Source organism: Hyunsoonleella sp. 2307UL5-6, assembly GCF_047345485.1.
GTDB lineage: Bacteria > Bacteroidota > Bacteroidia > Flavobacteriales > Flavobacteriaceae > Jejuia.
Window position 1 is genome coordinate 115,344 of the sequence record NZ_JBLFEN010000004.1, and the last position, 57,671, is coordinate 173,014.

46 protein-coding genes and 2 tRNA genes (2 of these 48 cut by a window edge) are annotated in these 57,671 nt (G+C 31.8%); 27 read left to right on the forward strand and 21 right to left on the reverse strand.

Translation table 11 applies throughout. The annotated features are described in order from the left end of the window. The 7 genes in view from ACKGJY_RS08590 to ACKGJY_RS08620 are tightly spaced (at most 55 nt apart) and all read left to right on the forward strand, a layout consistent with a single transcriptional unit that may run on beyond the window. Positions 1–594 carry the 3' portion of a glycosyltransferase family 4 protein gene (locus ACKGJY_RS08590; protein WP_413973472.1) on the forward strand. It extends 525 nt beyond the left edge of the window, so the window shows 594 of its 1,119 coding nt (coding positions 526–1,119); its start codon lies beyond the left edge, outside the window; its stop codon occupies positions 592–594. Next, positions 595–1,665, forward strand: coding sequence for a glycosyltransferase (locus tag ACKGJY_RS08595; protein WP_413973473.1), 1,071 nt, complete (start codon positions 595–597; stop codon positions 1,663–1,665). Positions 1,666–1,671: 6 nt separating this feature from the next. Further along, the gene (locus ACKGJY_RS08600) at positions 1,672–3,003 is read left to right on the forward strand and encodes an O-antigen ligase family protein (RefSeq protein WP_413973474.1); all 1,332 of its coding nucleotides are present in this window, start codon (positions 1,672–1,674) and stop codon (positions 3,001–3,003) included. Continuing rightward, on the forward strand, positions 2,987–3,925 hold the full coding sequence (locus ACKGJY_RS08605; RefSeq protein WP_413973475.1) for a glycosyltransferase family 2 protein: 939 nt from the start codon (positions 2,987–2,989) through the stop codon (positions 3,923–3,925). Before ACKGJY_RS08600 ends, ACKGJY_RS08605 begins: the two co-directional genes overlap by 17 nt. Further along, positions 3,922–5,511 carry a hypothetical protein gene (locus tag ACKGJY_RS08610; RefSeq protein ID WP_413973476.1) on the forward strand — a complete coding sequence of 530 codons (1,590 nt, stop codon included), beginning with the start codon at positions 3,922–3,924 and terminating at the stop codon, positions 5,509–5,511. Before ACKGJY_RS08605 ends, ACKGJY_RS08610 begins: the two co-directional genes overlap by 4 nt. Positions 5,512–5,517: 6 nt before the next feature. Then, positions 5,518–6,528 carry a glycosyltransferase family 4 protein gene (locus ACKGJY_RS08615; RefSeq protein ID WP_413973477.1) on the forward strand — a complete coding sequence of 337 codons (1,011 nt, stop codon included), beginning with the start codon at positions 5,518–5,520 and terminating at the stop codon, positions 6,526–6,528. 55 nt (positions 6,529–6,583) lie between these two features. Continuing rightward, positions 6,584–7,975, forward strand: a complete 1,392-nt coding sequence (locus ACKGJY_RS08620; RefSeq protein WP_413973478.1) for a sugar transferase — start codon at positions 6,584–6,586, stop codon at positions 7,973–7,975. Here the strand turns inward: ACKGJY_RS08620 and ACKGJY_RS08625 are convergent. Both ACKGJY_RS08625 and ACKGJY_RS08630 read right to left on the reverse strand, forming a co-directional pair. Beyond that, positions 7,962–9,140 (reverse strand): DUF4105 domain-containing protein, encoded by a 1,179-nt coding sequence (locus ACKGJY_RS08625; RefSeq protein ID WP_413973479.1) that lies wholly within the window; start codon positions 9,138–9,140, stop codon positions 7,962–7,964. The two genes, ACKGJY_RS08620 and ACKGJY_RS08625, sit on opposite strands and share 14 nt — an antisense overlap. Then, complete coding sequence (locus ACKGJY_RS08630; protein WP_413973480.1) at positions 9,140–10,210, reverse strand: PorV/PorQ family protein; 1,071 nt, start codon at positions 10,208–10,210, stop codon at positions 9,140–9,142. Before ACKGJY_RS08630 ends, ACKGJY_RS08625 begins: the two co-directional genes overlap by 1 nt. A 194-nt stretch (positions 10,211–10,404) precedes the next feature. On the opposite strand from ACKGJY_RS08630, the gene ACKGJY_RS08635 reads away from it, so the two are divergent. The 3 genes from ACKGJY_RS08635 to ACKGJY_RS08645 all read left to right on the forward strand — a co-directional run bounded on the left by ACKGJY_RS08635 (position 10,405) and on the right by ACKGJY_RS08645 (position 13,242). Beyond that, positions 10,405–11,157, forward strand: coding sequence for a CDP-alcohol phosphatidyltransferase family protein (locus tag ACKGJY_RS08635; RefSeq protein ID WP_413973481.1), 753 nt, complete (start codon positions 10,405–10,407; stop codon positions 11,155–11,157). Positions 11,158–11,161: 4 nt separating this feature from the next. Continuing rightward, positions 11,162–11,977 (forward strand): TerC family protein, encoded by an 816-nt coding sequence (locus tag ACKGJY_RS08640; RefSeq protein WP_413973482.1) that lies wholly within the window; start codon positions 11,162–11,164, stop codon positions 11,975–11,977. A 137-nt stretch (positions 11,978–12,114) separates the two neighbouring features. Then, positions 12,115–13,242 (forward strand): glycoside hydrolase family 5 protein, encoded by a 1,128-nt coding sequence (locus ACKGJY_RS08645; protein ID WP_413973483.1) that lies wholly within the window; start codon positions 12,115–12,117, stop codon positions 13,240–13,242. Positions 13,243–13,294: 52 nt separating this feature from the next. On the opposite strand, the gene lptB is transcribed toward ACKGJY_RS08645, so the two are convergent. The 3 genes from lptB to ACKGJY_RS08660 all read right to left on the reverse strand — a co-directional run bounded on the left by lptB (position 13,295) and on the right by ACKGJY_RS08660 (position 16,062). Then, positions 13,295–14,035 carry an LPS export ABC transporter ATP-binding protein gene (gene lptB, locus ACKGJY_RS08650; protein ID WP_413973484.1) on the reverse strand — a complete coding sequence of 247 codons (741 nt, stop codon included), beginning with the start codon at positions 14,033–14,035 and terminating at the stop codon, positions 13,295–13,297. Positions 14,036–14,326: 291 nt separating this feature from the next. Beyond that, on the reverse strand, positions 14,327–15,145 hold the full coding sequence (tatC, locus tag ACKGJY_RS08655; RefSeq protein ID WP_413973485.1) for a twin-arginine translocase subunit TatC: 819 nt from the start codon (positions 15,143–15,145) through the stop codon (positions 14,327–14,329). Then, positions 15,145–16,062, reverse strand: coding sequence for a KpsF/GutQ family sugar-phosphate isomerase (locus ACKGJY_RS08660; protein ID WP_413973751.1), 918 nt, complete (start codon positions 16,060–16,062; stop codon positions 15,145–15,147). The genes tatC and ACKGJY_RS08660 overlap by 1 nt, the downstream gene beginning before the upstream one ends. Before the next feature lie 253 nt (positions 16,063–16,315). Here ACKGJY_RS08660 and ACKGJY_RS08665 point away from each other — a divergent pair, with 253 nt between their 5' ends. Then, positions 16,316–18,520 carry a RecQ family ATP-dependent DNA helicase gene (locus ACKGJY_RS08665; protein WP_413973486.1) on the forward strand — a complete coding sequence of 735 codons (2,205 nt, stop codon included), beginning with the start codon at positions 16,316–16,318 and terminating at the stop codon, positions 18,518–18,520. Between the two features lie 156 nt (positions 18,521–18,676). Here the strand turns inward: ACKGJY_RS08665 and ACKGJY_RS08670 are convergent, their stop codons facing one another. Next, the gene (locus ACKGJY_RS08670; RefSeq protein ID WP_413973487.1) at positions 18,677–19,528 is read right to left on the reverse strand and encodes a hypothetical protein; all 852 of its coding nucleotides are present in this window, start codon (positions 19,526–19,528) and stop codon (positions 18,677–18,679) included. A gap of 322 nt (positions 19,529–19,850) precedes the next feature. Further along, complete coding sequence (locus ACKGJY_RS08675) at positions 19,851–20,582, reverse strand: DUF3800 domain-containing protein (RefSeq protein ID WP_413973488.1); 732 nt, start codon at positions 20,580–20,582, stop codon at positions 19,851–19,853. Between the two features lie 232 nt (positions 20,583–20,814). On the opposite strand from ACKGJY_RS08675, the gene mazG reads away from it, so the two are divergent. Both mazG and ACKGJY_RS08685 read left to right on the forward strand, forming a co-directional pair. Further along, positions 20,815–21,588, forward strand: coding sequence for a nucleoside triphosphate pyrophosphohydrolase (mazG, locus tag ACKGJY_RS08680; RefSeq protein ID WP_413973489.1), 774 nt, complete (start codon positions 20,815–20,817; stop codon positions 21,586–21,588). A gap of 2 nt (positions 21,589–21,590) precedes the next feature. After that, complete coding sequence (locus ACKGJY_RS08685; protein WP_413973490.1) at positions 21,591–22,151, forward strand: TlpA family protein disulfide reductase; 561 nt, start codon at positions 21,591–21,593, stop codon at positions 22,149–22,151. Positions 22,152–22,179: 28 nt separating this feature from the next. Here the strand turns inward: ACKGJY_RS08685 and ACKGJY_RS08690 are convergent, their stop codons facing one another. From ACKGJY_RS08690 to ACKGJY_RS08710, 5 genes are read right to left on the reverse strand one after another with little or no spacing between them, the layout of a single operon-like run. After that, the gene (locus tag ACKGJY_RS08690) at positions 22,180–23,322 is read right to left on the reverse strand and encodes a lycopene cyclase family protein (RefSeq protein ID WP_413973491.1); all 1,143 of its coding nucleotides are present in this window, start codon (positions 23,320–23,322) and stop codon (positions 22,180–22,182) included. 6 nt (positions 23,323–23,328) lie between these two features. After that, on the reverse strand, positions 23,329–23,781 hold the full coding sequence (locus tag ACKGJY_RS08695; RefSeq protein WP_413973492.1) for a beta-carotene hydroxylase: 453 nt from the start codon (positions 23,779–23,781) through the stop codon (positions 23,329–23,331). A gap of 8 nt (positions 23,782–23,789) precedes the next feature. Next, a complete protein-coding gene (locus ACKGJY_RS08700) occupies positions 23,790–24,629 on the reverse strand; it encodes a phytoene/squalene synthase family protein (protein WP_413973493.1) in 840 nt (279 codons plus the stop codon). 5 nt (positions 24,630–24,634) lie between these two features. Further along, positions 24,635–26,095, reverse strand: a complete 1,461-nt coding sequence (locus ACKGJY_RS08705; protein ID WP_413973494.1) for a phytoene desaturase family protein — start codon at positions 26,093–26,095, stop codon at positions 24,635–24,637. A gap of 44 nt (positions 26,096–26,139) precedes the next feature. Beyond that, positions 26,140–27,042, reverse strand: coding sequence for a MerR family transcriptional regulator (locus ACKGJY_RS08710; protein WP_413973495.1), 903 nt, complete (start codon positions 27,040–27,042; stop codon positions 26,140–26,142). A 244-nt stretch (positions 27,043–27,286) separates the two neighbouring features. Here ACKGJY_RS08710 and ACKGJY_RS08715 point away from each other — a divergent pair, with 244 nt between their 5' ends. Further along, positions 27,287–29,524 (forward strand): tetratricopeptide repeat protein, encoded by a 2,238-nt coding sequence (locus ACKGJY_RS08715; RefSeq protein ID WP_413973496.1) that lies wholly within the window; start codon positions 27,287–27,289, stop codon positions 29,522–29,524. 199 nt (positions 29,525–29,723) lie between these two features. On the opposite strand, the gene ACKGJY_RS08720 is transcribed toward ACKGJY_RS08715, so the two are convergent. Beyond that, a tRNA-Leu gene (locus ACKGJY_RS08720) sits at positions 29,724–29,809 on the reverse strand. Positions 29,810–29,868: 59 nt separating this feature from the next. Further along, positions 29,869–29,941 (reverse strand) — tRNA-Lys (locus ACKGJY_RS08725). Between the two features lie 139 nt (positions 29,942–30,080). Here ACKGJY_RS08725 and ACKGJY_RS08730 point away from each other — a divergent pair. Next, positions 30,081–30,602: a shikimate kinase gene (locus tag ACKGJY_RS08730; RefSeq protein WP_413973497.1), complete on the forward strand. Its 522-nt coding sequence runs from the start codon at positions 30,081–30,083 to the stop codon at positions 30,600–30,602. On the opposite strand, the gene ACKGJY_RS08735 is transcribed toward ACKGJY_RS08730, so the two are convergent. Together ACKGJY_RS08735 and ACKGJY_RS08740 are read right to left on the reverse strand one after the other, a co-directional pair. Continuing rightward, positions 30,594–31,097, reverse strand: a complete 504-nt coding sequence (locus tag ACKGJY_RS08735) for a phosphoribosyltransferase family protein (protein WP_413973498.1) — start codon at positions 31,095–31,097, stop codon at positions 30,594–30,596. The two genes, ACKGJY_RS08730 and ACKGJY_RS08735, sit on opposite strands and share 9 nt — an antisense overlap. A gap of 30 nt (positions 31,098–31,127) precedes the next feature. Further along, positions 31,128–31,499, reverse strand: a complete 372-nt coding sequence (locus tag ACKGJY_RS08740; RefSeq protein WP_413973499.1) for an RNA-binding S4 domain-containing protein — start codon at positions 31,497–31,499, stop codon at positions 31,128–31,130. A gap of 82 nt (positions 31,500–31,581) precedes the next feature. On the opposite strand from ACKGJY_RS08740, the gene ACKGJY_RS08745 reads away from it, so the two are divergent. Next, on the forward strand, positions 31,582–32,559 hold the full coding sequence (locus ACKGJY_RS08745; protein ID WP_413973500.1) for an FKBP-type peptidyl-prolyl cis-trans isomerase: 978 nt from the start codon (positions 31,582–31,584) through the stop codon (positions 32,557–32,559). A gap of 93 nt (positions 32,560–32,652) precedes the next feature. Here ACKGJY_RS08745 and ACKGJY_RS08750 read toward each other — a convergent pair whose 3' ends face one another. The 3 genes from ACKGJY_RS08750 to ACKGJY_RS08760 form a co-directional block, all read right to left on the reverse strand. Next, positions 32,653–33,288 (reverse strand): outer membrane beta-barrel protein, encoded by a 636-nt coding sequence (locus ACKGJY_RS08750; RefSeq protein WP_413973501.1) that lies wholly within the window; start codon positions 33,286–33,288, stop codon positions 32,653–32,655. Positions 33,289–33,430: 142 nt separating this feature from the next. After that, a complete protein-coding gene (locus ACKGJY_RS08755) occupies positions 33,431–34,384 on the reverse strand; it encodes a transketolase family protein (RefSeq protein WP_413973502.1) in 954 nt (317 codons plus the stop codon). A gap of 19 nt (positions 34,385–34,403) precedes the next feature. Next, on the reverse strand, positions 34,404–35,249 hold the full coding sequence (locus ACKGJY_RS08760) for a transketolase (RefSeq protein WP_413973503.1): 846 nt from the start codon (positions 35,247–35,249) through the stop codon (positions 34,404–34,406). 164 nt (positions 35,250–35,413) lie between these two features. On the opposite strand from ACKGJY_RS08760, the gene tgt reads away from it, so the two are divergent. The 6 genes from tgt (at position 35,414) to ACKGJY_RS08790 (ending at position 42,742) form a co-directional block, all read left to right on the forward strand. Next, the gene (tgt, locus tag ACKGJY_RS08765) at positions 35,414–36,544 is read left to right on the forward strand and encodes a tRNA guanosine(34) transglycosylase Tgt (RefSeq protein WP_413973504.1); all 1,131 of its coding nucleotides are present in this window, start codon (positions 35,414–35,416) and stop codon (positions 36,542–36,544) included. Positions 36,545–36,583: 39 nt separating this feature from the next. Continuing rightward, positions 36,584–37,660 carry an LptF/LptG family permease gene (locus ACKGJY_RS08770; RefSeq protein WP_413973505.1) on the forward strand — a complete coding sequence of 359 codons (1,077 nt, stop codon included), beginning with the start codon at positions 36,584–36,586 and terminating at the stop codon, positions 37,658–37,660. A 131-nt stretch (positions 37,661–37,791) separates the two neighbouring features. After that, entirely contained in the window at positions 37,792–38,706 is a 915-nt protein-coding gene (locus ACKGJY_RS08775; RefSeq protein ID WP_413973506.1) for a DMT family transporter, read from the forward strand. 67 nt (positions 38,707–38,773) lie between these two features. Then, entirely contained in the window at positions 38,774–39,727 is a 954-nt protein-coding gene (locus tag ACKGJY_RS08780; protein ID WP_413973507.1) for an acetyl-CoA carboxylase carboxyltransferase subunit alpha, read from the forward strand. Between the two features lie 166 nt (positions 39,728–39,893). Beyond that, entirely contained in the window at positions 39,894–41,435 is a 1,542-nt protein-coding gene (dnaB, locus tag ACKGJY_RS08785) for a replicative DNA helicase (RefSeq protein ID WP_413973508.1), read from the forward strand. A gap of 122 nt (positions 41,436–41,557) precedes the next feature. Continuing rightward, positions 41,558–42,742, forward strand: a complete 1,185-nt coding sequence (locus ACKGJY_RS08790) for an asparagine synthetase B (protein WP_413973752.1) — start codon at positions 41,558–41,560, stop codon at positions 42,740–42,742. Here the strand turns inward: ACKGJY_RS08790 and ACKGJY_RS08795 are convergent. After that, positions 42,739–43,203, reverse strand: a complete 465-nt coding sequence (locus ACKGJY_RS08795) for a hypothetical protein (RefSeq protein WP_413973509.1) — start codon at positions 43,201–43,203, stop codon at positions 42,739–42,741. The two genes, ACKGJY_RS08790 and ACKGJY_RS08795, sit on opposite strands and share 4 nt — an antisense overlap. Before the next feature lie 69 nt (positions 43,204–43,272). Next, entirely contained in the window at positions 43,273–44,094 is an 822-nt protein-coding gene (locus ACKGJY_RS08800; protein WP_413973510.1) for an HAD family hydrolase, read from the reverse strand. Positions 44,095–44,287: 193 nt separating this feature from the next. On the opposite strand from ACKGJY_RS08800, the gene ACKGJY_RS08805 reads away from it, so the two are divergent. From ACKGJY_RS08805 to ACKGJY_RS08825, 5 genes are all read left to right on the forward strand, one after another. Continuing rightward, positions 44,288–44,734, forward strand: coding sequence for a hypothetical protein (locus tag ACKGJY_RS08805; protein ID WP_413973511.1), 447 nt, complete (start codon positions 44,288–44,290; stop codon positions 44,732–44,734). Positions 44,735–44,998: 264 nt separating this feature from the next. Then, a complete protein-coding gene (locus ACKGJY_RS08810; protein WP_413973512.1) occupies positions 44,999–46,318 on the forward strand; it encodes a hypothetical protein in 1,320 nt (439 codons plus the stop codon). 99 nt (positions 46,319–46,417) lie between these two features. Next, the gene (locus tag ACKGJY_RS08815) at positions 46,418–47,860 is read left to right on the forward strand and encodes a gliding motility-associated C-terminal domain-containing protein (RefSeq protein WP_413973513.1); all 1,443 of its coding nucleotides are present in this window, start codon (positions 46,418–46,420) and stop codon (positions 47,858–47,860) included. Position 47,861: 1 nt separating this feature from the next. Further along, entirely contained in the window at positions 47,862–50,624 is a 2,763-nt protein-coding gene (locus tag ACKGJY_RS08820; RefSeq protein ID WP_413973514.1) for a PorP/SprF family type IX secretion system membrane protein, read from the forward strand. Between the two features lie 69 nt (positions 50,625–50,693). After that, a protein-coding gene (locus tag ACKGJY_RS08825; RefSeq protein WP_413973515.1) for a T9SS type B sorting domain-containing protein crosses the window boundary here: on the forward strand, positions 50,694–57,671 show its 5' portion. 1,269 nt of this gene lie beyond the right edge of the window; only the first 6,978 of its 8,247 coding nucleotides appear in the window; it begins with the start codon at positions 50,694–50,696; its stop codon lies off the right edge, out of view.

Here is a 57,671-nt window from a genome sequence, read left to right on the forward strand (position 1 = left end):
CCGTTTTTTACTGCTACTTTTAAAAAGGAGGATAGAATAAAACCAAAAGCTAGGGATTACTCAAATACATTAAAATTTGTTTTTATAGGCAGTTTAGTGGAAGGAAAGCAACCTTTGTTTGCTATAAAAATTATTGAAAGGCTACATAAAGAAAATTATAATGTATCATTAGATGTTTATGGTGATGGTATTTTGATGCAAGAGTTAAAGTTATATGCAGAAAATAATGCTTTAGAAACTATTGTAAAATTTCATGGAAATCAAGATAAAGAAACTATTAAGCAATGTTTAATAACTTCTCATTTTAGTATTTTAGCATCTAAATCTGAGGGCTGGCCTAAAGCTATAGCCGAGGCTATGTTTTTTGGAGTAATTCCTATTGCAACGCCAATATCATGTGTACCTAACATGCTAGATTATGGTAAACGCGGTATTTTGATTGTAAATGAATTAGATGAAGCCGTGGCAAAAATTAAAAGCTATTTACAGCAACCAAGTGCTTTAAATGATATGTCAAATTTAGCTTTAAAATGGTCTCAACACTTTACAATTGAAAAATTTGATAAAGAGATTAAAAAACTAATTAAACCGTAAATGCGCGTATTACAACTTATTGATACTTTAGAAGCTGGTGGCGCAGAGCGTGTTGCGGTAAATTTAGCTAATACGCTTTCTACAAAGATAACAGCGTCGTTTTTATGTGCTACTCGAAAAGAAGGTGCTTTAAAATCTACAGTAAAGGAAGAGGTTAAGTACCTGTTTTTAAATAGAATATCTACTATTGATGTTAAGGCTATACGATTGTTGAATACGTATGTGAAGCATAATAAAATATCTCTTATACATGCACATGCTACATCATTTTTTATAGCCACAATAATAAAGTGCTTAAACCCTAAAATAAAACTTATATGGCATGACCATTATGGTGAAAGTGAGTTTTTAAGTAAACGCCCAAAAGCTATTTTAAAAATTTGCTCTAAGTTTTTTAACCACATTTTTAGTGTAAATAATCAGTTGGTAAACTGGGCTAGACTACATTTACATGCATCTTCTGTTAGTTATTTATCAAATTACGCAGAGTTAGATACCATTAGTTTACAAACACAACTTAAAGGAGTAGTAAATAAACGTGTGGTGTGTTTAGCTAATTTAAGACCTCAAAAAGATCATGTAACGCTTATTAAGGCTTTTAAAAAAGTAAGTAAAACATATCCAGATTGGAGTTTACATTTGGTTGGTCAAAATTTTAAAGATGAATACTCAAAATCTATAATATCTCTTATTGAAAAGTATCAACTTAGTAATACTGTATTTATTTATGGGAGTTGTTTAGATATTTCAGCTATTTTAAACGCATGTAATATTGGAGTGTTATCTTCAAAATCTGAAGGGTTACCTTTAGCCTTAATTGAGTACGCACTCGCTGGCCTTCCTGTAGTAGCTACAAATGTGGGCGATTGTAACTTAGTGATTTCAAATCGAAAATATGGGCAATTAATACCTTCAGAAGCTATTTTAGAATTACAAAATGCTATTGAGTTTTACATAAAGTATCCAGAAAAGGCTAAATTAACAGCTAAATCTCTGCATCAGAAAGTGAAGGAAGATTTTTCAAAAGAAACTACAATTCATAAATTAATGAGCATTTATAAAACTATTTAAGTATTAATGAATAAAACAGCATACATTAATAAAAAAATAGAATTATTGTTTAGGCCAATTTACGTTAAATTAGCTTTAGCGCTAATGGTAATCTCTTACTTTTATAATTTACCTGCTTTAACATACAGTGCTATTGGTCAAAATGAATTACGATTATACGATTTAGCAGGTTTAGTTGTACTATTTATAGTGTTTAATAACCAGCAGTTATTTAGAACTTTTATAAAATCAAAAACCTATTTTAAGTATTTACATGCGTTTATACTTTGGGCAGGATTTAGCCTTATATTTAATTTAGTATTTAGCCTTTACAAAGCAAGACCCTTATGGTTTGTTCAAACCTGTTTGTATTATTACCATTTTTTAGTTTTCTTTTATACTGCCATACTTATGGCTATGTATTTACGTAAGCGCTCTAATTACAAATATGCAGCTAGCTTAATACTAATATTGGCTGTAGCTGAGGCTTTATTGGTATTTGCGCAACATGCAGGACTAGTACCTTTTTTATGGAATTATATTTATAAGATTTCTTACGGAGGTTTTTTATCTGGCGCGTTAGGGCCCAATAAAATTAATTTAGGAATGAACATGTTGTTTTCATTTGTTTTTGCAACGGGGTTACTATTACAACCACAGTTAAAAGTAAATAAAATACTCATACTTGCTGCTTTTTTTACATCGCTAGCTACCATAGGTGTATCTGGTTCTAGAACTACATATTTAGCGCTAATAGTTTTTATATGTTACTTATTTGTATCAAAAACAAAAAAGTTTTTTGGCTTATCTATAATACTTTCTATCGGAGTAATTGTTGCATTTTTTTTAAATCTAGAATTAATAGAAACCATTACAACTACTATTGAAAATAGAGTGATAAATAAAGTAAGTGATCCGCGTTTGCTTACCGGAGAGAATTTAAATGTCACAGAATTATACGAAGATTTAGGATCTGGTAGAAAGGAATTATCAATACGGTATTTGTATTATCTATTAGAAAATCCACTAATTATCCCATTAGGAATAGGTTTAAATAATAGGCTTCTTATTCAATCTTCAGCTCATAATATTTACTTAAGTTTGATAAACGAAGTGGGGTTAGTTGGCTTATTTTTATATTTAAAATGGATAACTAATTATTTATATTTAAAATTTGGTAAACTTGTATCACTAAAATCGGCCTTAAATGGATTGATATTAGCAATGTTAGTTACACTGTTTTTTGGAGAACATTTATATATATACCGCTCATTATTTACTATTTTAGGATACTTTTTATTAATTGTGATAATGCTTATCGCACCACGTTATTATTTTAAGAATGTACAAAAAAAGTAAAATAGCTATAGTTATACCTTACTATAATGCTAAAAAACACATACAGCAGGTTGTAAATAAATTACCAAGTATTGTTGATGTAATTTATATAATAGACGATTGCGGTACTGAGCCTTTACCTACTAGTTTGAGTAGTATAGAAAAGATAACTACTTTAAAAAATAAAACTAATTTAGGCGTAGGAGGCGCAACTAAAAAAGGATTTAAAAAGGCTATAATTGATGAAGTAGATATTGTGATTAAGTTAGATGCTGATGACCAAATGGATACTAATTATATTGAAGATTTAGTTGAGGTTTTGGTAACTAATAAAGCAGAATATGCTAAAGGAAATAGATTTAGAGATTTTAAAGCACTTAACAAAATGCCTTTTAGTAGAAAGCTAGGTAATTTAATGCTGTCTTTTCTAGTTAAGGTAGCTACAGGTTATTGGAATAACTTCGACCCAACAAATGGTTTTTTTGCAATACAAACCAATACTTTAAAAAAATTAGATTTTAATAAAATATCTAATCGTTATTATTTTGAAACCTCTTTAATTGCTGAGCTTTATTTTCAAGAAGCACGAATTTACGATGTTTCAATGCCAGCAATTTATGGTGAAGAAATATCAAATATGAGCGTTTGGAAAATGCCTTTTGTGTTTTTACCGCGCTTATTTAAAACCTTTATAAAGCGTATTATAAAATCTTATTTTGTTTACGATTTCAATATGTCTTCTGTATACATTTTACTAGGGCTACCATTATTTTTATTTGGGCTCATTTATGGTATATATAATTGGTGGTTTTACAGCTCTCAAGAAATTTTTGCACCAACAGGAACAATCATGTTAGTTACACTAACTATCATTTTGGGGTTTCAACTACTACTACAAGCAATACACTATGATATTGTTAAAGCACCAAAATCTCTAAGATGAAAAGGTTAAGCAAAGCTAAATATACGTTAGTAATTTTGCTTAACGTTATAATTGCTATCGGGTATTATGTAGATAACTTAAATGCAAATTACAGCGAGTTATCCTCTGATATTCAAAATATAATACCTGTAGCTCAAAAATTTGATAACCCAAATCTATTTCAAGAGGATTTGTTTTTAAATGATATTAATAATGTAAAATATTATACCCCATTTTATGTGCAAACATTGCGTTTTATTGCAAAATTTACAAATTACAATTATGTAAGAGCCATTAATGTAATGGGGTTAATATGTCATTTGCTATTTGGGATACTTTGGTTTTTTCTGTTATTTAAATTTGTAGATAATTATTGGGTATGTTTATTAGTTTCAATAATTATGAGGGGTATTGTATGGTTACCAGGTCTTGAAATATGGGGTATTTCAGATTTATGGACTATGATGCCTAGAACAGTATATATTACTTTACTGCCAATTCCGTTTCTACTACTGTCCTACACATTTAAAAAACTTCTTTTAGCAAGTTTTTTTATTGGTTTTATATTCAACTTTCATCCTATTTCTGGTTTGGGAGGTATTTTGAGTTTTTTAGCTTTAATAACAATGCTCGTTTATAATTTCTCAAGTATTAGAGAACGCTTTTCTTTATTTAAAATTTTGATATTAGTTTTTGCAATTGTTATAGGTATGCTTCCATTTATTGTTACATATTTTAGCAAAACATCTTCTAGTGTAACTTATGACATTGCAGCGTTTAATTATGCATTTAATACTAGAATTCCAGCATATTTTACAAATGCTATATTATTTTTAAAACAGTGGTTAAGTTTTAAAACCTTGTTTTTTATTATACCAATAATAGCCTATTTTTTATTGACTTTAAGAGAAAAATATCATCACAAAAAAGCAAAATTGTTGTTAGGTATAACAATAATTTTAATACTAATTCCAACATTTAGCATACCAATTGAGCATAGTTTAAATAATGCTTTAGGCATGAATTTAAGGATGTCTTTTCAATTAGTAAGAATGCAAAAAGTAGCGATAGTTCCAGGTTTTTTTGCACTAGCTTTTTTATTAGATTATGTGTTTTTAAAATTAAAAAAACCTAAAATTGTACCATATATTTTTTCTGTATACATGGTTGTATTAGTATTTAGTGAAACTAAAATATTTAAACAAGTACCGTTTTTTGGAGACGATATATCAACATCAATTTTACCTCATAATTTGAGTGTTTTTACTAGTTTAAGAGATCATGAACTGTATATTGATAAAATGTCGAAATATATTAAATTAAACACACCAACAGACGCAGTTATCTGCGGCAGTTTTATTTTTAGAGGTGCTACTAAAAGATCAGTAATTTTTGATGGTAAAGGTGCTTCAATGCTAATAGAAGGTAATCCTAAGCAATTTATTGATTGGCAAAAACGGATTAAAAAAATTAATAGTTTTAAATCAATCAATGAAGTTGTAAGTTATTTAAAACGTTTTAATACGGATTATTTCGTGACTACAAGTAATGTGCAGCAATGTGAATTAATTCACAAAGAAGGCAAACTAAAATTATACAAACTTTAAATTAATTTGAAAAATATCCTTTACATAGGAAACCAATTATCTCAAAATAATAAAACTGCTACAACAATAGATACGCTAAGTGCTTTATTGCAAGGGGAAGGCTATAATGTTACCAAAACTTCAAATAAAAAAAATAAAGTACTTAGATTATTAGATATGCTATTTCATATCATAAAGCGTAAAAAAAACACTGACGTTGTATTAATAGATACCTACAGTACAACAAACTTTTATTACGCTTATTTGTGCGGTATAATGTGTTTTTATTTAAAATTAAAATATATCCCTATTTTACATGGAGGCAACCTACCAAGCCGATTAAAAACTTCTCCAAAATTATCTAATCGCCTCTTTAACAATGCACATATTAATGTAGCACCTTCTCTATATTTAATGTCTGAATTTAAAACAGCAGGTTTTAATAATATCACTCATATTCCTAATGTTATAGAACTTAAGCAGTATCAATTTAAGAAAAGAGATATTGATACTATTCGTATGCTATGGGTAAGATCATTTTCTAGCATATATAATCCAGAATTAGCAGTTAGTATTTTAAAGTCATTTAAAACAAATAATATTCCAGCTAGTTTATGCATGGTAGGGCCAGATAATGATGGCAGTTTATTAACCACAAAGGCATATGCAAAAAAAATAGACGTTGAGGTAGAGTTTACTGGCAAGCTATCAAAAAAAGAATGGCATAAAAAAGCAGAAGACTTTAATGTTTTTATCAATACTACAACTATCGATAATATGCCAGTTAGCGTTATTGAGGCCATGGCTTTAGGTTTGCCGGTAGTATCTAACAATGTTGGAGGGTTACCATATTTAATAGAACATAATATTGATGGTATTTTAGTAGCATCAAATACTAAAGAGGCTTTTAAATCAGCTATTTTAAAGCTAAAAAATGACGAACTATTTTTATCAGAAATAACAACAAACGCAAGACGAAAAGTAAAGGATTTTGACTGGAGTATTGTAAAACATCAATGGTTTTCAGTTCTTTCTTAATTTTATATAAAATAACTTGTTATATTTGGGAACCTCCTAAAACGCCCTCTCATTAATGGATAAAACAGGCATTCACTTTAATATTTCTGAACGTAAAATTTTACTAAGAATATGTGATGTAATTTTTGTTTTAGCACTACTGTATTTTGTTGGAATTATTTTTGAATTTGATTATTTTCAAATCACTAAAGAAAATTGGACATGGATACTTGTACTGGTAGTTTATATATTTATTTTTGGTTCAATTTTTGAATTATACGATCTTCAAAATTCTAGTAAATTTGAAAAAGTTTGGGTAAATATTTTACTAACAACATCCACTACTGTTTTATTTTATTTATTAACTCCTTTTTTAACTCCAGTACTGCCTGAAAACCGATTGCAGATTTTGTATTTTTTCGTTTCAATTTTGTCGGCTTTACTGATATGGCGTTTTGCATACATAACTTTTGTGACCTCTCCTCGCTTTTATAAAAAGGTTTTATTAGTAGGTGAAACTTCAAATATACCCACAATCTTAAAAACATTTAATGATGCAGATCCCAATTATAAAATAGTAGGTTTTATTAATTGTGAAATTAATAAAGGCGAAAAAATTAAATTTAAGGGGCTTCCAGAATACCATCCAAAGCAAATTTATCAAGTTATAAAAGATAAAAATATTTCAGAAGTTGTAGTAGCTAGTTATAATTCTGAAAATATCACACCACAAATCTATACAGATCTTATAACACTTCTCGAAGGCGGCTTACCTGTAAAAGAATACACACAGGTTTATGAAGAATTAACACAGCGTGTACCAGTACAATTTGTTGGTAAAGATTTTTACAAATATTTCCCATTTAGCCGAAGCAATCAAAATAAGATGTACCTTTTCTTTCATCGCTTTTTTGATATTCTTATTTCCCTTGTTGGTGTTTTGTTTGGGGCATTAATTATACCATTTGTGTTTTTAGGAAATTTGTTAGCAAACAAAGGACCTTTATTTTATACCCAAGAGCGTATAGGTAGAAATGGTAATTTATTTAGTATTATTAAACTTAGAACAATGGTTGTTAATGCAGAAAAAGACGGTGCTGTTTGGGCTAAAAAAAATGATACAAGAATTACAACCTTTGGTAAGTTTATGCGAAATACACGTATTGACGAAATTCCACAATTTATAAACGTTATAAAAGGTGAAATGAGTTTGATTGGACCTCGTCCAGAACGCCCTCATTTTGTAAGAGAGTTGTCTCAAATATTACCTTTTTATGAAACACGACATATCGTTAAACCTGGGCTTACAGGTTGGGCACAAGTAAAAACTAGATATGGATCATCTGTAGACGATAGCTTACTTAAATTACAGTATGATCTTTATTACATCAAACACAGAAATTTTGTTTTAGATGTAAATATTTTAGTAAAAACCTTAAGTACTATAATCTTTTTTAGAGGACAGTAGTTTTTTTCACTCCAGTATATTTTATAAGATATATATACCGAATTATAATACCTAATAATAAGGGAATTAGCCCAATTGCAAATACTTGTACACCACTTAACCAGTGAAATACTAAAAGGCATAGTAATATTACTAAAAACTTTAGATACTTATTAAACCAGCGGCTTAATTTATTTTTAAAAACCTGATATAATAATATAATATTTAAAGGATTTGCCCATAATAAGTTGTAGTTGTTTTGAGTTGTTTGATGGTCTGTAGCAAACCATAATAACAAAATAATTATACCAGCTAAACCTGTTAACCCAAATAAAATAATATCTAAAATTTTTGTGCGTTTTTCACGAGTATAATCTCTGTAGGTTATAAAAATAATTAGCAACCCAATTAAACTAAAAATAAATAACGGACTTAATAAAAAATTTGATGTTGATTGTTCTTGTTTTTTTAAAAATAGAATAGTATTACTACTAACCAAAGCTTCATTTCCTTTTTTTGCATTTTTAAAAAAACTATAAATATTTTTTGGCAAAAACATGTGTTGCTCAGGTGTTGCTTCTCTATCAATAATAGAACCAAGCGCTAAGTCTATACCAAAACTTCCCCATGAGTTTTTATTAAGATTTTCTTGAATAAGCGTTCTAAATGTTGCTTTTTTATAATTTTTAGGTGTATTAAATTCTAGTGCATTATTACTAACTAATTTGGTAACATCTTTAATTTTTGTTGCGCAGTTATTAAATAAAAAGTCATATAAATACCTGCGATTTTCTGGTTTGTAATTGTCAATTAAGTAGTTAAATAGCTTTTGTTTTTCAGCAGTTGATAAATTTAAAGTTTGTTCTTTTATACTTCTGTTTTGATGTGTGTATGCATTATAAAAATCATCAAAACGATTTAAACCAATTAAATAATTTAGTTTGCCTTGTGCAAATTTTAAAATAAAATTGGGAGCTTCAAAATCATAAACGCCGTAATTAAATACTAAGTCTATTTTAGTTGTATCATCTTTAATTCTAAAAGCACTATGGCCAAAGGCATCATTTAGTGTGTTGCCAGGGCCTATGGTAAGTACACTAATTTCTGAGTTTTCTGATATCTCCAGCTTTTGTGCAGAAATACATAATGGAATAAATAGTGTAAATAATAATAAAACGTGTCGCATTATCTAAAGATACTAAAATCAAGTTTTAAAGAAAAAACATTAGAATAGAGTGCTACACTTTGGTCGCCAATATCGGTAAAGGCATAATCTATCTGTACGCCATTATATTTAAAACCCACTCCAAAACTTGGTTGAAAGGTGAGCTGCTCAGAATTATCAATTTGTAATTCATTTTGAAAGTTACCCATGCCACCACGTAAATACACCATATCTAAATAACCAAACTCAAAACCAAGTGCAGGATTTACACTAGCAAAAGATGATGAAAACACATCATTGTTTTGTTCAAAACGAACGTTTAAATTTGCTGAAGCTAAAAGTGAATAATCGTAATGAAACGTCATTAATTTAGAAATCCCAATTTGCAGTTTAGGTATGGTAATCTCAGTAGTTTCTGGTAATTCTTGGTTTTGCCCTTCTACAGCATCTCTAATAGTTGCAAACTCATTTTCATCAATAGCCCAAGTATTAAAAGTGGTTGTAATATCTCTTGCCATAACACCAAACTTCCAGTCGTTTTGTGTTTCAAACTGAATGCCAACATCTAAGCCAAATCCCCATGCGGATGCAAAATCACCTATAATTCGTCTTATTACTTTGGCATTTACACCGTAATTTAAACCTTGTACAGGGAGTTTACGAGCGTATGAAAACGTAAGGCCATAATCAGCAGTAGAAAATAAACTAATTCTGTCATAATTAATATTACCTTGGTCATCAATAAGCTGTGTTGTATTTAAAATATCATCTACCGCAAAACGAATAAGTGAGATACCAATGGCGCTTCTATCATCTATTGGCATAGCAAAAGCGGCATAATCATAATTGGCAATATTTGCGAAATAGCTAGAGTGCATCAATGCAAGTTGATTGTCTTCTATATGCACTAATCCAGCAGGATTCCAATATCCAGAATTTACATCGGCAGAATGAGACGTAACTGCGCTACTCATGCCCAATGCAGCAGCATCCACACCAATATTTAAAAACTCATTAGAGTATTTTCTAACGGTTTGACTATAGATGGATAACGTTATTAAGCTTAATAATGCAGTTATGTAATACCTCAATCGCAATTTTTTTACAAAGATGCACATTATACATTTTCTATCATAACATATAGTTCAGAAAACAAGCTATTGCGCTCTTAAAACTATACTAATTTAGACGAAATGTTACCCTATAAACTACAAATTAGTGTAGATATTGTACTTATGTTACCTCCAAGTAAAATTGTTTATTATTTTTACCAAAATATTTAGTAATGAAGAGACACATACCTAATGCTATAACACTGCTTAATTTATTATGCGGATGTATCGCTGCACTATTTGTAGTGCACGGTAATTTTATTGCTGGCGCATTATTTGTGTTTTTAGGTATATTTTTTGACTTTTTTGATGGTTTTGCAGCCCGAAAACTAAATGTGCAAAGCGAACTTGGGGTACAGCTAGACTCTTTAGCTGATATGGTAACAAGTGGTTTAGTACCTGGTTTAGTGATGTATAAGCTACTAGAACTTTCGGATGATCGAATTATTAAACACATAGAAAATTCACAGCAATGGACTGAGACTATGCTTTTTGCGGGAATAAAAATATCTATAGTACCACTTCTAGGTCTATCAATAACGTTAGCTTCTGCCTATAGATTAGCAAAATTTAATATTGATACCGAACAGCAAAACTTTTTTAAAGGGTTGCCAACGCCAGCAAATACCTTGTTAATTATAGCATTACCTTTAATTTTAGAGTATCAAAATAACGACGCTATTAATGCCATTATTTTAAATAAGTGGTTTTTAATAGGGTTAACCATTTTTAGCTGTTGGATATTAAATGCTAACGTAAAACTATTTGCTCTTAAATTTAAAGAATATGGTTTTAAAGCAAACGCCATACGCTACATTTTTATCATATTGTGTTTAGTGTTGCTAATTGTGCTTAAGTTTGCGGCTATACCATTACTAATAGTACTTTATATCATCATGTCTATTATAGATAATTCATCAAAATAAAATTATGTTAGAAATTATTTTTACACTTTTAATGCTTGTGTTATTACAAGCTGTTTTAGGGTTCGATAACCTATTGTACATTTCTTTAGAATCGAAAAAAGCACCAATAGCAGATCAAAAACGTGTTAGAAAAGTAGGTATTCTTATAGCTATAGGTTTAAGAATTGTGTTGCTATTTGTATTGGTATCCATTATCGACTTTTTTCAAGAACCTTTTTCTTTTTTAACAGGTGATGTTGAAGATGTAGCAAGTTTTGCATTTAATGGGCATAGCTTAATAGTACTTGCCGGTGGTGGGTTTATTATTTACACAGCTATAAAGGAAATTTGGCATATGATTGCAAAACACGATTTAAGTGATGCAGTAGGTAATGATGGTAAAGGTTCAAAATCTTCAAACGCTGTTATAGCGAGTATTGTACTTATGAATTTGGTGTTTTCTTTTGACTCTATATTGGCAGCAATTGGGCTTACTAACGAAATTGATAATGCTACAACAGCATTTATTGTAATGGCAATTGCCATTGTTATAAGCGGTTTGTTAATGCTATTTTTAGCAGACAAAATATCAGTGTTTTTGGCAAAAAATAGAATGTATGAAGTACTTGGACTTTTTATTTTATTTATTGTAGGTATTATGTTGGTAACCGAAGGGGGCCATTTAGCACATTTAAAGTTGTTTGGAAACCCTATAGAGTCTATGAGTAAAACAACATTTTACTTTGTAATAGCTATCTTAATAGTTACTGATATTGTACAAGGGCGTTATCAAAAAAAGATATTAAAAGAGCAGGAAGAAGATCTTAAAAATAAAAAGTGATGATGTAGTATTTTACAGGTAAAGCACTGTTTAATCTATCAGTTTTTATATATAAAGCATATTTTTTACATCAAATGCTTGTTTTGTCACAATAATTTTTTTGATTTCCCATTATATTTGTATAAAAAATTATGATTATGAAAAAGATATTTTTATTAGCAGTATTGTGCTGCTCTATGGTTGTTAACTTTGCTTGTTCTACCTCAGGCGATGAAGAAATAGTAAAAATAGAGCAAGAAGAAGAAGAGGAAGAAGAAGTAGAAGAAGTAGTTGGTGTTATACGAGATATATCACCTTCTGAATTAGTTGCAGATATGGGACCTGGTTGGAATTTGGGTAATGCCTTTGATGTCCGCGACAACGATAAAACTGCATGGGGAAATCCGCTACCTAGCACTAATCTTGTTGATGCAGTTTATGATAGAGGTTTTAGAACATTAAGATTACCGGTAACATGGGGTTATAATATGGGAGATGCTCCAGATTATGAAGTGGAAGAAAACTATTTTTCTAGAGTTAGTTCTATTGTAAACCACGCGCTGTCAAAAGGTATGTACGTAATACTTAATGTACATCATGACGATAAATGGATAGTTCCTGTACAATCACAGTCTGCGACTACAAGAGATCAATTAGATAAGGTTTGGACGCAAATAGCTAATACCTTTAAAAACCAAAGTGATTTTTTAATTTTTGAAATGTTGAATGAACCTAGACACAAGGATACTCCAGAAGAATGGAGTGGTGGTACACAGGAAGGTAGAGATGTTTTAAATGATTACTATGCTACTATTTTAAGTGCAATTCGCGCTACTGGTGGTAATAATGCTAAGCGTAAAGTTATGATAACGCCGTATGCAGCATCTGTAGTACAAAAAACCTGGGATGATCTTATTATCCCTAATGATCCTGATTTAATTATCTCGATACATGCTTATTTCCCGTTTAGATTTGCATTAGATGCTAGCGATCCAGATTGGGGAACAGATCAAGATAAAGCTGATGTTGATGCATTAATGAATAGAATAGATGCTAATTTTATGTCTAAAGGACTTCCAGTAATAATGGGAGAGTGGGGAAGTATTGGTATATTAGCTAATGCTACCGAACGTTTTAAGCATGCTGATTATTTTGCAGAGGCTTGTATTGATAAAGGCATTGTACCTGTAGTTTGGGATGATGGTGGTGATTTTGGACTTATTAATAGAAGAAATTTTGTTTGGGATTTTCCAACTGTAGCTGATGCTGCAGCTCTTAAAAATTAGAGTTTAATTACTTATATAATACAACAAATCAGGGTGTGGTTAATATAATTAACTATTCCCTGATTTTCTTTTTACGCAACTCGAAGTTCTGACCTAAATACACTTTACGTACCATTTCATCATTTGCGAGATCTTCTGGAATACCGTGTTTTAATATACCACCTTCAAACATTAAATAGGTTCTATCGGTAATGGCTAGCGTTTCTTGTACGTTATGATCGGTAATGAGAATACCAATGTTTTTCTTGGTAAGTTGTGCTACTATACGTTGTATGTCTTCTACAGCAACAGGATCTACACCTGCAAAGGGTTCATCTAAAAGGATAAAATTAGGGTCGGTTGCTAAGGCACGTGCAATTTCTGTACGACGGCGCTCGCCACCTGATAATAAATCGCCTCTACTTTTACGTATATGTCCTAAGCTAAACTCCTCAATAAGCGATTCCATTTTCATTAGCTGTTCTTTCTTGCTAAGCTTAGTAAGTTGTAAAACACTTAAAATATTATCTTCTATACTTAGTTTTCTAAATACTGATGCCTCTTGTGCTAAATATCCAATACCGTTTTGTGCACGTTTGTACATAGGGTATTTGGTAATTTCGGTATTTTCTAAATATATGTGGCCGCCATTGGGTTTTATTAAGCCCACAATCATGTAGAATGATGTTGTTTTTCCGGCACCATTAGGCCCTAAAAGCCCAACAATTTCCCCTTGTTTTACTTCAAGAGATACATCTTTTACTACTTTTCGTCCGCTATAGGACTTCATTAAATTTTCAGCGCGTAGAATCATAAGTGCAATTACGGAAATTTTAATTAATTGAGAAAATTGTTACGGGTGTATAACGTTTAGTTAACTGTTTTTGTTGTTTGTGGTGTAGTTCTGCAATTTATTTTAAGCTTTAATGGCATATAACACTTTTGTAAATATGTAATATTTTTAGGTTGAATTACTAACTATGGCAGGTAAACCCGCGCTAGGGATTGCAGAGGAAAGCCCACAGCCCGACGTAGGAGGTGCGAGGACTTGTAACGTAAAGCCCGACCCTTGTGGTAGCGCCCAAAAAAATGGTGTTTAATGATACTATGCTTTTGCTTTTTTTCGTTGCCCTCTAACTACTAGTTTAGAAATGTAAATACTTACTTGGTATAGTACTAAAACGGGTATGGCTACTATAATTTGGCTAGTAATATCTGGTGGTGTTATAATTGCCGAGAGTATTAAAACGATAACTAATGCGTATTTTCTATATTTTCTAAGAAATTCTGGTGTTACTACCCCAACTTTAGTTAGGAAATATATGATGATGGGCAACTCGAATATGATACCAGATGCTAATACTGATGACCTTACTAAGCCTATATAGGAGCTGATATCTATTTGATTATCTACTTTGCTAGAGATACTATAATTTGCTAAAAAGTTAATGGATAGTGGGCAAATTATGTAGTAACCAAAAAGTACACCTAAGAAAAATAGTAGTGATGATATTACGATAAAGCCGCGTGAATGTTTACGCTCATTGGCATGCATTGCTGGACTTATAAAGCGCCACAATTCGAAAATTACGTAAGGGAATGCTATGATGAATCCTGCTAAAACGGCTGTCCAAATATCGGCAGAGAATTGTCCTGCCATGGTACGGTTTTGTAAAATTAAGGGTATTTTATCACCACAAAATGAGGTTTCTACGTTTATAAAATTGGCACATTTACACAGTAAATCGTAGGTTGGAAAACTCATTTCTAAGGGGGCGAAAATGATTTCATCAAAAATGAATCGGCTAGATATAAATGCCACAGTGCCTATTATTACTACTGCTAGTATAATACGTATTAAATGCCAACGTAATTCTTCTAGATGGTCTAAAAACGACATCTCGTTTACAGCTTTTTTTGCCATTATATAATTCCTTCTTTAACTAAATCGTGTAAATGAATAACACCAGCATATTTGCCATTGTCTTCAACCAATAATTGTGTGATACCAAAGGTTTCCATAAGCTCTTTAGCATCAACTGCCATGGCGTTAGGCGAAATTCGCTTTGGGTTTTTACTCATAATATCCTTTGCGGTAAGCGCAGAAAAATCATCAGTTTTACTTAACATTCTACGTAAATCGCCATCAGTTACCACGCCTAAAATGGTATTATTTTCTACAACTGCGGTAACACCTAGTAATTTTTCGGAAATTTCAACAATAACTTCTTTGATACTAGAATTGGGTGTTACTTTAGGTTTTTGGTTTACAGATGATATATCGTTTACTCTTAAGTATAATCTTTTACCTAAAGCACCGCCAGGGTGGTATTTTGCAAAATCTTTACTAGAAAAGCCTCGTTTTTCAAGCAAACATACCGCAAGTGCATCGCCAATAACTAATTGCGCCGTGGTACTTGTGGTTGGTGCTAAGTTGTTTGGGCAGGCCTCTTTTTCTACATAAGCATTTAGAACAAAATCTGCTTGCTTACTTAAAAAGGAATCTACATTACCTGTTATTGCTATCATTTTATTTTTAGCACTTTTTATTAAGGGTACAAGTACTTTAATTTCTGGGGTGTTTCCGCTTTTAGAAATACAGATAACAACATCGTCTTTTAAAATTAACCCTAAATCGCCATGAATAGCATCTGCCGCATGCATAAAAATTGCAGGCGTACCCGTAGAGTTTAGTGTTGCTACTATTTTACTAGCAATTATAGCACTTTTTCCAATACCAGTAATAACTACACGTCCTTTAGAGTTAAAAATAAGATCTACAGTATTTGCAAAATTAGCATCAATTAATGTTGATAAATTTAAAATGGCTTTAGCCTCCATTTCTATGGTTTGTTTTGCCACTTTGATAATACTTGCTTTGCTACTCAAAATTTATGTGTTTTTAATGATATTGTGCTCAATTAAAGATTTTGTTATCTTTATCGATAGCCAATTTAAAATTTTATCGTAAATTCAAATTTCGTTTACAAAACTAACGAAAAAAAGAATGAGGGCTCTCTATATATGTTGCTAAATTATTAGCTTATAAGGGCAACGTATGATAATTAATTAGTAAATAAATTTTAAAAGTTTTATGTCTATCGCAAAAGTAGATTTGCACGATGCATTAAAAAAGTATTTCGGATTTAATAAGTTTAAAGGACTTCAAGAAGCAGTTATAAAAAGTATTTTACAGGGTAATCACACATTTGTGATCATGCCAACAGGAGGTGGTAAATCTCTATGTTATCAATTGCCAGCGTTAATGGAAGAGGGTACAGCTATTGTAGTGTCTCCACTTATTGCCTTAATGAAAAATCAGGTTGATGCTATCCGCGGTATTTCTAAAGAAGATGGTGTTGCACATGTTTTAAACTCCTCTCTTAATAAAACCGAAGTAAAACGTGTTAAAGAAGATATTACAAATGGAGTTACAAAATTATTGTACGTTGCTCCAGAATCTCTTACTAAAGAAGAAAATGTAGAGTTTTTACGGACTGTAAAAATCTCTTTCATGGCTGTAGATGAAGCCCATTGTATTAGTGAGTGGGGACATGATTTTAGACCAGAATACCGTAATTTAAGACATATTATTGGTAGAATAGGCGATAATATTCCAATTATTGGTTTAACGGCAACTGCTACGCCAAAAGTACAAGAAGATATTATAAAAAACTTGGGTATTTCTGGCGCTACAACATTTAAGGCTTCATTTAATAGACCTAATTTGTATTACGAGGTACGCCCAAAAACAAAACAAGTAGATGTAGATATTATTCGATTTGTAAAACAAAACGAAGGGAAATCTGGTATTGTATACTGTTTAAGCAGAAAGCGTGTAGAGGAGCTAGCTCAAGTATTACAAGTAAATGGTGTAAAGGCGGTGCCGTATCATGCAGGTTTAGATGCCAAAACACGATCTAAGCATCAAGATATGTTTTTAATGGAAGATACCGATGTTGTAGTAGCCACAATAGCATTTGGTATGGGTATAGATAAACCAGATGTGCGTTTTGTAATACATCACGATATCCCAAAAAGTATAGAGAGTTACTACCAAGAAACTGGGCGAGCGGGTAGAGATGGTGGCGAAGGCCATTGTTTAGCCTACTATGCCTATAAAGATATAGAAAAGCTAGAAAAATTTATGTCTGGTAAGCCCGTTGCAGAACAAGAAATAGGGCATGCATTACTACAAGAAGTTGTAGCATTTGCCGAAACATCAATATCTAGACGAAAATTTATACTCCATTATTTTGGTGAAGCTTTTGATACCAAAACGGGTGATGGTGGCGATATGGACGATAACGTTCGTAACCCCAAAAAACAGGTAGAGGCAAAAGATAACGCCACACTACTTTTAGGTATTGTAAAAGGTACTAATGCCAAATATAAATCTAAGGATCTAGTAAACGTTATTGTTGGTAAAGAAAATGCACTTATAAACTCACATAAAACCAATGAACAGCCGTTTTTTGGTGATGGTAAGCACGAAGATGCTAAATATTGGATGGCATTATTACGGCAATTACTAGTAGCAGGCTATTTAAGAAAAGATATTGAAACTTATGGTGTTATAAAATTAACTCCAGAAGGCGAAGACTTTATTAAAACGCCACAATCTTTTATGATGACCGAAGATCATGTGTTTGATGAAAATAGTGATGATTCTGGTATTATAACTGCCCAAAAAGGAGGCGGTGGTGTTGCTGATGATAAACTCATGAGCATGCTAAAAGATTTACGAAAAAAGAATGCTAAAAAACTTGGGGTGCCACCGTTTGTTATTTTTCAAGATCCGTCGTTAGAGGATATGGCGCTTAAGTATCCCGTAAACCTAACAGAGTTAAGTAATGTTCACGGTGTGGGAGACGGTAAAGCCAAAAAATACGGTAAAGATTTTGTTACGCTTATTGCCACTTATGTAGAGGATAACGATATTATGCGTCCAGACGATTTGGTTGTAAAATCTACAGGTAGTAACTCTGCAAATAAGCTATATATCATTCAAAATGTAGATAGAAAACTACCGCTAGATGATATTGCATCTTCTAAAGGGATGACCATGGACGACTTTATTAAAGAAATGGAGGTTATTGTGTTTTCGGGTACAAAACTCAATATTAATTATTGGATAGATGATGTTTTAGATGAAGACCAGCAAGAAGAAATTCATGAGTATTTTATGGAATCTGAAACAGATAGTATTGAAGACGCTATAGAAGAATTTGATGGCGATTACGATGATGAAGAACTCCGTTTATACCGCATAAAATTTATCAGTGAAGTGGCTAATTAGTACTGTTTTTTATGGATTGCTGACTGTTGGTTTTGATGGTGGTGGTGTTTGATAGTGTAGAGTTTTGAGTTGGGTTTTTGTTGGGTTTCTTGATGGTATAGTGTAGGGTTTCTTTAGTAGGCTTGAATTAATTGTATTAGATGTTGTGTGCAGTTTTTATTTTAAATCCACATCTAAAAGTTCAAAATTAAACTCAGTTATAGACTCAGCATTTTCATATATGACCTCCATAATGAAATTATTATTCAATTTTGGTTTATAATTTATAAAACTCCAAATTGCTGATTTCGGTCCATTTAATTTTGAAGAAACATAACGTTTTTCATTTTTGGTTGTATCGTCTATGGAAATTGACATAACCTCAAAATTTTCCTTTTCAATATAGAAAAGGATATAATCGGAAACCTTTTTGAGGAATTTGGTTTTTTTGTTTTGCTCAAAGTATTGGCTCAAAGTTTTTAATAACAAAACTTCATTCAATTGGTTTTGATTAATAATTTCAGCAATGTATTTCCTAATTTTTCTTTTTTTCCATTTCAGCTTATGAAGTAAAAATCCATCAATTGGGACAACTTTAATATTATTTGAGTTTTGGGATATAATATTTGAATTGAAAGTCGATTCGTCATTTGAAACCCTAACAATCGAACTTTTTTCTTCACTCGGATTAAATAATCGAAGTGTGCCACTTATTCTTTTGAATTTGTTGACTTGATTTGGAATAGAGTCAAAAACTATAGTATAATTATTATCGTAATTATCTAAATAATCATCACTATAAAACCAGTCTGAAATATATTCTTTCGATTCATCAGTAAATACAGAAGCGTTTCCTAAAAGTTTTATCCTGTTTAAGGAATCTAACTTTACTCCATCTATTTTTATCTGTACATAAACTATTTTGATTGTCGAGTCAGATTCAAGTCTGACTTTATTTAAAGCCACTTCCTGACTTCGAACCTCAAATTGTACAGCTAGAGTAATTATAATTAATAATACGTATTTCATCTATTCGTTCAAATTGCACAACGGCCTCGTATATGAAACGTAGCGTATAAATAGATGCTAACTTTTCGGATTATACACGAGCCGAATTTTTTGTTTTTATGTTTAATTTTATCTTATAAATATAACCAAAAAAAAATTTGGTGTACTTTGTAAATATACAAAAACCTCTCGGAAAGCCTATGTTAGCTATGTTTTATATACGTTGTTGTGTTTTCGTACTTTGCTTTTTTTGGTCAATACATATATATTATGTATATTTGTACTTGGATTGGGCTTTTCCCGGTCGGCATTTTTCCTCGGTCTTTACTGGGGATTTTGTTTTTTATGGGAATACCTTATAACCAAATTTCTTCTTTTCAATTATATCATAAGCTCTATTTACTTGACTTGGTTTTAAATATTTCAGTCCAATTGGTCTAGCTGTTAGGTCAGCTAATTGTAATCCACTAGAATTTGTTTTTTTGTCAGAGATTAAAAATTTATATACCATTTTTCCAAAGTTTATATTTTTATATCCGAACTGTTGATTTTCAGTACAAATTCTCAAAAATTCAAGTTCTAAATCTTTGTCTTCGTTATTTCCCCTTTTTTCAAAAATCAAAGAAATTTCTTTTCCTTCTTGACCGTTATATAATAGTATCTGATTTAGCTTTTCCAAACCGAAGCGTAAACCTAAATGATATGGGTTAAAAGGCTTATTGTATTTCGACATAAGTTTTCTTTTGTCAATAACGATAGGAACAATCTGAAAAGGTATGTTTTCGATAATTTTTGATAAATCTGACATAAAGTTTTCTCTTAATTCTCTGTTAGTTCGCAAAAACTTAAAAGGCTCTTTAGTCTTTCTTATATCTATTTCGTGTAAAACTATTTGGTCGTGCCCAAAATACTTAAATTTAAAACGTTGAAGTTCTGGAACTGCTTGCTCTATGTAATCAGATATTTTAAAACAACAAAAAGTCAAAACAAATATTGGGTAATTATTGTCAATATTTTTCAATCCGTGGTCTCCTGATTCATCTACATAAACAATGTAGTCTCCTTTTTCTGTCATAAATTTTAATCTCTATTCGTATTATTGTGGTATGAAACACAACTTAGATATACATCCACTTCAATACCAAAACAAGTTCAACACAAATAACTTATATCTAAATTTCAACGAATTTAGTTGATTTTTTAGACAAAGTTAAAAGATTTACTATTACAATTTTTTGGCGTAATTATTACTTAGATTACGTGCGATCCAGCTCATCAAAATTGTATTTTTACAAAAACTTTTTAAAATGAATTCCAGAGAAAATCAACTCCAAGCTTTTGATAGATTATTAACCATTATGGACGAGTTACGTGCACAATGCCCGTGGGATAAAAAGCAAACTATGGAAACCTTGCGCCACCTTACCATTGAGGAAACTTATGAGTTGGGAGATGCTATATTGGATAACGATTTAGAAGAAATTAAAAAGGAGTTGGGCGATGTATTGTTACACATTGTATTTTACTCTAAAATAGGCAGTGAAACCAAAGATTTTGATATTGCTGATGTGTGTCATGGTATTTGCGAAAAACTCATTAACAGGCATCCGCATATTTACGGTGATGTTAAGGTTGAAAATGAAGAGGATGTAAAACGTAACTGGGAAAACCTTAAACTTAAAGAAGGTAAAAAAAGTGTGCTAGAAGGTGTGCCTAAAAGTTTGCCAGCATTAGTAAAAGCGAATAGAATACAAGAAAAAGTTGCAGGTGTGGGTTTTGATTGGGAACAGCCAGAACAGGTTTGGGAAAAGGTACAGGAAGAATTAAACGAGCTTAATGATGAAATTAAAGCACAAAACCCCGACAAAATAGAAAGTGAGTTTGGAGATGTGTTATTTTCTATGGTAAATTATGCGCGATTTTTAAATATAAACCCAGAAAATGCCTTAGAACGTACCAATAAAAAATTCTCTAAACGGTTTCAATATTTAGAAGAAAAGGCAAAAGCGCTTAACAAACCATTGGTAGACATGACACTTGCTGAAATGGATGTATTTTGGGAGGAAGCTAAAAAACTATAAACATGAGGTTTAAAAAATCACACTTTAAAAACTTACTTTTTTTGGGTATTGCTGCGTTGTTTATTATACCGCAAACCAGACTGCCTATTCAGGTATTTGTAAATAAAGGTTTGGCATTATTTAGTCCTTCTGTAGCCGATGTATCTGAGCAAGAGCATATAGGAGACGTTAATTGGCAATTAATAGCTAATACTGGAGAAACTTTAAATTTTGAGGATACCAAGGAAAAAGTAGTACTTGTAAATTTTTGGGCGACATGGTGCGCACCATGTATTGCAGAAATGCCCAGTATGCATAAGCTTTACGATGATTATAACAATAAGATAGAATTTGTTTTTATTTCTGGAGAACCATCTAAAACTGTAAATAAATTTTTAGCTAAAAATGAGTATACTTTTAAAGTATACCAACCAGTTACGGCATATCCTGAGGTGTTTCATGTAGAGACCATACCGCGTACATTTTTAATAGACACTAAAGGAAATATAGTTATTGATAAAACAGGAGCTGCCAATTGGAATAGCGATACTGTTAGAGCAACTATAGATGATTTATTAAAATAAAATAATTTTAAGGAAGTTAGTTTTACTGTTACAGTGTCTTAAAAAAAGCTTTTATAAAACTCCAAGAAAAAAGCGACCACATGATTTTTAATTCTTCAGCAAATGAAGATTCTTCATCTAAAAAACGAAACATGGTGTCAATATTATTTTTGCCATAAAATTGTTGAAATAACCATTCTCCTTTATGATTTTCATCTTTTAACACTTTTAAAAACACTTTATCATAAAACTTATATTTACGTTTGAATAAATGCTTTGAAGGTGTTTTACTGGCTTTAATATTTTCAATAATCTTAGCTACCTTAGTTTCGGTATGTTTAAAAGAATATCCAGTTGAGGGTTTTACCCAACCACCGCCAGTACCAATTTTTGTGATGTTTTTAGTGTTATAACTATCAAACGGAAAAGTAGTCATTGGTATATTCCCTTTTTCAGATTCTAAAACCTCATAATTGTTTATGTTTAAATACGTTTTTATATAGTTTTCAATAAACATATCATATACAGCTTCATCAACAACTTTTTCAGTAAAATAAGTGAATTCTATTAGAGCCTCAGTTTTAGAAAATGGGAGTACATAAGTAAATGTAGTTTGCGCACCGTCCTTTAAACGATAATCCATCATTGTAAGCGTATCAACATCAAAAATATCAGTTTTTGATTTTATGACAATACCTTTAAAATGTTGATTTATAGTGATGCTGTTATTCAAATTATAAAAATCATCAGGAACACGACTATCAAAAATATGAGTTGCAGTATACCTGTGTTGTTGTGTTTTTACAATAGTTTTAGGCGTATCAGTAATAGTTGTTACTTTATCAATAATAAAATTGAAGTGCTGTTGTGCTTCTAGTTTTGTTTTAGCATAATTATAAAAATCGATAGCTCTAATCGATTTGTATGTGTATGGCGCTAATACTAAATCTATAGTTGTTTTTGATGTGTTAATTTTTGCCTTTTGCCAAGTTTTATAGGGTAAATCTGCCCATTGCGATGGTTCTTTTTCCCAAAAACTCCAAGTTTTATCATTTGTATTTTTTTCCGAAGGATCAATTAAAGCAATATGTTTATCACTAAAAAAACCATCAGATGCCATTTTAAGCGCCAGTTGTAAACCAGCTAAACCATTTCCTATAATGATGTAATCGAAATGGGAGCGTTCCGCCATTTCGTATTATTTTTTTTTGAAGTATTTAAGCGGCACAAATAACATACCAAAACATTCGCCATCTCCTTTTCCTAAGTGCTTATGATGTATTTTGTGCGCTCTACGAACACCGTGTGCATACCAGTTGTTAACATTTCTAAACATTTTAAAACGCTGGTGTATAAAAATATCGTGTACAAAGAAATAAGAAATACCATAAGCAAAAATACCTAATCCAATAGGTAACCCTGGCCAAAAACTTGTATATCTCCACAACAGGAAGAAACCTATACTTACCACCGCATAGAAAATAAAAAACGTATCGTTACGCTCAAACCAGCTATCGTGGTCTTTATGATGATGGTCTTTATGTAAACTCCACAAAAAACCGTGCATAATATACTTGTGCGTAAACCACGCCATAAATTCCATAAAGGTATAAGTACCTAAAAAAATAAGTATCCAATACAATGTTTGCATAATATAAATTACATTAAATTTAATTGATATTTTACGTAACTGCGTGCTAAGAGCTCAATTTTTTTAGGGTTAGAAACTCTTATGCGCGTATCTTTAATTTGTAGTGCAGGTGTTTTTTTAAGTTTTTTTAGAAGCTGACTGTAATACCGATATGCCATGAAAACACCAAACTTGGCTTCCATTGGTAATCTTTTTATACCACTTAATCCTTTTTCAAAATCACTTTCTATATCGTCAATAATTTGTTGTTTAGAATTTTCATCTAAATTATCTAAATCGATATTAGGAAAGTAGCTTCTATTTAATTCATCAAAATCTGCTTTAATATCTCTCAAAAAATTTACTTTTTGAAATGCCGAACCTAGAGACATTGCTGTGTCTTTCAATTCGTTGTATTTTTCTTCGTCACCCTTAACAAAAACCTTTAAACACATTAAACCCACCACATCTGCAGAGCCATAAATGTAGGCTTTGTATTCTTCATCAGATAAGTAATCTTTTTTAGATAAGTCTAGTCGCATACTATTCATAAATGCATCAACCATACTCTTATCTAAATTATGTTTGTGATAGGTGTACTGAAATGAATTTAAAATAGGATTAAGGCTGATTTTATTTTCGATAGCTTTTTCTAAATCATCCGAAAAGTTATCGAAAAGCGTTTTTTTATCAAAATCGTGAAATGAGTCCACAATCTCATCGGCAAACCTTACAAATCCATAAATATTATAAATATGAGGTCGTATTGAATTTGATAGCATTTTTGTTGCTAATGAAAATGAAGTACTGTAACTTTTAGTTACTACTTTGCTACAGTTGTAAGAAACGGTATCAAATAATGCTTTCATATATACTATTTATGATGTTTATTAATTAGTTGTGCCACTAATTTGCCTGAAATTAGAGACGGTGGTACTCCTGGTCCTGGAACCGTAAGTTGGCCTGTAAAATAGAGATTATCCACTTTTTTACTTTTTAACTTAGGTCTTAAAAAAGCTGTTTGTGATAGCGTATTTGCCATTCCATAAGCATTTCCTTTGTAAGAATTGTATTCTTTAATAAAATCTTTAACACAGAAGGATTTTCTAAATATAATATTATTTACCACATCTTGCCCTGTTAATTTTTCAAATCTAGATATAATAATATCAAAATATTGAGATCTAATCTCATCAGTGTCTTCTATTCCTGGTGCTATTGGTATTAAAAAAAAGCCTGTTTCAGCATCTTTAGGGGCCATTGAAGCATCGGTTACAGAGGGGAAATTGGCATAAAACAAAGGATCTTCTGGCCATTTGGGATTGTCGTAAATCTCTTCTGCATGAGTTTCAAAACTTGTGTCAAAAAATAAATTATGGTGTTCTATATTTTTTAATTTTTTACTAAAGCCTACGTAAAATAATAATGAAGAAGGTGCAAATGTTTTTTTAGACCAATATTTTTCTGAGTATTGTCTATATTTTTCATCTAAAAGTGTTTCAGAATGGTGATAATCTGCACCGCTTAAAACAATATCAAATATTTTAATTTCGCCATTTACAGTTATAGATGTAGCGGTCTTATAATCCACATCAATTTTTTCTACAGGGCTATTGGTATATATTTTAACACCTAAGCTCACTGCCAAAGACGTCATAGCTTTAATAACTTCATACATGCCACCTTTTGGATGCCAAGTACCTAAACCAAAATCGGCATAATTCATAAAACTATAAAAAGATGGTGTATTACTTGGTTTTGCACCAAGAAAAAGTACCGGAAATTCTAATGTGGATATTAACTTAGGGTTTTTAAATTTTTTCCTAACATCGCCGCTTATAGTTTTAAAAAACTGGTCTACACGGGTTGCAGTTTCAGGTGTTACCAATTCAAAAGGAGAAATTCCTGGTTTTAATACTACTTTATTAATGGCGATATTATAATTGGTAGCAGCTTTATTTATAAACTGTCTCAAGGGTTTAGCGCTACCTGGTTCAATACGTTCAAATTCTGAGCATATTTTGTCCATAGTATCACCAATGGTAATAATTTCGTCTTTAAAAAATATCTTGTAAGCAGGACTTAATTTATCTAGTGTGTAATAATCAGAAGTAGATTTACCGAAATCGTTGAAGAATTTCTCAAAAATATCGGGCATCCAATACCAACTTGGTCCTATATCAAAAGTAAAACCTTCTTTTTTTAGTTGTCTAGCACGTCCACCAACAGTGTCGTTTTTTTCAAAGACTGAAACTTCGTATCCATATTGCTTTAAGTAGCAACTTGCAGACAAAGCTGAGAACCCTGAACCTATTATAGCTATTGTTTTTTTCATTGTTTAACAAATATAATTAAAAGTTAAACAAAAAAGAATAGTATTTATAAATCTTTAACTAAATTTTCGATGGAATCGTGAAGTTTTACACGCTCTGGTAATTCAAAATTTTTGTCTAAACCTTGTAACTTTGGCCCTAAAAGTAATAAATCTGTTTTATCATTGTTTAACAATAATTTATCAAATTCAGTGATGTAGTTAGGTATCTCGCTGGCCTCTGGGTTTACAGTAAAATATGATACAAAAGTAATCTCATTAAAAAATTCAAGTACACTAACTAAACTATCCATTGGTACGCTTTCGCCAAGAAAAATGGTATGATATCCTTTGCTTCTTAATTGGTAATTTATAAATAATAGTCCTATATCATGAACCTCGTTGTCGGGTAAATAAAGTATAAAGGTTTTTGATAGTGGCTTAGGCTCTAAACTCTGTAAACGTTCAATATTCAACAAAATCTTTTGTTTCATATGAGACGTTAAAAAATGCTCGTGTGCTGGTGTTATAGTATCGGTTTGCCATAATAAACCTATTTCATTTAAAAGCGGTAAAAACACATCGTAAAAAATATCTTTAAAACTTTTGCTGCTTATCAAGTTGTTATAGGTGTTGTAAAACAGTACTTGATCAAAATTAAGCATTGCTAGTTTAAATGCATTAATAGCGTGATCTTCTACCTTTGCTCTAGATGCTATTTCTCTAACTGTTATAGGAATTTCAGGTTCTGTTAATTTTGCAATTTTTGATATTTTATAACCATTATTGTTTAAAAAAGAAATATTTAATAATTTTTGAAGACTGGCTAAACTATAACTTCTAATATTTGTATCACTTCTATTAGGTTGTAATAACCCGTAGCGTTTTTCCCAAATTCTTATAGTGTGAGCCTTAATACCTGTTAAGTTTTCAAGGTCTTTAATGCTGAAATTAACCTGTATATTGTTCATTTTTTATTCTTTTTCGTTAAACAAAAATACAAATACCGATTGAATAATAGTAGAAAATACTATAAAAGTTTAAAAAATTAACAAATGACTATTTTCACCGATAAATCTCTAGTCTCACAATGTGCTTTTTTTTATTTTTTCACATATTATATTTGCCTCTTAAAACCTTTGTATATAAGAGATTATTAGGTATTTTTGAGTATTAATTTTTTTTATTTTCCTATTAGTTTTACAGTCTTTATACATGAGGTTGCTAATTTTTATTTTAACATCTTTATTGTTTTTTTCATGTAAAAACGAAAACTCGAAGTATGTTGATGCACAGGATATTGAAAAAGAAGTTTTTGTTTCTACTCATTTAATCCCAGATACTCATTTTTTAGGTGACGAAGTGTGTGCATCTTGTCATAAAGAACAATTTAAGGATTGGAAAGGGTCTCACCATGACAAAGCGATGGATATTGCTATTGATGCTACTGTTTTGGGAAACTTTAACAATATTATGTTTAAAAGTCAAGACATAACGTCTCGTTTTTTTAAAAAAAATGGCAGTTTTTATGTAAATACAGAGGGACGAGATGGTGAGTACTACGACTATAAAATTGAATATACATTTGGCGTAGAGCCTTTACAGCAATATATTGTTAAGTTTCCTGATGGGCATTACCAATGTTTAAGAACTGCATGGGATACTGAAAAAAATAAGTGGTTTGATTTGTATCCCGATTTTAAGGTATTACATTCTGAATGGTTGCATTGGTCTCGAGGTGGCTTAAATTGGAATACCATGTGTGCCGATTGTCATTCTACAAATGTTAGAAAAGCTTATAATTTAGATAAACATAGTTATAACACAAAATACGCATTAATTAATGTGAGTTGTGAGGCTTGCCATGGTCCTGGTAAAAGTCATATAGAACGTGTAAATACATTAGGTGAAAATTATACGTTTGGTGGTGATATAAAAATGACGTTTACAACAACACCCAAAGCACTAGTTGATCAATGTGCAAGATGCCACGTAAGACGCGAACAATTTTCTGAATTTTATAATTTTGAAGGTACATTTTTAGATCATTATTTTCCACAATTAATCACAAAGGGTATTTATTATCCTGACGGACAGATTTTAGATGAAGTTTATGTTTATGGTTCGTTTCTTCAAAGTAAAATGTATCAAAATAATGTTACGTGCACAAATTGCCATAATGCACATTCCTTAAAGCTAAAATTTCAAGGTAATAAGCTATGTGCACAATGTCATGATACTAAAGTTTATGACGCACCCTCACATCATTTTCATAAGGTATCTACTGAAGCTTCTCAATGTATTAATTGTCATATGACGGGCAAGTTTTACATGGGTAATGATTATCGAAGAGATCATAGTTTTAGAATTCCTCGCCCAGATTTAAGTTTAAAGTATGGCACACCAAATGCTTGTACACAATGCCATACTGATAAAGATGATGAATGGGCCTGGGAAAACTATAAAAAAACACATGGCACTCCAAAACAAAAACATTTTTCTGAGCTTTTAGCACCTGGCATAACTGGGGATTCTCACGGGTTTCAAAAGTTATTAGAATTATCAAAGGACACAATATACCCAGAAATAGCAAGAGCATCGGCGGTAAGAGCAATGAGTAATTATATGGATGAAAATGCTGTAAATAATATGTTGGCATTTTTAAATGATGATTCGCCTATAGTTCGTGGTGCTACAATTGATGCTTTAAATACTGTAAACTCTACCGACTATGCGCGCTATGTTATGCCTTTACTTAAAGATGAGAAGAGAACGGTTAGAGTAAAAGCATTTATGGCTATAGCGGGTTTAAACGAAATGCAAATACCAAAAGCTTATAAAGACGTTTACAAAAAAGTAAATAAGGAGTTCGAAACACATTTAGAGGTTACGTCAGATTTCACAGGAGGACTAGCAAAAAAAGCGTTGTATTTTGTTAAAAAAGGAGATGATCTAAATGCTATAAAATGGTATGAAAAAGCACTTGAGATTGATAATATGGATAATATGATACGCACTAATCTTGCCAGTTTATATTATAAAAATAATGACTTTACAAAAGCAGAAGCGGCTTTTAAAACTATTATTACACAAGAGCCAGAGTTTGCTCAAACCTATTATTCTTACGGATTATTATTAGCTGAACAAAATAGAGTAGAGGAAGCGATTAAGCAGATGAATTTAGCTATAAAATATATGCCACAAAATATTAGGTTTTACTATAATTTAAGCTTGTTGTATGATAAGGTAAATAAACTAAAACAAGCAGAACAAGTGGCTACTAAAGGTTTAAAATTAGATGCTAATAATGAGAGCTTACTATATGTACTAGCTTACATTTACCAAAAACAAGGTGATGTTGGTAAAGCTAAGAATAGCGCTATGAAGTTGGTGCAATTATACCCAAATAATAAGCAATACCAAAGGTTTTATAAGCAATTAAGTACGCAATAGAAGCTAAAGATTAAGTATATCTATTACTACTAGTTTGAAATTGATTTAAAACTAAAGTTGTATTTAGAAGTTGATTTTACACAAGATAAAAGAAGCATCTTAGAGAGAGAACCTGATAGTATATCTCTTTTTTTGAGTCTTATATTGGGTAACCAATTTATAATAAAAACTTCTCTGTTTAAACGTTTTTTGAGTAAAGTGCACACGAGAAGATTCGAACTTCCACATCCTAAAACGGATACTGGCCCCTCAAGCCAGCGCGTCTACCAATTCCGCCACGTGTGCATTTTTTTTGAGGTAAGCTAAAATAAAAAAAGTTAAGCATAATCGCTTAACTTTTTTTGTGACCAGTCTGGGGCTCGAACCCAGGACCCTCTCCTTAAAAGGGAGATGCTCTACCAACTGAGCTAACTGGTCTAAATAATGTTGCCAACTTATCGTTAGCGGGTGCAAATATATAATGTTTAATTAATAAAACAATACTTTTTTTATATAAATTTTCGTTTTTTTGCAGTGCAATTATCTATGTTTTTAATAATCAATTACAAGCAATAATATGATCATAGTTTTACTCGGGTATATGGGGTCTGGAAAATCTTCAGTTGGAAAAATTTTAGCTAAAAAATTAGACTATAATTTAATTGATTTAGACGATTATATAGAAGAAAAAGAGAATTTATCTGTAAAAGAAATATTTAAAACCAAAGGCGAAATTTATTTCAGAAAAAAAGAAACTGAATATCTAAACGGTTTGTTAAAATTAAAAGAAAATACTGTTTTGGCACTTGGAGGTGGTACGCCTTGTTTTGCAGGCAATATGGAAGCAATTGTTGCAGCAACTAATGCAACATCTATTTACCTTAATGGCTCATTACCTTTTTTGTCAAAAAAATTATTTAAAAAGAAAGCAAAACGTCCATTAATAGCACATATAGAAACAGAGGCGCTTATGTTAGAGTTTATTGGTAAACATTTATTTGAGCGTTCTTATTTTTATAACAAAGCAGAACTTAAAATAGTAACCGACAACAAGAAAAAAGATGAGATTGTTGAAGAGATTATTCTAAAATTATTCTAAAACAACTTGATACGTTTTTCCTTTTAAATTAACCTCTACATGCTCATGCAAAGATGTAGATAGAGAAATGCCTTTAAAATCTGCTTTCACAGGATATTTTTTATGATTTCTGTTAACTAAAACAGCGGTTTTAAATTGTTTTAAAGGTACATTTAAAAAATGCTTTACACTATAAATCAAGGTTGTACCAGAGTTTAAAACATCATCTACAAGCACAATCGATTTATTTGTATAATCGGCAGGTTTTAGGGATGTAGAAATTTCTGAAATGGGATTTGTTTTATCTAAACTAACTTTACAAAGTATCGGGTTAATATCCGAGATACTTTCAAGAGTGGCTTTTAGTTTTTTTGCGAGTATAAAACCATTCTTTTCTATACCTGCAATAACTACTTCATGCTCATCAACGTTGCTCTCGTATATTTGAAATGCAATTCGTTTTATTTTATGCTGAATCTCTTTGTGATTTAAAATAACGTTGTTCTCTAGTTTCATGAAGTTATCATTAAAAATAATCGCTTAAAATTAATCATTTTCAGTATTAAAATCATCAATATCTCGTCTATCTTTTTTAGTAGGCCTGCCAGTGCCTTTTTTTCTATAATAGTCTTTAGAGTATTTTAACAATTCTTGAGCTTCAAATTCTGATTTTGGCGTGGTATCTATTCTGTAAATATCTACAAGTTTTGCAGAAACTCTGTTGGGAGGAATATCATTTACAGTTAATTTATAATTAATTTGATTTTTACGTAATTCAATACTATCAGTAGCATAAACTTCACGACTAGGTTTTACCACAGCACCATTTACTTTAATTTGTCCTTTTTTACATGCCGTTGTGGCAATTGTTCTTGTTTTATAGTATCTAACACACCATAAAAATTTATCTACACGCATACAATTATTGTATAAACTAACGTTAATGTTATTGCACAAGATTGCATTAATATTGTATCTTGCGCCTCAAAAATACGGAATTATGAGTTTAAGGAAAATTGGTTTATTGCTCTTATGTACAATATCTATTTTTATATCATGCGAAAATGATGATGACCTTCAACAATTACCTACCCAAACGATAAGAGATAGAGGCGAACAGCAACTTGCAGACAATATTTCTTTACTAGAATATTTAACCACACATTATTACAATGCTGGAGATTTTGAGGGAAGTACTAATCCTAAAATTGATGATTTAATTATTGGAGAAGTACCAGCAAATGGTGTGCTACCAAACGCAACAGACAGAATATTATATACTGATGATAATGATGATACAAATGATGCAGTACAGGTAATAACAACAACTTTTGCAGAAACTGAATACGAATATTATATCTTAGAATTAAACAAAGGTGGCGGTACTACATCTCCAAATTTTTCTGATAGGGTTAGGGTTGTATATCAAGGTTCTTTACTTGATGGATCAGTATTTGATAGCGCAGTAACACCAGTTGATTTAAATTTAGTTGGTGATGGTGCAACAGTAGCAGGAACTATAAGTGGATGGAGAAAAGTGTTTCCTATGTTTAAAGTATCAGAGTCATTAACCAATAATGGTGATGGCACATTTTCTTTTACCAACCATGGTACTGGCGTTATGTTTTTACCTTCTGGATTGTCTTATTTTGCTAATCCACCAACAAATAGTGGTATACCATTATACGCCCCATTAATTTTTAAATTTGAATTGTTACAAAGCTTTATAGTAGATCATGATAATGATGGTGTACCTAGTTATTTAGAAGATTTAAATAATGATAATGAGTTTATTATTGACCCAGATAACACAGATACTGATGATGATACTGATGGTGATGGCTTACCTGATTATGTTGATGTTGATGATGATGGTGATGGGATATTAACAATAGATGAGGATGAAAATGGAGATGGTAACCCAATGAATGATATAGGGCCAAATGGTTTACCTAGATATTTAGATCCTGAATCATAGAACACAGAATTTTATAAATAATACAAAAACAAAAAGCTCACCATATGATGAGCTTTTTGTTTCTGTAAATGTGTCTTTTAATTACAATTTGGTTTACAGTAATAACGATAAACTTAAAATTAATTGATCTGGTCTGGTATCTAATCTACTTTCAACACTACCTACGTTAGTATTTATAAATGTAGCTTCGTTATTATTAAAACCTCTTTCATACCTTAAATCAATCCCTAGTTTTTTAAAGTTTAAGCCAATACCAAAATTTAAACCTACTGAAAAATCGTTTTCAACATCGTTTATAGTAATACTATCAAATTCAGAATCTAAAATATATTGAAACGATGGGCCTGCAAATACACTAATGGGCCCTAATACTTTAATACCTAATAATACTGGTGCGTCTAACTTAGTTAGTTGAAAACTATCGTTTCTATAATCACTTTTGGTTCTCGTGTAAACTAGCTCTGGACGTAAATAAATATCTTTACCTATTTTTCCGAAAATACCAACATGAAAGCCAATATTTCTATCAGGATTTTCAGCATTAGCGTTAATAGATTCAAAATAATCACCATTTCCATTGTAGTTTAATCCACCTTTTAAACCAAAACCTGCCTGAGTTTGGGCAAAACTAGATAAAGAAAGGAAGGTTAAAGCCGTTAGAAGTAACACAACCTTGATTGAAGAAAATTGTGCTTTTAATTCGTTTTGTAATTCATTTGTTCGTTTCATAATTATTCGTTTTAAGATTTGATGTTTTCTCCATAATCAAAAACGTTGCCAAACGTTAATTATTTTAAGAAATATAGAATAAAACAAAAAGGTTCTCTCAAAAAAATTGAGAGAACCTTTAATATAAGCTAGTACTATTAAATTATTTTCTCTTTAATACGGCCTTTGTTTTTTCTATAATGGCTGCACTATTTAAACCATATTTTTCCATGAGTTGTGCAGGTGTGCCAGATTCTCCAAAAGTATCATTTGTACCAACAAACTCTTGTGGTGCAGGATTATTTGTTGCTAATACTCTAGCAACACTTTCTCCTAATCCACCCAAAACGTTATGCTCCTCAGCAGTAACCACACAACCTGTTTTTGCAACAGATTCTAAAATAGCGGTTTCATCAAGCGGTTTAATAGTATGTATATTTATTACTTCAGCAGAAATACCTTGCTCATGTAAAGCTTTTGAGGCTTCTAATGCTTCCCAAACTAAGTGACCAGTAGCCACAATTGTAACATCTGTACCTTCTGTAAATTTTATGGCTTTACCAATTTCAAATTTTTGATCAGCAGGTGTAAAAATAGGAACAGATGGTCTACCAAAACGTAAGTAAACAGGGCCATCATATTCTGCAATGGCTATAGTAGCTGCTTTCGTTTGATTAAAATCACAAGGGTTAATTACTGTCATTCCAGGCAGCATTTTCATCATACCAATATCTTCAAGAATTTGGTGTGTTGCACCATCTTCACCTAAAGTTAAACCAGCATGCGATGCACATATTTTTACGTTTTTACCTGAATATGCTATAGATTGACGAATTTGATCGTAAACACGACCCGTAGAAAAGTTTGCAAAAGTACCTGTAAATGGTATTTTACCACCAATGGTTAAACCAGCTGCAATACCCATCATGTTAGCTTCTGCAATTCCTATTTGGAAAAAGCGTTCTGGGTTTTCCTTAATAAATTCGTTCATCTTTAAAGACCCAATTAAGTCAGCACAAAGCGCTACCACATTGGGGTTAGTTCTTCCAAGCTCTGTTAAACCTGCACCAAAACCACTTCTTGTATCTTTTTTTTCTGTGTATGTATATGTTTTCATTTTTTTTTAAATAAGTGGTTTAGTAATCGCCTAAAGTTTCTGGGTTTTGCTTTAATCCAAGGGCTAATTGTTCATCATTTGGTGCTTTACCATGCCACGCATGTGTATGCATCATAAAATCTACACCATTACCCATTATAGTTTTAAGTAATACACAAACAGGTTTTCCCTTTCCAGTTTCTGCTTTAGCTTTAGCCATACCAGCCAAAATAGCCTCAAGGTTATTGCCTTCTTCAATTTCTAATACTGTCCAGCCAAAAGCTTCAAACTTACCTTTAATGCTGCCCATAGGTAAAACATCATCGGTAGACCCATCAATTTGCTGTCCGTTTAAATCTATGGTAGCAATAAGGTTATCTACTTTTTTCCCAGCAGCATACATAATTGCCTCCCAGTTTTGTCCTTCTTGTAACTCACCATCACCATGTAATGTATAAACAATATTATCGTCATTGTTTAATTTTTTAGCTTGTGCAGCACCTAAGGCTACAGACATACCTTGACCTAAAGATCCAGATGCTATTCGTATTCCTGGTAAACCTTCATGGGTTGTAGGATGACCTTGTAAACGCGAATTTATAAGTCTAAATGTATTTAATTCTTCAACTGGAAAATAACCAGCTCTTGCCAATACACTGTAGCAAACAGGAGAAATGTGTCCGTTAGATAAGAAGAACAAATCCTCTCCAATTCCATCCATGTCGAATGTATCTTTTCTTTCCATAATTTCGTTGTAAAGTGCAACGAAAAATTCAGTACAACCTAAGGAACCTCCTGGGTGCCCAGAATTTACCTTATGAACTTGTCTTAAGATATCTCTTCTAACCTGAGTACAGATATCTTCTAAGTGTTTAATGTTTGGCATGTTAAGTGATTATTTTTTGCGCCACAAAAATAGGGTATTGAGATAGGTTTACAAACAAAATAAAGTGGTATTTTGAATAAATTTACTAAAGGTTTAAGTAGATTTAATAAGTCTGTTTTTTTTGATTTAAAATATGTAGGTTTGCTTTCTGGTTTATAAGATTTATGAAATTTGAATTAAATACAAAGGATACGCAAAGTAAAGCACGTGCAGGAAAAATAACAACAGACCATGGCGTGATTGAAACGCCTATATTTATGCCTGTTGGCACTGTAGCTTCTGTAAAGGGAGTGCACCAGCGAGAACTAAAGAATGATATAAATCCAGATATTATCTTAGGAAATACCTATCATCTATACTTACGCCCTCAAACAGAAATTATTGAAAAAGCAGGTGGGCTTCATAAATTTATGAATTGGGATAGAAATATTTTAACCGATTCTGGAGGTTATCAAGTATACTCACTTTCTGCTAATAGAAAGATAAAAGAGGAAGGTGTTAAATTTAAATCGCATATTGATGGGAGCTACCATACATTTACCCCAGAAAACGTTATGGAAATACAGCGTAGTATTGGTGCTGATATTATTATGGCTTTTGATGAATGTACACCGTATCCTTGCGATTATAATTACGTAAAACGCTCGATGCATATGACGCATCGTTGGTTGGATAGATGCATCAATCATTTAGAAAAAACACCTTTAAAATATGATTATAAACAAGCTTTTTTTCCAATTGTTCAAGGTGGTACTTATAAAGATTTAAGAATACAATCTGCAGAATACATAGCTAATGCTGGTGCAGTAGGAAACGCTATTGGTGGATTATCTGTTGGAGAACCAGCCGAAGAAATGTATGCTATGACAGAGGTAGTATGCAACGTTTTGCCAGAAGATAAACCCAGATATTTAATGGGTGTTGGCACACCAATCAATATTTTAGAAAATATTGCGTTAGGTATAGATATGTTTGATTGTGTAATGCCAACACGAAATGCAAGAAACGGTATGCTGTTTACCGCACATGGTACCATAAATATTAAAAACAAAAAGTGGGCAGACGATTTTTCTGCTATTGATGATATGGCTATTACTTTTGTAGATACCGAATACAGTAAAGCCTATTTACGTCATCTATTTACAGTAAATGAGTTGTTAGGAAAGCAAATAGCAACTATCCATAATTTAGGATTTTATATGTGGTTGGTTCGCGAGGCAAGAAAGCATATTTTAGCAGGAGATTTTGCCGAATGGAAAAATAGTATGGTAAAACAAATGGATAATAGACTTTAAAATGAAATATACCCTTTTAGAATTTGAGATAGGGAGATTATGAAAATATTAGATTGGTACATATTAAAGCGCTATTTATTCACCTTTTTGATGATGCTTTTACTGTTTATCCCAATAGGAATTACAGTAAATTTAGCTGAAAAAATAGGTAAAATTTTAGATAACGACGTGCCTTTTAATGAAGTGGCGTTATTTTATTTAGATTTTACCATTTATTTTGCAAATCTTCTTTTTCCATTATTTCTTTTTTTATCTGTAATATGGTTTACTTCAAAATTAGCAAATAATACAGAGATTGTTGCGTTTTTAAGCTCTGGTGTTTCCTTTTCAAGATTTTTAAGACCCTATATTTACGGCGCTACAATAACGGCTGCTTTTGCTTTGTTTTTAGGTATGTTTTTAGCCCCCGAAGCGAGTAAAGGTTTTAACGAATTTGATTATAAATATTTTAAAAAAGGTAAGAGCGCAGTTGATGGTAAAAATGTATACCGACAAATAAATGACACTGATTTTATTTATGTGAGCAGTTATGATTCAAAAAATAAATTAGGTCAAAATTTTACTTTAGAGCATTTAGAAAATAATACATTAAAATATAAAATTAGCTCAAAAAGTATTAGATATATTGATAGAGACTCAACCTACAGGTTAATAGATTATGTTAAGCGAAACGTAGGCCCTTTAGGTGATACTTTAGATATAGTAAGACGAAAAGACACATTGTTTTCTTTTGAAGCCGAAGATTTAACTCCAGTAATTTACATAGCAGAAACATTATCTTATCCCGAATTAACCAAGTTTATAAAAAAGGAAGAAGCTAGAGGCTCATCTAATATTGGGCGTTATAAATTGGTGTTATATAGAAAATGGAGTTTACCAGTTTCTATTTTTATATTAACCATCATTGCTGTAGCAGTGTCTTCTATAAAACGTCGCGGTGGTATGGGTGTTAACTTAGCATTGGGTATTTGTATTGCAATGATATTTGTGTTTTTCGACAAAATATTTGGTGTTATGGCACAACAATCCAATTTTCCACCAATAATTGCAGTCTGGTTTCCTAATTTCATATTTGGTATTTTAGCAGTATATCTATTATATAAAGCCAAACGCTAAGTTTTAATATGAAATAGAATATACAGAATTAACGTAGCTGTTTTGTATATTAATTATACCAAAAGCGTAGATATAGTAGTAGCTAAATTGAAGCTTTTTAACGAAGTTTACGCACCAAAGAGTAAGCTAAAATGGATACACTATTTCATATTAAACCTAAACTTAAAAATTACCTTCATTTACATCTTTTAGTTTTTATTGCAGGTTTTACGGCCATTTTAGGAAAAGAAATTTCAATTACAGCAATTCCTCTAGTTTGGTTTCGTATGTCTATGGCAGCAGTTTTAATGTTTCTTTTTATAAAATTTAGAAATATTACATTAAAAATAGATAAAAGGTCAATAATTAATTTATCCTTTGCAGGCATTATCATTGCATTACATTGGATAACTTTTTTTGCAGCCATAGATGCTGCAAATATTTCTATAGCATTAGCAATGTTTTCTACTGGTGCATTTTTTGCATCCATTATAGAACCTATATTTTATAAAAGAAAAATTATAGGCTACGAAATACTATTTGGTATACTAGTAATTATTGGCGTTTTTATCATTACAAAAGGTGAAATAAAATATTTAACGGGGATTTTATTAGGGATTTCATCTGCTTTTTTCTCATCATTATTTGCAGTTTTAAATGGTGTTTTTTTAAAAAAACATTCAGCTACAGTTATTTCTTTTTACGAATTTATTAGCGGTGTGTTATTTATTTCTGTATTTATATTTTTTTTTGAAGGAGGTTTTTCTGTTGATTTTTTTAATATCAGCGCTAAGGATTTTTGGTTATTATTCATTTTAGCATCAATTTGTACTGCTTATGCTTTTATAGCATCTGTGTATGTTATGAAACTTATTAGTCCCTATACTGTTGTGTTAACTTATAATTTAGAACCTGTTTATGGTATTCTAATAGCATTAACATTATATCCTGAGAGCGAAAAAATGAGTGCAGAATTTTATTATGGTGCATTCATTATTATAGGAACTGTACTGTTAAATGGTATTTTAAAAAACAAGCACGTCTTTAAAAGAAAACAAATAAGTTAATTTCTAAAATTGAAACAAAATAATTTCCTTAGTTTTGTGTACTAACTAAAAAATAAATTAAATTCTTATGGAATATTTAGAATTTGAATTACCTATAAAGGAGCTAGAAGAACAACTTCAAAAATGTAAAGTGATTGGAGAGGAAAGTGATGTTGATGTTACCGAAACCTGCGAACAAATAGAGCAAAAGCTAAAAAAAACAACTACAGATATTTATAAAAACATGACGCCTTGGCAACGTGTGCAACTCTCTAGGCATCCTGATAGACCATATACCTTAGATTATATAAAAGCTATTTGCGGTGATTCTTTCTTAGAATTACATGGAGATAGAAGCTTTAAAGATGATAAAGCAATGATAGGTGGTTTAGGTAAAATTGGAGACCAAAGCTACATGTTTATAGGTCAGCAAAAAGGATTTAACACCAAAACACGACAATATAGAAACTTTGGTATGGCTAACCCTGAAGGGTATCGTAAAGCATTGCGATTAATGAAGTCCGCCGAAAAATTTGGTATTCCTGTTGTTACACTACTTGATACTCCAGGTGCTTACCCTGGTTTGGAAGCTGAAGAGCGTGGACAAGGAGAAGCCATAGCTAGGAATATTTTAGAAATGACACGTTTAAAAGTGCCTGTGGTTACTGTAGTAATAGGCGAAGGTGCTTCTGGAGGTGCATTAGGCATTGGCGTTGGAGATCGTGTATTAATGTTAGAAAATACGTGGTATTCAGTAATATCACCAGAGTCTTGTTCATCTATTTTATGGCGTAGCTGGGAATATAAAGAGACTGCAGCAGAGGCATTAAAGCTTACAGCAACAGACATGAAAAAACTTAAGTTAATTGATGCTATAATTAAAGAACCAGTTGGAGGAGCTCATAGAGATAGAGACAAAACATTTAAAAGTATATCTAATGCCATAGAAAAGCATTATGGGGAATTAAAAAACTTATCACCAACAGATTTAGTACATCAACGTATGGAAAAATATTCCAATATGGGAGTTTATAAAGGATAACTCCTTTAAAACCAAAAGCTAAAAAATCTGAAGTGAAAACTTCAGTTTTTTTTTGTGGTTATTCACAATATAATTTAGTTATCAACAGTTGTTTTGTTAATACTGCGTGTACAATCAAAACACATATTTTTAAAATCACACACATTATTTATATACTTTCGTAGGGATGAAACAACCTAACCAAATATCGGGATATAAAGTAGATAAGAGTACATTAATCAATCTTGAGAAAGGGAAGATACCACCACAAGCTACTGATTTAGAAGAAGTTGTGTTAGGTGCTATGATGATTGATAAAAAAGGTGTAGATGAGGTTATTGATATTTTAAGTCCTGATGCATTTTATAAAGAGGCGCATCAACTCATTTTCGAAGCCATTTTTCAGTTGTTTGAAGGTAGTGAGCCTGTAGACTTATTAACCGTTTCTACACAGTTAAAGAAAAATGCAAAATTAGAAATGGTAGGCGGCGATTTTTACCTTATTTCTTTAACTCAAAAAGTAGCTTCATCTGCGCATATTGAGTTTCATGCACGTATCATCCTTCAAAAATTTATTCAACGTAGTTTAATAAAAATTTCAAACGAAATTATTGAAGATTCTTATGATGAAACTAAGGATGTTTTTGATTTATTAGACAAAGCAGAATCTAAATTATACGAAGTTACTCAAGGCAATATTAAAAAATCTAGTGAAACTGCTCAAGAATTAGTTATACAAGCTAAAAAGAAAATTGAGGAGATTTCTAATAAAGAAGGTTTAAGTGGTATCCCCACTGGGCTACATAAACTTGATAAGCTAACCTCTGGTTGGCAACCATCAGATTTGATTATTGTAGCAGCCCGACCTGGTATGGGTAAAACGGCGCTAACACTTTCTATGGCACGAAATATTGCGGTAGATCAAAAAGTTCCAGTAGCATTTTTCTCTTTAGAGATGGCTTCTGTACAATTAATTACGCGTTTAATTTCTAGCGAAACAGGCTTGTCATCTGAAAAATTAAGAACAGGTAAACTTGAAAAGCACGAATGGGAACAACTTAACGTAAAGGTTAAAGATTTAGAAAAAGCTCCACTGTTTATTGATGATACACCTTCGCTTTCTATTTTTGATTTAAGAGCAAAAGCACGTCGTTTATCATCACAGCATGGTATAAAACTGATAATGATTGATTACTTACAGTTAATGACTGGTGGTAGTAGTCATGCAGGGAATCGTGAACAGGAAATTTCTATGATATCTAGAAACCTTAAAGCATTAGCTAAAGAATTAAATGTACCTGTAATAGCTTTATCGCAGTTGTCACGTGCGGTAGAAACACGTGGCGGCAGTAAAAGACCTTTATTATCAGATTTACGTGAATCTGGAGCCATAGAGCAAGATGCAGATATTGTAAGTTTTATTTATAGACCAGAGTATTATAAAATTGATGAGTGGGATGATGAAGAGCGATCACCAACTGAAGGACAAGCAGAATTTATTATAGCAAAACATAGAAATGGTGGCTTGGAAAATATTCGTCTGAAATTTATTGGGCATTTAGGTAAGTTTGATAATCTTGATGATTTCGATTCTCCGTTTGAATTTCATAGTAAAATGAATGCTGCAGCTAATGATGATACTTTTAAAGCTGACAACTTTACTGCTAGTCCAGATCAAGCTTTTGGTAGTTCGTTTAACGAAGAGGATGATAACGATGTACCTTTTTAACATTTGATTAATTATTAAGCCTGATTTTTTTATTTATCTTTCACACAATGAAAAAGTCCCTAATATTTATTGTTTTATTATTTCTCAGTGTAAAATCCTATGCCTCTTACATCCTTGTACCTATGGATGTTGACGGTCAAAAAAACCATTTAAAGGCCTATGGCATTACATTTTGGACTTTAGAAAAACAACTTAAAGTTAAATGGCTACTTAATTATAGAGGTGGTGCTTTCTTACTGCCAGATACCGAAGCTATACAACAAGAATGTCAAATTAGAGGTGTATCTTTTGAAGTGATATCTAATGCGAAAGCAGAGAGTATTCTAGAAGAAATTGCTAGCCCTAGTATGAATATGGAAGCTGTAGTTTTGGAAAAAGCACCAAAAGTAGCTGTATATACACCAAAAGGCAAGTTACCCTGGGATGATGCTGTAACTATGGTATTAAAATATGCCGAAATCCCTTATGAAACTATTTATGATGAAGAAGTTTTAAACGATGGACTATTACTCTTCGATTGGTTGCATTTACATCATGAAGATTTTACAGGCCAGTATGGTAAATTTTATGGCATGTACCGATCTTCATCATGGTATATTCAAGAAAAAAAAGAGGCGGAAGCTTTGGCAACTAAACTAGGCTACGCTAAAGTATCAGATGCAAAACTTGATGTTGCACTTAAAATACGAAACTATGTTTTAGGTGGCGGATTTATGTTTGCCATGTGTAGCGCTACAGATAGTTTTGATATTGCACTTGCTGCCGAAGGCGTTGATATCTGTGAGCCCATGTTTGATGGTGATGGTAGTGATCCAGCGTATCAAAATAAAATTGACTTTAATAAAACATTTGCTTTTACTAATTTTTTACTGGAAAGAAGTCCTAAAATATATGAGTTTTCATCTTTAGATACGACACGTAAACGCGCAATTTCTAAAACAGCAGATTATTTTTCTTTAATGGAATTTTCAGCAAAATGGGATCCTATTCCAACCATGCTATGCCAAAATCATACAGCTTTAGTTAAAGGATTTATGGGGCAAACTACAGCATTTACCAGAGACGAGGTGAAATCTAATGTATTGGTTTTAGGAGAAAATAAGACCAACGGAGAAGCTAAATATATTCATGGTATTAAAGGCAAAGGCTTTTTTACATTCTATGGTGGCCATGATCCTGAAGATTATCAACACCGCGTGGGAGACCCGAAAACAGAACTTGATTTACACCCTACCTCACCAGGCTACCGTTTAATTTTAAATAATGTTTTGTTTCCTGCTGCCAAAAAGAAAAAGCAAAAAACTTAATTGACAATAATTACCTTTCTTTTAAACGTATACACAAAACCATCTGATCCTATATTTCCTCTGGATGTAATATTTGTATTGAGTACTAAATCATCATCAGTAGGTGTTAGTACACCAGCAAACTCATCGCCATTAACAAATAATATGGATTGCGCATCATAAACGGGGATAGAAACAGAGTATACACCCGTATCAAATGCGTCCTCTAATGTGTCATCGGTATTATTATTTTGTATTTCAATTGATCCACTACCTACAGAATCTACATTAAAAACCCATATAATAGTATCCATATCATAATCAATATCTACACCTACAAAACCTCCAGATACATTAATTAAATGCCACTGAAAAATCTGTGCTGTCTCTTGCTTAAAATCTTGGGTATTATCATTACTATCTACACTACATCCAAAACATAAAAACAGAAAGGTAATTGGTATTAAAAACTTAATTTTCATATTAAAAACACGTTTTTGTATATAATAGATGGTAAAAATAAACAAAGGTTGCGTTCTATATTATAAAACTTAAAATTTGTTTATTAATTTTTCCTTTTCAAATATAACTTCTTCAAGTATTTTTTCTACACCTAAATTATTATTGCTTTTGGTTTCAAATCTTGCTGTGGCTTTTACTAGCGGATGCGCATTTTCCATGGCATAACTAAAATAGGCATTTTCTAACATTTCTAAATCATTATTGTAATCCCCAAAAGCCATAGTTTCTTGATAACTAATATTGTATGTGTCTTGTATATGTTTTATGGCGCTACCTTTATTAGCAGAATTTTCAGAAATGTCTACCCAATGTGTCGCTGAAAGCTTCACCTTAAAATCACTTTCAAGTTCCTTGATTGTTGGATAAATATACTTCTCAGAACTTTCTTCATGAAATAGAGCAACTTTATAAACGTCTTCTGTAATAACTTCAGGATTATCAATAATCTCATAATTTTTATAATACTCAGAAAGTAAGTTTAATAGAGGTGTAGAATTGCTCATTACATACGCTTTATGCCGCGTACAAAAAACAGGATGCGCATTATCAATAGTACTTATTAAGTTTATAATTTTTTTAAGATTGCTCTTTTCAATTGGGTTAGATATAAATATCGTGTTGTTTTCTAGAGCTAAACCTCCATTTTCGGCAACAACAATAATATCATCTTTAATAACTTCTAATTTATCAATCATTCCATAATAAGGTCTGCCACTTGCGGCAACAAAAATTATATTATGTTCTTGTAGTTTTTTAAACAGTTTAAAGAATAATGTGCTAATCTCGTGTTTAGAGTTTAGCAAAGTGCCATCCATATCTGTTGCAATTAATTTTATTTTAGCTAACTCCATATGTTGTAAATATAATTATAAAAAAACGTTGTTTTTTAGTATACGGTGTAAATTTATTTTTGAATAGAATTGTGATATATAAAAGACTAAAACACACTAAGTTGCAAAAGAATACATTAATAAAAATCGATTAAATGATTGTTTTTTACGTTAAATTACATAAATTAGCATTTTAAACCTCAAAATCTACCTCATGAAAACGAAATTAATTTTTCTTAGTTTTTCTTTTTTACTAATATCAAGTATTTGTTTTTCTCAAAAACGAAAAGACCCTAAAAGTATTATTAGCGATGATGTAGCCATAAAAAAATACCATAGTAAGGATGAATTAGACAGGTTGCCAAAAGGCGATTTACTAGTACTTTATGTAGAAAGAATAGAAAGCTTGGTAAAATTGATGCCATATATTGCATTTGCAACTAAACCCGGTGTTACTATGTCTACTTTGGGTATCCCAAACGATGGTGATAATAGAAAAGCACTTGATGATCAGTTTGATGCAACCGATAAATTTCTAGAAAGTACTTCAGAATTTCAAAAACGTATACTTCCATACTCAGATACAGATAACCTAGTATCTGCTATTATTTTTTATGAGGAAACTTTAAAAGCGCTTCACCAGTATAGCGAATTTCATTAAAAATAGTTTAGTTTGATAAAGAAAATTCTTTAGTATTCGACTTCTTCGTTATACGCTATCCTCTTTTTATAATTCACAAATATGTAGTGTTATTCTATATTAATGTGTTTTGTCAGTTAAAAATGTATTTCATCGATTTTTAAGTGTTAAATCTGTCATTATTAATGTATTTTATCGAAATAATTGGTATTTCGTGGATTATTCTATTAATTTTGATTAGCTTGAATAGACAGCGTTTTATTCCTAATAGAAAATAAAAGAATAATGAAAAATAGTACTCAAATAATTTTAACACTTTTAATCACTTTTAGTGGCTTTGCGCAACAAGAAAAGGGAATAGTGGGAGACATTAATTGGTTGAATAATTGGACTGAATTTAAATCTAATGAAATTGATTATGGAGAACCAACCCAAATCTTGGCAGGAAGTATTACAGAAGATACAACTTTAAGTAAAGGAGAAGTATATTTACTTTTAGGTAGCGTTTTTGTAGCTCCAGAGGTAACTTTAACAATAGAGTCTGGTACAGTTATATTTGGAGATTATAAAACTAATGGATCTTTAACCATTGCACGTAATGCCCGTATTATCGCAAAAGGAAAAGCAACAGACCCTATTATCTTTACTTCAAATAGAAGCGTTAGAAAAGCTGGTGATTGGGGAGGTATTATAATACTTGGTGGCGCTCCAATAAACAAATACGGATCGGGTTCTGTAGCATCTTTTCATCCAAAAATTAAGCCTGTCGATTATGCTAATACAAATTATGGTGGTGAAAATACTGATGATTTTTCTGGTGAGTTAAAGTATGTGCGTATAGAATATGCAGGTAAAAGAATTTCACAAGATACTTATTTTAATGGTTTATTATTGGCCAGTATTGGTACAAGTACAGTTTTAGAACACGTTATGGTAAGCCATTGTGGAGAAGATGGATTTGAAGTATGGGGTGGTAATGTTTCTTTAAATAATGTAATATCCTACCGCTCTAAGGGTACAGATTTTAAATTTAATTATGGTACTACCTCAGTTATTTTTAATTCTCTTGCAGTTCGTTCTCCATACGCATCAAATGGTAGTGGCGATAAATGTCTTGAAGTACTATCTTATATAAATAAAGAGGAAATTGACTTCTCTAAAAATAAAACAGAAGTAAAGGCAAGTAATTTAACTTTTTTAAACATAAGTAATGATTTAGAATCTGCAATAAAAATGAATTTAGTACACGAAGGTATTTATGTAGGAGAAAACACAAATTTAAATATTTCTAAAAGTGTAATATCTGGTTTTAACCCTGCTGTAATTTTAGATGAAAATATCTTAATTAATCAAAATAATTTAGATAAAATTAGTTTTAAGGAAATGTATTTTAACAATTGCAATGGTAATATTTTTACAGAAAATAATACTAATAATGATGATTTAGAAAATTATTACGGTAATAGGTCATTTTTCAATGTGTATTCTAAAAGTAGTAATGCTGAAACATTTATAGCTTCAAATAGTTTTAAGAAGCCTGATTTTAGATTAAGAATTAATAAAATTATTGCATCAAATATTGATAGAGATGCATTAGACGATTAAATAATAAATAAAGATAAAACTAACTCTAGGTGTAATTTTATTCATTATAAAATAACAGTGATTTTCTCCTAGAGGTTTTATTAAATAATAGTACTCTGTATGAGGAATTTTACTAGTGTTAACATTCTTGTTTTTACCTTAGCGTTGATACCATCAACGCTTTTGGCACAAGTAGTTATTAGTAAGCCTAATTTAGGATTTACCCAAGCATGTGCAAGTGCATCTTTCAATACTTATAATGTTACATTTTCTTTTTCTCCCGAAAGTGGTTTAGAAAACACAAATACATTTATTATAGAAATGTCTGATGCTAATGGTAGTTTTTCTAACGCAACAGTAGTTTTTACATCAAATGCAGGAAGCGTTGTAACATCTCCTGCTACATTAAATTTTGCAATTCCTACCGAAACTTTCGGAGAAGGTTATAAAGTTAGAATAAAAAGTACTGCACCAGCTGTAACAAGTAGTGCATCCAATCAATTTGCAGCGTATTATAAAATTCAAGATAGTCCTTTTACCATCAACAATTTAATAGAAACAGCTGTGTATTGCGCAGGAGGAAGTTATTTACTTACAATTGACAATCCTGGCGATGCAGCAAACGATTCTCCTTTACAGTATTCAAATTTAATTTTTAATTGGTTTAAGGAAACAAGCCCAACCACATCTCAATTGGTGACTACTGGCGATAGTTTAGCAGTAAACACTCCAGGTACTTATTTTGTTGAAACGAATTACGGAAGTTGTACGTCAAATTCATTTTCAAATAGAGTAGCTGTTAGTGAAGCATCTTATGGGTCAGCAGTAGCATCAATTAATTCTAGTTTAGGAAATCCTTATTGTTCTGGAAACGGTCCTACAACGCTAAGTGCTATCAACGGTTTAGCTTACCAGTGGTTTAAGGATGGAGAAACGATTGAAGGCGCTACAAATCAAATGTATCAAACTAATGAAGCAGGACTATATAATGTGACTATAGATTTAGACAACTGTACAGCTTCAGCATCTATAGATTTAGTGACTACTGATTTTACAAGCGAAATTGATGTTGATGAAACTAATATACTAGAATCTGGGGAATCGTTATTTGTAAACGTAACAACAACAGCAGTTAATCCAGAATTTCAATGGTATTTAAATGAAGTGCTAATTGCAGGCGCTAATCAAGATACGTTTGAAGTTTTACAACAAGGTAATTATAAAGTAAAAATTAGTCAAACTCAAGGATGTAATGCGTCGCAGGATATCAGTTTTAGCGTTTCCGAACCTTTTCCAGATGTGGCTAAAATTCCAAATGTTATTACACCTAACGGCGATGGAATTAATGATACTTGGGTTATTCCTCAAGCTTTTGTAAGTGGAACAAATACTCAGGTTACATTAATAAACATACAGGGTAAAGTTGTATTTGATACTTCAGAATATCAAAATAATTGGCCACAAAACGAATTAGATTTTAAAGATGTAAACCTAGTTTACTATTATATTATAAAAACACCAAATCAACAGGTTAAAAAAGGATCTATTACGGTTCTAAATTAAAATGAATAAATATCTATTATATATGTTTCTAGTGTTATGTACCATTCAACAATTCTACTCTCAAGAGAGTAACGGTATTGTTGCTTTGGCATTACCTGTTAGAAACTCTCTAAAATTTAATAGATATGCTGTTCATCCTACATTTAGTTTTGTGAGAGAACAAAATAAATATATAAGCTTTACCAATAAAAGGCAGTGGGCACAATTTAATGACGCTCCAGAAGCTTATCTATTTAGTTATACGGGACGTTTTTCTGAGAATATTGGAGCTGGTTTAGGTGTGTTTCAACAAAACTTTGGAGTTCTTACCACTTTTGGTGGTATGGCAAATTTTGCCTACAACGTCAGCTTTAGTAGAGAGAATAATTTAACTTTTGGATTAAATATTGGCGCTTACCAAAGTGGCTTAAACCAAGGTAGAGTAGTTGTTAATACACCAGATCCTTCTTTACAAAACGTGCCATCAAATTTCTTATTATCTATTAATCCAGGTATAAATTATGGTACTACTTTTTTTGATTTAGGCGTAAGTATAAATAATTTGGTAAGCTATAATGTAACTAACAATCAGATAATTGAAGATAATCCAGAACAAGCACTACAAGCACATGTAATGTATACGGGTTATATGGACTCTCGTGGTTTTTTTGATGAGAGTAAATTTACCACATTAATTAGGAGTGAATTTAAAAAAGACCAAACTGTAATTTCAGGTGTAGCTATGGTAAATGTACCAAAGGGTATTTGGGCTCAAGTAGGATACAATTCGCTTTATGGCGCATCGGCTGGTTTGGGTGTTAATGTTACTAATACTATTGCTGTTGAGTATAACTATGAGCAATCTATAAGTCATTTTTCTGAATTTGGAAGTTCTCATGAAATTACTTTGGCATACCGTTTCAATAAAAATAGGAGCTATAATTATGGAGATGAAGATGAAGAACAATCAGTATTTAATACTAATAAAAGGCGTGTTAAGCGAAATAACTTAACAGATGACGATAGAGCTAGGATAGCAGAAAGAAGAGCTGAATTGGCAACAAAACGAAAAGCAGAGGCGGAAAAAGAAGAGAAAGTAATATCTGAAATTTCAACCCAAAAAAATGAAATAGAGAGTGTTAAAAAAGAACTAAAGCAAGATAAAGCACCAAAATTAGAAATAGGAAACGTTGACAAGCAAACTGAAATAACAGCAGAAGAAGCCCGTGAAAGGGAAGAAGAACGCCTGAAACTAGAGGCAGAGGAAAAAGCAAAAATAGAAGAAGCCAAAATAGCAGAGTTAAAAGCTATAAAAAAAGCTAAAGAAGAGGAAGAAAAACAAAAAGCAATACAACTTGAAATAGCTAAAGAACAAAAAAGAATAGCAGCGCAAGCTAAGGAAGAAGCTCGTGAAAAGGAAGAAAAACGTATTAAACTAGAGGCAGAGGAAAAAGCAAAAATAGAAGAAGCCAAAATAGCAGCGTTAAAAGCTATTAAAAAAGCTAAAGAAGAAAAAGAAACACAAAAAGCAATACAACTTAAAATAGTTGAAGAACAAAAAAGAATATCAGCTCAAACTAAAATAAAAATCGAGGAAGCGGCACGAAAAAAAGAAGAAGAAAAACGTTTAAAATTTGAGGCTGAATTAAAGGTAAAAAAAGCTGGTGACAAAGCAGAAATTGAGAAACAGCAAGCAGCAGAAGATGAGCGATTACGATTAGTAGCCAAAGCAGAGGCAGAGAAAAAGCTAGAGTTAGAGCTAGAAAATAAACTTACTGAAGCTCAAAACCGAAAAGAAGTAGAAGCACTAAAAAAAGAAGCATTAACTAATGTAAAACAAGTTAATACTAATGATAACCTTGAAGTAGAAAATGAAGCAGAAAATGAGGTAGGAGAAGAGGAACCTGTAGCAGATGATGAAGCATCTAATGCTATGAGAACACTACTTAGTGCTACTAATAGTGCTAAGAAAGCTCAAAATGAATTAATAAAGCGATTATCAACAAAGGTTGACGTTAAACAAAAAGATTTAGACGATTTAAAAGAAGAAAACGATTTAAGTGAACAAGGCATTTACTTAGCTCCTAAACCATTTAAAAGTCTATCGGCTGAAAATGCAGAAATAGAAAACTTGAAAAATGAAATAGAAAAAGCAGAAAAAGAACAAGAAATTAAAATGATTCAACTTGAAGCTATTCTAATAAAACGAAAAAGAAAATTTAAAAAGGATAAAAAAGGAATAAATGCATTTTACTTTAATGCACTAGAAGAATTAAAGACAGATCAACTTAAAATTAAAAGTGGTAAAGAGAATTTAATTTCAAATTTAAAAGGGATTAAAACTGCTACAGATTTTGAAAGAAAAAGAAGAATTCGTCGTGCAGCTTATGATAATCAACAGGATAGATATAATAAAGATAAAGCAGCATTAGAAAGAATTAGAAAATTTACAGATAAGGTTACCACACCTTTAAAGGAAGAAGATTTTGATTTTGGCGAGGAGCAAACAAAAAATATTCAAATTATTAAAAATGTAATAAATGAGGAGTCGGGTTACTACATGGTTATAGCAGTACATAACAGTGTAGAGAAACGTGACGAATTTGTATCAAAAGTTATAGCTTCAGGAGAAAGGGACGTCAACTTTTTCTTTGATGTAAAAACAAATAAATATTTTATTTACTCTAAAATGTTTGATTCTATTAGTCAAGCAAAAAACGCACTAGATAAAAAAGGTGATAAACCATATAACAGTAAAATGTCTCTTATAAAAATAAATAATTAGAAGAAGAAAATAAATAGATTGCTATTTCTCTCAACCCCAAAATGAATTGAAATAGAAAAACTAACAACCATGAAAACACCTACTTATGTAATTAACTGTATTACAGTACTATTGCTCTTAATGAGCATGCAGTTAGTTGCGCAAAATTTAGTTCCCTTTTCACCAAGATACGATCAGGCTATTAAAGGTGATATGCTTTTAATAGGTAACAGTAATGTTGGGTTGCATGTTACAAACCCATACAATGGAAATGATACAAATGATAGAGTAGATGCTGCGGTTTATGTTGATGTAGACGGCGACCCTACAACATTTAATTCTAGTACAGCTAATTTAAATGTACCTAGTGATACCGATTGTTACCGTATTGTATATGCTGGTTTGTATTGGAGTGCAGTTGTTAATGGCGATGAACCTATCTCTGATATTAAATTTAGAACTCCAGGAAACCCCTATCAAGATATTACAGGGACACAACTATATTTTCAAGATGCTGCTAACAACCGCAGCTCTAACACATATGTGTATTTTCATGATGTAACCGATATGCTTACAGCATTGCCAAATCCTGAAGGTACTTATGGTGTTGCAAATATATCGTCTCTAGTTGGTCCAAAACCTAACGCTGAAGGGTTATCAGCAGGGTGGTCACTTTTCGTAATTTATGAAGATCCGTTATTACCCAGTAAATATATTACATCGTTTGATGGTTTTACAAAAATAACAAGTACTATAAATGAGACATTTGATGTTTCGGGTTTTGAAACAATTCCGGTAGGTCCTGTACGTGCAAAATTTGCATTTAGTACCATAGAAGGAGATAGACGTTATACTGGCGATTATTTAGAGTTAAATAGTACTATAATTGATGCCACTGATAATTCAGGTACGGTAATACGTCCTGGGAATAACTTTTTTAATAGTACAGTTTCCACAATTAATCCTACTACAAACACCTCTGAATTGTTTTTTGATAGAAATCCAGCAGGTACAAATACACTTGGTTTTGATGCAGGAATTATAAATATTCCTAATGCAGGTAATTCTATTATTGGCAATGGTGATACTACTGCAGAAATAAGTTTGGGCAGTAATTTAGATATCTACTATTATTATTTTAGTGCATTTGCAATTGAAATTATTGCACCAAACATAGTACTTACTAAAATTGTTGAAGATCCGTCTGGAACAAATATAGAAGGGCAGGAAGTAGATTTAGGTGATGAATTAAACTATGTTATTGGGTTTCAAAATACAGGAAATGATGATGCAAGACCTCCTGTGGGAGAAACAGGAATTGTAGTTAGAGACATACTTCCAATTAATATTGTATTCGATTATCCAGCAGATATTGTGTCTTTACCATCTGGTGTAACAGTAAAAAGTTATGATCCTGTAACACGAGAAATAATTTTTTTAATAGATGAATCTCTCGTTGAGGAAAATGATCCTGTACAAGATATTCGTTTTAGAGTAACTGTAGTATCAGATTGTAGTTTATTAACTGACGCCTGCTCTAACATAATTAGTAATCAGGCTTATGTAACTTACAGAGGTACTATAAATGATACGTTTGAAATCTCCGATGATCCAAGTTATAATAGCAATACAGGATGTTTAATTACACCTAGAGCTACAAACTTTTTAGGAAATTTAAATTGTACGTTCGATGAAAATGTTGTGCTTTGTGGAGATTCAACAGTATTAACTGCTGGTAACGGTTACGATTCTTACACGTGGTCTACAAGTCCTACTGGAACACCAGTTATTGGTACAGAGCAATCTCTTACAGTAACAGCAACAGGAACATATTATGTTTATAATGCCGCAGTAGCACCTTGCCAATCTATAACTCAGCAATTTGATGTTGTATTATTTGGTGCAAATGTTACTAATCCAGTAATTCCTTTTGCTGATGAGGTGGTGGTGTGCCCTAACGACGGTAAAGAACTACCAAATATATTCTTGTGTGGTGCTAACGATGCTAAATTTATACAAACAAATATCACAGATACTTCTTCGATGATTTGGGAGGTATTAAATGAATCGAGTTGTACTGCAGTTTTAAATCAAGATTGTGCAAACGAGAGTGATACCTGTTTATGGAATCAAGTAGCTACAGGTCCAAATTATACTGCTGATACTGCAGGACAATACCGATTAACATTAAATTATGAAGGCGGTTGTTTTAATCAATTTTATTTTAATGTATACGAGAATTTATTAATACCTACAGTAGCATCAAGAGATATTGTTTGTACAACACCCGGAGAGATTGTTGTGGGAGGCGTTCCAAGCGGATACGAATACAGTATAGACGGAATAAACTATCAAGCTAGTAATACGTTTTCAGTTACAACATCAGGAATTTATTCTGTATACGTTAGGCAAGTAGGTGTAACACCAAATCCATGTATTTTTACAGTGCCTGATGTTCAAATTAGAGAACGAGATTTTGTAGTTCAAACTACAATAACGCAACCATTATGTTATGGTGAATTAGGTAACGTAATAATAGCTGCAAATGATGCGCGACCGCAATATTTCTTTTCCATATATAATGGTGCTACATTAGTAAATAGTGTTGGTCCTGTTATAGATGATAACTATACATTCGAAAATCTAAACCCAGGGACATATACTGTTAATGTTTCCACAGAGGATGGATGTGTTTTTTCGGGAGATATTGAAATTATAGCACCAATATTATTAGAAGCAACTTCAGCATTAACAAAACCACTAACATGTACAAATGGTGAAATTACAGTATATCCAACTGGTGGAACTGCACCATATTATTATTTTGTTAATGGGGCAACTACCTTCCAAAGCACACCAATAATAGATGTTCCAACCGCAGGAACGTATACTATTAGAGTTGTAGATTTTAATAATTGTGAAGCTGAAACCACAATTGATGTTGAAGCAATTCCAGCACCAGATTTTACGGTAAATCAAACAAATATTTTATGTGCTGATGCTTTAGATAGTGGCACAATAACAATAAACGTATCCAACCCAAATGGTAATACATTGCGTTATAGTATTGATAACGGGACAACATATCATAATTCACCCAACTTTACAAACGTAACCGCAGGTGATTATACTATTATAGTAGAATATTCATCTGGAGTAGATGTATGTACTACTGCACCACAAACTATTACTATTACAACGGCTACTGCAATTAATGGTACAGTGGCGCTTACTACACCGTTTACCTGTACTTCTAATGGTGAAATTACAGTATCAGCAGTAACAGGAGGCACAGCACCATACCAATATAGTATTGATGGTGTAAACTTTCAATCAGGAACTACATTTACAGGGTTAACCGATGGTACATATACGGTTACAGTTATAGACGATAATATATGTACGTTTATAGCTGCTCCAATAACTGTTGCAACGCTAAACCCTCCAACTGATTTAAACTTTAGCAGTACACCAATAACATGTCCATCAAGCACATCTGATGTTGCCCTAACAGTTACCCAAGGTGTAGCGCCTTTAGAATATCAAATTATTGCGCCGTCAGGTTCAATAACACCATATCAAACATCAAATATTTTTACAGGATTAGTTCCAGAAACATACACATTTCAAGTTCGCGATGCTAATACATGTACTTATACTGAAACTTATACAATAAATCCACTGCCATCTCTAACTTTAGGAGCTGTAATTACTAAAAATTTAGATTGTACAGTTGCACCAGATGGAAGTATTGAAGGTACAATATCAGGAGGTGTTGCACCATTTACATATGCAGTTTCAGTAAATGGTGGTAGTTATACAAACCTTGGTGCTACAGGTACAACGTTTACTTATCCGGTGCCAATAGATGGTACATATCAGTTTCAAATTACCGATGTTAATAATTGTACTGCAGAGTCCTCAGTACAAACTGTAAATGCAGTTTCATTACCTGAAATAATTTCAGTAGTTCAAACTCAAGATATTTTATGTAATGGTGGTGCAACTGGTGCTATTGATATTACTATTAATTCAGCCGTTGGTACACCTCCATTCATTATCAATGTAAATAATGATACAACAACTACAAACTATGGTACGCAAACATCTGGATTACCTGCTGGTAATTATACCATTACTTTAACAGATGCAAATTCATGTACAGATACGGCAACAATAACTATTGCAGAACCTACACCAATAAATATTATACATTCATCTTTACCAATTACTTGTGATGTTTCAGGTGGTGGTACTTCGCAAGGCTCTGTAATAGTGCAAAGTGTTACTGGAGGAACAGCACCTTATAATTATTATGTAACAGGTACTAATGGCTATGCTGCTTCAGAATTGAATACCTCAGGTACAACATCAACTACTTTTGATGTTGTAGATTTTGGTTTGTATCAAATTAATGTCGTAGATGCTAATGGTTGTTCTGTATTAGTTCAAGATGTATTAGTAGCATCGCCACCAAATGATTTAGATATTGCCATAAATGCAGTGGTTGATTGTGTTACTGGAGGAGAAGTTACAGTAAGTGTTAGTACTACTTTGGCTAGTAGCGGACCTTTTTATTTCGATATTTATAGAGGCGTTATTCCGCCACCACCACCAGGAGGAACTTGGGTGTTACAAGACAATCCTGTAGTTACAAACCCTAGTACAACATTCACAGGGTTATTACCAGGTGTTACTTATACATTTATCGTTTATGATAGTGATACAGGTTGTAGTTATTATGAAACTGCTACAGCATCCATACCTACAAATTCAACATTAACAGCCTCTGCAGTAACGTCTAATAATATTACTTGTGTAGGAAGTGCCGATGGTAATGTGTCATTTACCGTAAATAGTAGTTATGGTGTTTCAACTAATGTGGACTACGAAATATTTAACTCATTATCACTTATTTCAACTGGTGTAACAGCATCTAGTATCGTACCAGCAGGTGGAAACTTACCAGTTTCTAATTTAGGACCATTACCTTTTGGAACATATTTTGTTTTAATAACTGAAACTAGCGGGCCAAATGTAGGGTGTGGTGTGGTAACTATACCATTTAATATTACAGAATCTGCAATAGATTTAAGTATAACTGCAACGGTTGATAGAAACGCAAATTGTAATTCAAACTCTGGATTAATAAGTGCTATTGCTAGAGATGGAACACCACCTTATAGTTATCAAATTACAACAACAAATACGGCACCTTTAGCTATAGATCCTTCATGGGTTTCCACAAATACATTTAATGCTGATACAAATACATATTATGTTCATGTAAAGGATGCTTATGATTGTATTCAAACAACCACAGCTTTGGTGCTTCCTCAAGATCCCGAGCCAGTAATCGATGCAATTGTAAATAATCAATGTACAGTTGCAGAAGGTGATTTTGAAATTGATGTTACTTTAGTTACCGCAGGAATTGCTCCTTATAGCTACAGTATTGATGGTAGCACATTTCAAACTAAAACGGCACCATTTAATGTTTCTAGTTTAGCTTCAGGAACACATACAATAGAAATTCAAGATGCTAATGGTTGTGGTAACTTAGTAACTGTAGATATTGCACCACCAGTTACTATCACACCTAGTGTTACGTCATTACCAACTTGTAATAATGATGACGGACAAATTACTATAAACGGTACAGGTGGCACAGGAGTATATACGTATACTATTAGTCCTAACCCAGCTGGCGTTAGTTTAAGCGGGAATGTGTTTTCTGGAGTACCTTCTGGAAGTTATACAGTAACAATTACAGATGCGAATACTTGTTTTGTAGAAGTTGAAGTTGTGTTACCAGAGGCAATACCGCCAACAGTGACTACAACACCAAATGCGGTAACTTGTTTTGGTGATAATACAGGAAGTTTTGAAATTAATATCAGTGGATATTCAGGATCATACACTTATGAAGTTTTTGATAGTGCCTCGGTATCAGTCTCAGGTATTATAAATGCAAATACGTCAACAAATCCAGAGTTAGTTTCTGGAATATCAGCTGGTAATTATAGTGTATTAATCACGCAAACTGCAAGTCCGTTTTGTGTAACAACTTCAAACGTTATTATTCAATCCCCACCAGAAGCACTCAGTGTAATAGCTTCTGAAACTTCAAACGTAACATGTGATAATGATAGGGGTACTATTACAGCGATTGCAAGCGGAGGTTATGGTAATTATGAATACGAATTAACAGGTGCCGCACTAATACCGTATTCAGCCAATGGTACATTTCCTAATTTAGAAGCTGGTGTTTATACAGTTAATGTTCGCGATTCAGGCGGCTGTATTGCGTCTGATAACGTTACGCTTAGTATTCCAAATCCAATAGATGCTACAATTTCTGCTAGTACAACACAATTATCGTGTTTTGGAGATACTAATGCAACTATTACGGTAACTAATACTTCAGGCGGACAAGGTTCAAATTACACCTATACATTAAACCAAATTACGCCAACACCATCAGTTTCAGGACCGCAAACGTCTACTATTTTTAATAATTTGGGTGCAGGAACCTACAGTATAACAGTTAACGATGGGTATAATTGTGAATTTAATACGCCAGATATTGTAATTAATCAACCTACAGAAGTTCAAGCAACTTTAGTAAAAGCTTCATCTCAAACCTGTATAACAGAATCAACATTAACTTTAAGTGCATCAGGTGGAAACGGACCGTATACTTACAGTGCAGATAGTAATTTTACAACGGTTATTGGTACGTTTACATCATCTACAACATTCTCAGTACCTGCGGGCATATATCAATATTACGTTAAAGATGTCAATAATTGTACTACTAGGGTTTCAAATCAAATTACAATTGATGCTTTACCAAATCTAACAATTAATGTAGATGCAATGAATGCTACTATTAATTGTACTGGAGATACAACAGGTGTTATCATTGCTGAAGCCGAAGGTGGATTGGGTAATTATATATATACACTTCAAGACACTTCTGGAAATACAATTTCAGCTATACAAAATAGTCCAGGTGTATTTACAGAACTGCCTGCAGGAAATTATCAAGTAAGAGTAGAAAGTGGA

What these genes read in the sequence shown, in the direction of transcription:
- ACKGJY_RS08595 (WP_413973473.1), top strand. Translation starts at nt 595, where the DNA reads ATGCGCGTATTACAACTTATTGATACTTTAGAAGCTGGTGGCGCAGAG.
- ACKGJY_RS08600 (WP_413973474.1), top strand. Translation starts at nt 1,672, where the DNA reads ATGAATAAAACAGCATACATTAATAAAAAAATAGAATTATTGTTTAGG.
- ACKGJY_RS08605 (WP_413973475.1), top strand. Translation starts at nt 2,987, where the DNA reads ATGTACAAAAAAAGTAAAATAGCTATAGTTATACCTTACTATAATGCT.
- ACKGJY_RS08610 (WP_413973476.1), top strand. Translation starts at nt 3,922, where the DNA reads ATGAAAAGGTTAAGCAAAGCTAAATATACGTTAGTAATTTTGCTTAAC.
- ACKGJY_RS08620 (WP_413973478.1), top strand. Translation starts at nt 6,584, where the DNA reads ATGGATAAAACAGGCATTCACTTTAATATTTCTGAACGTAAAATTTTA.
- ACKGJY_RS08625 (WP_413973479.1), bottom strand. Translation starts at nt 9,140, where the DNA reads ATGCGACACGTTTTATTATTATTTACACTATTTATTCCATTATGTATT.
- ACKGJY_RS08635 (WP_413973481.1), top strand. Translation starts at nt 10,405, where the DNA reads ATGAAGAGACACATACCTAATGCTATAACACTGCTTAATTTATTATGC.
- ACKGJY_RS08640 (WP_413973482.1), top strand. Translation starts at nt 11,162, where the DNA reads ATGTTAGAAATTATTTTTACACTTTTAATGCTTGTGTTATTACAAGCT.
- ACKGJY_RS08645 (WP_413973483.1), top strand. Translation starts at nt 12,115, where the DNA reads ATGAAAAAGATATTTTTATTAGCAGTATTGTGCTGCTCTATGGTTGTT.
- lptB (WP_413973484.1), bottom strand. Translation starts at nt 14,035, where the DNA reads ATGATTCTACGCGCTGAAAATTTAATGAAGTCCTATAGCGGACGAAAA.
- tatC (WP_413973485.1), bottom strand. Translation starts at nt 15,145, where the DNA reads ATGGCAAAAAAAGCTGTAAACGAGATGTCGTTTTTAGACCATCTAGAA.
- ACKGJY_RS08660 (WP_413973751.1), bottom strand. Translation starts at nt 16,062, where the DNA reads ATGGAGGCTAAAGCCATTTTAAATTTATCAACATTAATTGATGCTAAT.
- ACKGJY_RS08665 (WP_413973486.1), top strand. Translation starts at nt 16,316, where the DNA reads ATGTCTATCGCAAAAGTAGATTTGCACGATGCATTAAAAAAGTATTTC.
- ACKGJY_RS08670 (WP_413973487.1), bottom strand. Translation starts at nt 19,528, where the DNA reads ATGAAATACGTATTATTAATTATAATTACTCTAGCTGTACAATTTGAG.
- ACKGJY_RS08675 (WP_413973488.1), bottom strand. Translation starts at nt 20,582, where the DNA reads ATGACAGAAAAAGGAGACTACATTGTTTATGTAGATGAATCAGGAGAC.
- mazG (WP_413973489.1), top strand. Translation starts at nt 20,815, where the DNA reads ATGAATTCCAGAGAAAATCAACTCCAAGCTTTTGATAGATTATTAACC.
- ACKGJY_RS08685 (WP_413973490.1), top strand. Translation starts at nt 21,591, where the DNA reads ATGAGGTTTAAAAAATCACACTTTAAAAACTTACTTTTTTTGGGTATT.
- ACKGJY_RS08690 (WP_413973491.1), bottom strand. Translation starts at nt 23,322, where the DNA reads ATGGCGGAACGCTCCCATTTCGATTACATCATTATAGGAAATGGTTTA.
- ACKGJY_RS08695 (WP_413973492.1), bottom strand. Translation starts at nt 23,781, where the DNA reads ATGCAAACATTGTATTGGATACTTATTTTTTTAGGTACTTATACCTTT.
- ACKGJY_RS08700 (WP_413973493.1), bottom strand. Translation starts at nt 24,629, where the DNA reads ATGAAAGCATTATTTGATACCGTTTCTTACAACTGTAGCAAAGTAGTA.
- ACKGJY_RS08705 (WP_413973494.1), bottom strand. Translation starts at nt 26,095, where the DNA reads ATGAAAAAAACAATAGCTATAATAGGTTCAGGGTTCTCAGCTTTGTCT.
- ACKGJY_RS08710 (WP_413973495.1), bottom strand. Translation starts at nt 27,042, where the DNA reads ATGAACAATATACAGGTTAATTTCAGCATTAAAGACCTTGAAAACTTA.
- ACKGJY_RS08715 (WP_413973496.1), top strand. Translation starts at nt 27,287, where the DNA reads ATGAGGTTGCTAATTTTTATTTTAACATCTTTATTGTTTTTTTCATGT.
- ACKGJY_RS08730 (WP_413973497.1), top strand. Translation starts at nt 30,081, where the DNA reads ATGATCATAGTTTTACTCGGGTATATGGGGTCTGGAAAATCTTCAGTT.
- ACKGJY_RS08735 (WP_413973498.1), bottom strand. Translation starts at nt 31,097, where the DNA reads ATGAAACTAGAGAACAACGTTATTTTAAATCACAAAGAGATTCAGCAT.
- ACKGJY_RS08740 (WP_413973499.1), bottom strand. Translation starts at nt 31,499, where the DNA reads ATGCGTGTAGATAAATTTTTATGGTGTGTTAGATACTATAAAACAAGA.
- ACKGJY_RS08745 (WP_413973500.1), top strand. Translation starts at nt 31,582, where the DNA reads ATGAGTTTAAGGAAAATTGGTTTATTGCTCTTATGTACAATATCTATT.
- ACKGJY_RS08750 (WP_413973501.1), bottom strand. Translation starts at nt 33,288, where the DNA reads ATGAAACGAACAAATGAATTACAAAACGAATTAAAAGCACAATTTTCT.
- ACKGJY_RS08755 (WP_413973502.1), bottom strand. Translation starts at nt 34,384, where the DNA reads ATGAAAACATATACATACACAGAAAAAAAAGATACAAGAAGTGGTTTT.
- ACKGJY_RS08760 (WP_413973503.1), bottom strand. Translation starts at nt 35,249, where the DNA reads ATGCCAAACATTAAACACTTAGAAGATATCTGTACTCAGGTTAGAAGA.
- tgt (WP_413973504.1), top strand. Translation starts at nt 35,414, where the DNA reads ATGAAATTTGAATTAAATACAAAGGATACGCAAAGTAAAGCACGTGCA.
- ACKGJY_RS08770 (WP_413973505.1), top strand. Translation starts at nt 36,584, where the DNA reads ATGAAAATATTAGATTGGTACATATTAAAGCGCTATTTATTCACCTTT.
- ACKGJY_RS08775 (WP_413973506.1), top strand. Translation starts at nt 37,792, where the DNA reads ATGGATACACTATTTCATATTAAACCTAAACTTAAAAATTACCTTCAT.
- ACKGJY_RS08780 (WP_413973507.1), top strand. Translation starts at nt 38,774, where the DNA reads ATGGAATATTTAGAATTTGAATTACCTATAAAGGAGCTAGAAGAACAA.
- dnaB (WP_413973508.1), top strand. Translation starts at nt 39,894, where the DNA reads ATGAAACAACCTAACCAAATATCGGGATATAAAGTAGATAAGAGTACA.
- ACKGJY_RS08790 (WP_413973752.1), top strand. Translation starts at nt 41,558, where the DNA reads ATGGATGTTGACGGTCAAAAAAACCATTTAAAGGCCTATGGCATTACA.
- ACKGJY_RS08795 (WP_413973509.1), bottom strand. Translation starts at nt 43,203, where the DNA reads ATGAAAATTAAGTTTTTAATACCAATTACCTTTCTGTTTTTATGTTTT.
- ACKGJY_RS08800 (WP_413973510.1), bottom strand. Translation starts at nt 44,094, where the DNA reads ATGGAGTTAGCTAAAATAAAATTAATTGCAACAGATATGGATGGCACT.
- ACKGJY_RS08805 (WP_413973511.1), top strand. Translation starts at nt 44,288, where the DNA reads ATGAAAACGAAATTAATTTTTCTTAGTTTTTCTTTTTTACTAATATCA.
- ACKGJY_RS08810 (WP_413973512.1), top strand. Translation starts at nt 44,999, where the DNA reads ATGAAAAATAGTACTCAAATAATTTTAACACTTTTAATCACTTTTAGT.
- ACKGJY_RS08815 (WP_413973513.1), top strand. Translation starts at nt 46,418, where the DNA reads ATGAGGAATTTTACTAGTGTTAACATTCTTGTTTTTACCTTAGCGTTG.
- ACKGJY_RS08820 (WP_413973514.1), top strand. Translation starts at nt 47,862, where the DNA reads ATGAATAAATATCTATTATATATGTTTCTAGTGTTATGTACCATTCAA.